The organism is Candidatus Kryptoniota bacterium, assembly GCA_036567965.1.
In the GTDB taxonomy this organism is placed as follows: domain Bacteria; phylum Bacteroidota; class Ignavibacteria; order Kryptoniales; family JAKASW01; genus JAKASW01.
The window spans coordinates 1-57671 of the sequence record DATCTN010000010.1 but is presented as its reverse complement, the minus strand read 5'-3'; the positions used below and the strand labels follow the sequence as shown (position 1 = coordinate 57671).

The 57671-nt window shown below is 50.2% G+C and carries 53 protein-coding genes and 1 tRNA gene (1 of these 54 running past the window's edge); 10 read left to right on the top strand and 44 right to left on the bottom strand.

Annotation, left to right across the window (positions count from 1 at the left end):
* From VIS48_03960 to VIS48_03935, 6 genes are all read right to left on the bottom strand, one after another.
* On the bottom strand, positions 1–889 hold the 5' portion of the coding sequence (locus VIS48_03960; GenBank protein ID HEY9165298.1) for a bifunctional phosphoglucose/phosphomannose isomerase. The gene continues 164 nt to the left of window position 1, outside the view; only the first 889 of its 1053 coding nucleotides appear in the window; it begins with the start codon at positions 887–889; its stop codon lies off the left edge, out of view.
* Complete coding sequence (gene ptsP, locus VIS48_03955; protein ID HEY9165297.1) at positions 873–2672, bottom strand: phosphoenolpyruvate--protein phosphotransferase; 1800 nt, start codon at positions 2670–2672, stop codon at positions 873–875. The genes VIS48_03960 and ptsP overlap by 17 nt, the downstream gene beginning before the upstream one ends.
* Entirely contained in the window at positions 2662–2928 is a 267-nt protein-coding gene (locus VIS48_03950; GenBank protein ID HEY9165296.1) for an HPr family phosphocarrier protein, read from the bottom strand. Before VIS48_03950 ends, ptsP begins: the two co-directional genes overlap by 11 nt.
* Complete coding sequence (locus VIS48_03945) at positions 2928–3908, bottom strand: polyprenyl synthetase family protein (GenBank protein HEY9165295.1); 981 nt, start codon at positions 3906–3908, stop codon at positions 2928–2930. The genes VIS48_03950 and VIS48_03945 overlap by 1 nt, the downstream gene beginning before the upstream one ends.
* Positions 3905–4933, bottom strand: coding sequence for a type 2 isopentenyl-diphosphate Delta-isomerase (gene fni / locus VIS48_03940; GenBank protein HEY9165294.1), 1029 nt, complete (start codon positions 4931–4933; stop codon positions 3905–3907). Before fni ends, VIS48_03945 begins: the two co-directional genes overlap by 4 nt.
* A gap of 258 nt (positions 4934–5191) precedes the next feature.
* Positions 5192–5512, bottom strand: a complete 321-nt coding sequence (locus tag VIS48_03935; GenBank protein ID HEY9165293.1) for an RNA-binding protein — start codon at positions 5510–5512, stop codon at positions 5192–5194.
* A 299-nt stretch (positions 5513–5811) separates the two neighbouring features.
* Here VIS48_03935 and surE point away from each other — a divergent pair, with 299 nt between their 5' ends.
* Positions 5812–6591, top strand: a complete 780-nt coding sequence (surE, locus tag VIS48_03930; protein ID HEY9165292.1) for a 5'/3'-nucleotidase SurE — start codon at positions 5812–5814, stop codon at positions 6589–6591.
* 39 nt (positions 6592–6630) lie between these two features.
* Here surE and VIS48_03925 read toward each other — a convergent pair whose 3' ends face one another.
* The 6 genes from VIS48_03925 to VIS48_03900 all read right to left on the bottom strand — a co-directional run bounded on the left by VIS48_03925 (position 6631) and on the right by VIS48_03900 (position 11229).
* Positions 6631–7041, bottom strand: coding sequence for an OsmC family protein (locus VIS48_03925; GenBank protein HEY9165291.1), 411 nt, complete (start codon positions 7039–7041; stop codon positions 6631–6633).
* The gene (locus tag VIS48_03920; GenBank protein HEY9165290.1) at positions 7038–7628 is read right to left on the bottom strand and encodes a TlpA disulfide reductase family protein; all 591 of its coding nucleotides are present in this window, start codon (positions 7626–7628) and stop codon (positions 7038–7040) included. Before VIS48_03920 ends, VIS48_03925 begins: the two co-directional genes overlap by 4 nt.
* Position 7629: 1 nt before the next feature.
* Positions 7630–7779, bottom strand: a complete 150-nt coding sequence (locus VIS48_03915) for a hypothetical protein (protein ID HEY9165289.1) — start codon at positions 7777–7779, stop codon at positions 7630–7632.
* A gap of 8 nt (positions 7780–7787) precedes the next feature.
* Complete coding sequence (locus VIS48_03910) at positions 7788–8360, bottom strand: class I SAM-dependent methyltransferase (GenBank protein HEY9165288.1); 573 nt, start codon at positions 8358–8360, stop codon at positions 7788–7790.
* Between the two features lie 70 nt (positions 8361–8430).
* Positions 8431–8763, bottom strand: coding sequence for a thioredoxin (gene trxA / locus VIS48_03905; protein ID HEY9165287.1), 333 nt, complete (start codon positions 8761–8763; stop codon positions 8431–8433).
* A 183-nt stretch (positions 8764–8946) separates the two neighbouring features.
* Positions 8947–11229, bottom strand: a complete 2283-nt coding sequence (locus VIS48_03900) for a DUF5916 domain-containing protein (protein ID HEY9165286.1) — start codon at positions 11227–11229, stop codon at positions 8947–8949.
* Between the two features lie 654 nt (positions 11230–11883).
* Between VIS48_03900 and VIS48_03895 the strand changes: the two genes are divergently transcribed.
* The 3 genes from VIS48_03895 to VIS48_03885 all read left to right on the top strand — a co-directional run bounded on the left by VIS48_03895 (position 11884) and on the right by VIS48_03885 (position 17237).
* On the top strand, positions 11884–14694 hold the full coding sequence (locus tag VIS48_03895) for a TonB-dependent receptor (protein ID HEY9165285.1): 2811 nt from the start codon (positions 11884–11886) through the stop codon (positions 14692–14694).
* A gap of 49 nt (positions 14695–14743) precedes the next feature.
* Complete coding sequence (locus tag VIS48_03890; GenBank protein HEY9165284.1) at positions 14744–16240, top strand: T9SS type A sorting domain-containing protein; 1497 nt, start codon at positions 14744–14746, stop codon at positions 16238–16240.
* 85 nt (positions 16241–16325) lie between these two features.
* Entirely contained in the window at positions 16326–17237 is a 912-nt protein-coding gene (locus VIS48_03885; GenBank protein HEY9165283.1) for a metallophosphoesterase, read from the top strand.
* A 91-nt stretch (positions 17238–17328) separates the two neighbouring features.
* On the opposite strand, the gene VIS48_03880 is transcribed toward VIS48_03885, so the two are convergent.
* From VIS48_03880 to lon, 24 genes are all read right to left on the bottom strand, one after another.
* Positions 17329–18837 (bottom strand): leucyl aminopeptidase, encoded by a 1509-nt coding sequence (locus VIS48_03880; protein HEY9165282.1) that lies wholly within the window; start codon positions 18835–18837, stop codon positions 17329–17331.
* A 22-nt stretch (positions 18838–18859) separates the two neighbouring features.
* Complete coding sequence (locus VIS48_03875; GenBank protein HEY9165281.1) at positions 18860–19855, bottom strand: bifunctional oligoribonuclease/PAP phosphatase NrnA; 996 nt, start codon at positions 19853–19855, stop codon at positions 18860–18862.
* A gap of 61 nt (positions 19856–19916) precedes the next feature.
* Positions 19917–20960 (bottom strand): 2-oxoacid:ferredoxin oxidoreductase subunit beta, encoded by a 1044-nt coding sequence (locus VIS48_03870; GenBank protein ID HEY9165280.1) that lies wholly within the window; start codon positions 20958–20960, stop codon positions 19917–19919.
* On the bottom strand, positions 20960–22795 hold the full coding sequence (locus tag VIS48_03865; protein HEY9165279.1) for a 2-oxoacid:acceptor oxidoreductase subunit alpha: 1836 nt from the start codon (positions 22793–22795) through the stop codon (positions 20960–20962). Before VIS48_03865 ends, VIS48_03870 begins: the two co-directional genes overlap by 1 nt.
* Before the next feature lie 24 nt (positions 22796–22819).
* Positions 22820–23548 (bottom strand): cytochrome c biogenesis protein CcdA, encoded by a 729-nt coding sequence (locus VIS48_03860; protein HEY9165278.1) that lies wholly within the window; start codon positions 23546–23548, stop codon positions 22820–22822.
* A gap of 116 nt (positions 23549–23664) precedes the next feature.
* On the bottom strand, positions 23665–24114 hold the full coding sequence (rplI, locus tag VIS48_03855) for a 50S ribosomal protein L9 (GenBank protein HEY9165277.1): 450 nt from the start codon (positions 24112–24114) through the stop codon (positions 23665–23667).
* A 191-nt stretch (positions 24115–24305) separates the two neighbouring features.
* Positions 24306–24542 (bottom strand): 30S ribosomal protein S18, encoded by a 237-nt coding sequence (gene rpsR, locus VIS48_03850; GenBank protein ID HEY9165276.1) that lies wholly within the window; start codon positions 24540–24542, stop codon positions 24306–24308.
* Between the two features lie 5 nt (positions 24543–24547).
* Positions 24548–25030, bottom strand: a complete 483-nt coding sequence (locus VIS48_03845; protein HEY9165275.1) for a single-stranded DNA-binding protein — start codon at positions 25028–25030, stop codon at positions 24548–24550.
* 39 nt (positions 25031–25069) lie between these two features.
* On the bottom strand, positions 25070–25465 hold the full coding sequence (gene rpsF / locus VIS48_03840) for a 30S ribosomal protein S6 (GenBank protein ID HEY9165274.1): 396 nt from the start codon (positions 25463–25465) through the stop codon (positions 25070–25072).
* A gap of 126 nt (positions 25466–25591) precedes the next feature.
* Positions 25592–26149: an aminoacyl-tRNA hydrolase gene (gene pth / locus VIS48_03835; protein HEY9165273.1), complete on the bottom strand. Its 558-nt coding sequence runs from the start codon at positions 26147–26149 to the stop codon at positions 25592–25594.
* A 36-nt stretch (positions 26150–26185) separates the two neighbouring features.
* On the bottom strand, positions 26186–26938 hold the full coding sequence (locus tag VIS48_03830) for a 50S ribosomal protein L25 (GenBank protein HEY9165272.1): 753 nt from the start codon (positions 26936–26938) through the stop codon (positions 26186–26188).
* 30 nt (positions 26939–26968) lie between these two features.
* A complete protein-coding gene (locus VIS48_03825) occupies positions 26969–27901 on the bottom strand; it encodes a ribose-phosphate pyrophosphokinase (GenBank protein HEY9165271.1) in 933 nt (310 codons plus the stop codon).
* A gap of 140 nt (positions 27902–28041) precedes the next feature.
* A tRNA-Gln gene (locus VIS48_03820) sits at positions 28042–28113 on the bottom strand.
* A gap of 199 nt (positions 28114–28312) precedes the next feature.
* Entirely contained in the window at positions 28313–28696 is a 384-nt protein-coding gene (locus VIS48_03815; GenBank protein HEY9165270.1) for a RidA family protein, read from the bottom strand.
* On the bottom strand, positions 28693–29031 hold the full coding sequence (locus tag VIS48_03810) for a helix-hairpin-helix domain-containing protein (protein ID HEY9165269.1): 339 nt from the start codon (positions 29029–29031) through the stop codon (positions 28693–28695). Before VIS48_03810 ends, VIS48_03815 begins: the two co-directional genes overlap by 4 nt.
* A 122-nt stretch (positions 29032–29153) precedes the next feature.
* Positions 29154–29783 carry a LysE family transporter gene (locus VIS48_03805; GenBank protein ID HEY9165268.1) on the bottom strand — a complete coding sequence of 210 codons (630 nt, stop codon included), beginning with the start codon at positions 29781–29783 and terminating at the stop codon, positions 29154–29156.
* 764 nt (positions 29784–30547) lie between these two features.
* The gene (locus VIS48_03800; protein HEY9165267.1) at positions 30548–32299 is read right to left on the bottom strand and encodes a SpoIIE family protein phosphatase; all 1752 of its coding nucleotides are present in this window, start codon (positions 32297–32299) and stop codon (positions 30548–30550) included.
* Positions 32253–32696 carry an ATP-binding protein gene (locus VIS48_03795; protein ID HEY9165266.1) on the bottom strand — a complete coding sequence of 148 codons (444 nt, stop codon included), beginning with the start codon at positions 32694–32696 and terminating at the stop codon, positions 32253–32255. The genes VIS48_03800 and VIS48_03795 overlap by 47 nt, the downstream gene beginning before the upstream one ends.
* A gap of 29 nt (positions 32697–32725) precedes the next feature.
* Positions 32726–33076: an STAS domain-containing protein gene (locus VIS48_03790; GenBank protein ID HEY9165265.1), complete on the bottom strand. Its 351-nt coding sequence runs from the start codon at positions 33074–33076 to the stop codon at positions 32726–32728.
* Between the two features lie 43 nt (positions 33077–33119).
* Positions 33120–35177, bottom strand: coding sequence for a SpoIIE family protein phosphatase (locus VIS48_03785; GenBank protein HEY9165264.1), 2058 nt, complete (start codon positions 35175–35177; stop codon positions 33120–33122).
* A 279-nt stretch (positions 35178–35456) separates the two neighbouring features.
* Entirely contained in the window at positions 35457–36092 is a 636-nt protein-coding gene (locus VIS48_03780; GenBank protein HEY9165263.1) for a DUF1684 domain-containing protein, read from the bottom strand.
* The gene (locus VIS48_03775) at positions 36067–37128 is read right to left on the bottom strand and encodes a PorV/PorQ family protein (GenBank protein ID HEY9165262.1); all 1062 of its coding nucleotides are present in this window, start codon (positions 37126–37128) and stop codon (positions 36067–36069) included. The genes VIS48_03780 and VIS48_03775 overlap by 26 nt, the downstream gene beginning before the upstream one ends.
* The gene (gene dnaX, locus VIS48_03770) at positions 37109–38755 is read right to left on the bottom strand and encodes a DNA polymerase III subunit gamma/tau (GenBank protein ID HEY9165261.1); all 1647 of its coding nucleotides are present in this window, start codon (positions 38753–38755) and stop codon (positions 37109–37111) included. Before dnaX ends, VIS48_03775 begins: the two co-directional genes overlap by 20 nt.
* Entirely contained in the window at positions 38752–41160 is a 2409-nt protein-coding gene (gene lon / locus VIS48_03765; protein ID HEY9165260.1) for an endopeptidase La, read from the bottom strand. Before lon ends, dnaX begins: the two co-directional genes overlap by 4 nt.
* 257 nt (positions 41161–41417) lie before the next feature.
* Here lon and VIS48_03760 point away from each other — a divergent pair, with 257 nt between their 5' ends.
* From VIS48_03760 to VIS48_03735, 6 genes are all read left to right on the top strand, one after another.
* Positions 41418–43691, top strand: a complete 2274-nt coding sequence (locus VIS48_03760; protein ID HEY9165259.1) for an NADP-dependent malic enzyme — start codon at positions 41418–41420, stop codon at positions 43689–43691.
* The gene (locus VIS48_03755) at positions 43688–45244 is read left to right on the top strand and encodes a M28 family peptidase (GenBank protein HEY9165258.1); all 1557 of its coding nucleotides are present in this window, start codon (positions 43688–43690) and stop codon (positions 45242–45244) included. The genes VIS48_03760 and VIS48_03755 overlap by 4 nt, the downstream gene beginning before the upstream one ends.
* Before the next feature lie 300 nt (positions 45245–45544).
* Positions 45545–47038, top strand: a complete 1494-nt coding sequence (gene nirK / locus VIS48_03750) for a copper-containing nitrite reductase (protein ID HEY9165257.1) — start codon at positions 45545–45547, stop codon at positions 47036–47038.
* Between the two features lie 2 nt (positions 47039–47040).
* Entirely contained in the window at positions 47041–47751 is a 711-nt protein-coding gene (locus VIS48_03745; GenBank protein ID HEY9165256.1) for a formylglycine-generating enzyme family protein, read from the top strand.
* Entirely contained in the window at positions 47748–48428 is a 681-nt protein-coding gene (locus tag VIS48_03740; GenBank protein HEY9165255.1) for an SCO family protein, read from the top strand. Before VIS48_03745 ends, VIS48_03740 begins: the two co-directional genes overlap by 4 nt.
* A gap of 24 nt (positions 48429–48452) precedes the next feature.
* Positions 48453–49361 (top strand): hemerythrin domain-containing protein, encoded by a 909-nt coding sequence (locus tag VIS48_03735; protein HEY9165254.1) that lies wholly within the window; start codon positions 48453–48455, stop codon positions 49359–49361.
* Positions 49362–49436: 75 nt separating this feature from the next.
* On the opposite strand, the gene VIS48_03730 is transcribed toward VIS48_03735, so the two are convergent.
* From VIS48_03730 to VIS48_03695, 8 genes are all read right to left on the bottom strand, one after another.
* Positions 49437–49910, bottom strand: coding sequence for a hypothetical protein (locus VIS48_03730; protein HEY9165253.1), 474 nt, complete (start codon positions 49908–49910; stop codon positions 49437–49439).
* Between the two features lie 166 nt (positions 49911–50076).
* A complete protein-coding gene (locus VIS48_03725) occupies positions 50077–50511 on the bottom strand; it encodes a hypothetical protein (GenBank protein HEY9165252.1) in 435 nt (144 codons plus the stop codon).
* A 163-nt stretch (positions 50512–50674) separates the two neighbouring features.
* The gene (locus VIS48_03720) at positions 50675–54073 is read right to left on the bottom strand and encodes an SPOR domain-containing protein (protein ID HEY9165251.1); all 3399 of its coding nucleotides are present in this window, start codon (positions 54071–54073) and stop codon (positions 50675–50677) included.
* 41 nt (positions 54074–54114) lie between these two features.
* Complete coding sequence (locus tag VIS48_03715) at positions 54115–54936, bottom strand: hypothetical protein (protein HEY9165250.1); 822 nt, start codon at positions 54934–54936, stop codon at positions 54115–54117.
* A gap of 39 nt (positions 54937–54975) precedes the next feature.
* The gene (locus tag VIS48_03710; protein HEY9165249.1) at positions 54976–55887 is read right to left on the bottom strand and encodes a hypothetical protein; all 912 of its coding nucleotides are present in this window, start codon (positions 55885–55887) and stop codon (positions 54976–54978) included.
* A 347-nt stretch (positions 55888–56234) separates the two neighbouring features.
* Complete coding sequence (locus VIS48_03705; GenBank protein ID HEY9165248.1) at positions 56235–56795, bottom strand: DUF4402 domain-containing protein; 561 nt, start codon at positions 56793–56795, stop codon at positions 56235–56237.
* Between the two features lie 47 nt (positions 56796–56842).
* Complete coding sequence (locus VIS48_03700) at positions 56843–57337, bottom strand: DUF4402 domain-containing protein (protein HEY9165247.1); 495 nt, start codon at positions 57335–57337, stop codon at positions 56843–56845.
* Positions 57338–57420: 83 nt separating this feature from the next.
* Positions 57421–57671 (bottom strand): DUF4402 domain-containing protein (locus VIS48_03695; GenBank protein ID HEY9165246.1); only part of this gene is annotated, 251 nt, incomplete at its 5' end.

The following is a 57671-nucleotide window of genomic DNA, read 5'->3' as shown; positions in this document are numbered from 1 at the left end:
CATCGGCAGCATAAGGTCTGATTATCTCCTTCACGAAATCGAATCGCGCTTTCACGCGCGGATGATCATCCCTGTCCTTCAGGTAAATAACGAAAAATCGCTTGAGCAGATCGGGCAGAGTCGAATAGCCGACGATTTCATTGTGGTTCATTTCCGGGAAGAGGTTTCCATACGCAACTGTCTTGGCGTTTTCCGAAATCTGTCCTCTCCACCTGAGATTGACAGCGTCAAATCTGTCGGCCGCAGAATAGACAATCGGAAGAGACTCCCCTATTTTTTCTGCAAGCTGTAGCGGGAGCGGACTTCTCTCATAATCCGAATATTCCGCGCTGAGCTTTCCTAAGAGATCGATAACCTCCTTTGTCTCTGCAGGTTTCGACTTCAGAATTCCTATTTTCTGAAACTCGATGAACAGCGTGAAGAACGAATAACCGAGCGCAGCGCGCGGAGGGAGCCCACCGGGTATCTTTATCCAGTCATGTTTCAATTTGGCCGCACTCTCTCCGATCTTTCCGCCGGAGGAAATGACAATAATTTGAGCGCCTTTCTTTCTGGCATTCGAATAAGCCGAAATGGTTTCCTCGGTACCGCCGGAGTAGCTCGACACCACAACGAGCGAATTCCTGTCGACAAATTGCGGAAGATCGTAGCCGCGGTTGACCTGGATGGGTATCTTCACTTGTCCGGCGGCGTAGCTTCTCAAAATATCTCCGCCTATGGCTGATCCTCCAAGTCCCGTTATCACCACATTTCTGACTCTCGAGGTTGTTGTTTTCAATTTCGCCTTCTTAGCGATACTTACTGCCTCGGCCGCTTGATCCGGGAAAGATTTTATCAGCGAGTACATTTTCGAGTTGTCGACTCTTTCAATATCAGAGGTGGTGATCAATATATTCCTCGCTTATAGTTGCGTAGTAAATTCGTTCAAAATAAGTCCGCAGGTATTCGTGCAGACTCTTTTTTATCTCATTGACGGAATCTATCTTCACAATTTGCCTGGCGAATTTTCTCGCAGTTTTGTAATTCGTGCTTCTTACAATTTTCCTGAGGACTGGAAGGATGGCGCTGACGGCACTGAACTCGTCAAGGCCCATTCCGAGGAGCATTACAGTCGCGAGCGGGTTGCCGGCCATTTCTCCGCACATCGCCACCTTCACTCCGGCATCATGACCGGAATCGATGACCTGTTTTATTGTCCTCAATACCGCCGGATGAAACTCTTCATAAACATTCGAGACAAGATCATTCGTGCGATCAACTGCCAGAAGGTATTGTGTTAGATCGTTTGTCCCGATACTGAGAAACTTTACGTGTTCGGCAAGTTCCCTGCTGATAATAGCGGCCGAGGGGATTTCGATCATCACCCCTACTTCTATATTCTTGTCGTACTTTATTCCTTCGGAATCGAGGGATTTTTTTGACTCCTCGAGGAGTACGTTTGCTCTCGCGACCTCTTCAACGGTCGCGACCATCGGATACATTATCTTGCATTTGCCATAGGCGCTAGCACGGAGGATCGCTCTGAACTGATCTTTGAAAAGATCCGGTCGGTCCAGCATCATCCTTATCCCCCTCCATCCGAGGAAAGGGTTGGACTCCGCGTGATCGCCTACGAACATTTTGTCGCCCCCGATGTCGTATGTCCTGAACACGACCGGGTTCGGTTTAATCCCTTCAACCGCCTCTTTGAAAATCTCAAATTGCGCCTCTTCGTCCGGAATCGAATCGGAATCGAGGATGAGCGGTTCGGTTCGGAACAGACCGATCCCCTCCGCTCCATGCGGCTTCAGAAGCGGGATTTCCTGGAGGAGCTCTACATTGGCCTCGATAAGAACCCGTCGTCCGTCGGTGGTCCTCGCCGGTTCGGCAACTTCTGAAAGCAGATCGCTGTCGAGCCTCTCGCACCACTCTTTTCTTTCGGAATATTTCCTGACGGTGCCTTCCTGCGGATTAACTACTATGACGCCGCGGTAGCCGTCTATCACCATATCCATCCCGTCGCACACGTGTTTCGTTGCTTCCTTCAATCCTACAACGGCGGGGATCCCGAGAGACCTGGAAAGAATGGACGCATGCGACCTCGCCCCGCCGAAGTCGCTCACATAACCGATGACTGCATTCCTGCTAAGAAGAACCGTGTCAGCAGGGGTCAACTCGGTCGTGACGACAATCGGAGTCCCTTCAAACCTCGACCGCAGTTTGGCCTCGACGAGGTTCCTGAGTATCCTGTTCTTGATATCCTCTATTTCGAGAGCACGCTGCTTGAAGACTTCGCTGTTGCTTTTCTTGAGGTGCGCGATCTGTTTCGCAAATTCCTGGGCGACAATATATTCCGAATTCTTTTTTTCTTTCGTGATCCTTTTCTTGATGCCTTCGACAAAAATCGGATCGGAAATCATCAAGAGCTGAGCCTCAAAGATCATCGCCTTCTCCCCGCCCACCTTCTCGAAAGCGGTCTTATAGACTTTTTCCAGCTCGTTCTTCGACCGCTCTATCGACTTCTGAAGCCTGTCGAGCTCCGATGCGGGGTCCTCGATTGTTTTTTCCTGAACAATGACTCCGTCCTTCTTCAGCACGACAACTTTCCCGATTGCGATCCCCGGAGAGGCGGGAATACCGCGCAGGACTAGTTCGTCAGTCCGGTTTATGTTGTTGATCGGGTCAGGGCTCATCGAAGCCTTTGTCGAAGAATTCCACGAGTGTTGCGAGCGCCTCTCTTTCGTCTTCACCGTCAAAAATGAGAAGTATCCTGGCTCCCTGCTCCGCAGCCAGCGTCATCACGCCGATAATACTCTTCCCATTCACACGATATCCCTCCCGTTCGAGGAAGAACTCCGACTTAAACTTCGCGGCCATTTTGACGAGCGTCGCCGCTGGGCGCGTATGGAGCCCGAGTCGATTTTTCACGACCACTTCCTGTTGAACCATCAAAATTTTCTCTGCACCAGCGAGTTTGCGAGTTCAACAAGTGCGTCCTTTCCCTCGGACTTCCTTAATGTGTTCAGTGTTTCCAGTGCCCGGCCGGTATAATTTTCCACCTCGCGCATGGCAGCGTCAAATACCCCGGCAGAGCGATATGCTTCCCTGACGGACACGATATCCTTTTCCGCTACAACCGGTTTTCTGTACGCGACATTTACTATTTCAAAGACGTTGTCGTCCATGATCTGCTGCGCCTTGAGGAACATGAAACTCTTTTTCTTCTCGATAATATCGAGGCCTCTCGGTTTTCCGAATCGCTCCGTATCGCCTTCCAGATCGAGTACGTCGTCGAGAATCTGGAACGCGATCCCGATATTTAGTCCGTAATCGCTGAGGAGCCGGACGTGGTTTGGAGTTCCGCCGCCGAGTAGCGCGCCCAGTCCGCCAGCCGCAGTAAGAAGTGCACCGGTCTTCTTCGCTATCATGTTAAGATAATGAGAAAGAGATGTATCCGTACACTTGCTCAGGTGCTCATCGAGTGCCTGGCCGTCGCACACTCTCTTCACGCTCAGGTTGAATATCTTTAAGGCCTCTCTCAGATTCTTCTCACCGCACTTCTCCAGACAATCATATGCGAGAGCCATCATCAGGTCGCCGACCAAAATGGCCGTGTTGACGCCGTTTTTGACGTGGACCGTCTCCTTTCCCCGCCGCGTGTCAGCATTGTCCATGATATCGTCATGGACGAGGGTGAAGTTGTGCAGAATCTCGATTGCCGCCGCCCCGCGCAGGACATCATCGTTTGCCTCTCCGACAGCCTCGGCAGCAAAGACCGTCACAAGCGGTCTTACTCTCTTTCCTCCCATGGAGATGACATACGCGATCTTGTCCTTCAATGGAGAATCGGGGACAAGTTCAAGTGAGCGTTCAAGTTCACGCTCAATTGTTATCCTGTGCTTTTCAGAATACGACGTGAAATCTTTCAAGCCATGACCTTCACGATTTTCGCTTTCTTCAACCTGTCAATGCTGCTACAACCGGTAAGGAACATTACACCTTTCAATTCGTCGACCCAGCGGTCGAATTCTTTAGTCAGTCCGTCGACACCACTTCTGTCCAGGGCTTTCAGGAATGGTTGCGCCGCGGAGCACAAGTCTGCGCCAAGCGCAATCGATTTGGCGACATCGATCCCGTCACGTATTCCCCCGGAGGAAATCAGCTTAATCTTCTTTCTCCCGGGGAGTGCATTTACCCCGACCAGTGCATCTGCTGTCGGTATTCCCCAGTTCCAGAATTTCCTGCCCAATCCTTCTTCTTCGCGCCGGAGAGTTTCGATTGCAGCCCAGCTGGTTCCGCCGGAACCGGAAACATCGATGGCCGAAACACCGGCATCAATCAGTCTCTTCGCGGGAGCCGCGCCGATACCTGCTCCGGTTTCCTTCACTATGACCGGGATCTTCAGTTTCCTGACAAGCTGCGCAATCCCTCTCAGCACGCCCTTGAAATTTCTGTCGCCTTCTGGTTGAATCATTTCCTGGAGAGCGTTGAGGTGAATTGCCAGCGCGTTTGCCTCAACCATTTCGATAATTCTCGAGGCCACGCTCATCGCAGAACCGTCCGTTATCTGAGCCGCTCCGATATTTGCCATCACGAAAATCTTGTCGGCGGTCCGCCTTACGATCTTAAAAGACTCCAGGTAGTCGCTATTCGACAAAGCCTGCCGCTGGCTTCCGACCCCCATCCCGATATTTTTCTGCTTACAGAATTCCGCGATCGTTTCGTTGATCTGTTCCGCCCGCTTGAATCCGCCGGTCATGGAAGAAACCATAATGGGCGCGGAAAACTTATGAGAGAAAAATTTCAATCCCGTGTCGATGGAATCAAAGTCTATTTCTGGAAGGGCGTTATGGACAAATTCGAATTTCTCAAACCCTGTGGATTTCTGATAATCAACCTGCTGATTGAGGACTATATCGACATGATTTGCTTTGCGATTAGAAGTCTGATCCATTGTATGAGAAAAAATAGGTGTGCCGGGAAAAATATGCAAGATAAGGTGAAACAACCGGGATGAGGTGGAACACTCATCCCTCAGCAACAGATTTTTTTGGGTAGACCCGACGACTTTGAACTAACACCTAAATTTTCCGTCGATCTACCTGTTACGAAGCGCCTTTCAGAAACCGAACTCAGAGTTCGGTTCAAGAAGAAAAGTCAGTGAAGTGTTGCTCCAGCGGGCCGCGCAGAAACAACACTCCACAAATTGAATTTAGAATCTACGGCGTCCGCCGCCGTCGTTTCTCCTCGGACCCCCGCGACCGCCGCCGCCGCCGCCTCTTCGGTCGTCAGTACGAGGACGGGCTTCATTGACGTTGAGAGCTCTTCCTTTCAAATCCTTTCCGTTCAATCCGTTGATCGCCGCCTGGGCCTCTTCCTTCACCGGCATTTCGACAAAAGCGAATCCGCGATACTCGCCGGTGAACTTGTCTTTGATGATGTTGACTGTCGAAACCTGACCAAACGCAGCGAAGGCCTCGCGCAACTCATCCTCGCTCAGTTCTCTCGAGATGTTGCCTACATAAATGTTCATCTTTACTCCTAAAAAGTTATTGGATTTGAAATTACCCGTCCCATGCTGTGCTACGCACGAGTCTTCAAGGTATCAACGGGTTGAGATCCAACAGTCATCAGTCTGGCCCGTGTGTGATACGACCTTGCTCGTACTGCTTCCTTCCTCGAATCCAACTTCTCCGACTGATCTCATCTTCCACCGTTTGAGTTATGATAATAAATCGGAGAATAAAGAACAAATCCATAATAAACGAACATATGCCAGGTGTGGCCCGTTTACGCACTGGAAATCACGCCCAATTCACCTAAATTTCAGGGATGAAAACAAAACCACATATCCTGGTATCAAATGACGACGGAATCGACTCACCCGGACTCCTGACTCTTGTGAAAGCTCTGAAAAGATTCGCACAAGTCTCAGTCGTGGCGCCGAGCATTCAACAGAGTGCGATTGGACATGCGATCACGATGAGGACTCCATTGAGGGCTCACGAGTTTCATCGCGACGGCAAGATGTTCGGTTACGCAGTGGATGGCACACCTGCAGACTGTGTGAAGCTGGCAATAAAGAGACTCGTTAAACAAAAATTAGATCTCGTCATCTCCGGAATAAATGACGGACTCAATACAGCGGTCAACGTCATTTACTCGGGGACCGTAAGTGCCGCAACCGAAGGCACGATACTCGGAATCCCCTCTATCGCGGTGTCGCTCGAGTATACTCTCAAACCAAATTTCGAGTTTGCGGCGAAGGTTGCGGTGAAATTCGCGAAGTTCGTCATCAAACGCGGATTGCCGAGAGATACGATACTGAATATCAATGTCCCTGCGATCCCGGCGAGTAGGATCAAAGGAATCAGATTTACGCGCCAGGGCAGATCAAGATGGGATGACGAATTCTTTCAGAGGAAGGATCCGAAGAACCGCGACTATTTTTGGCTCGCGGGCAAAATGCACGTCTTCGATCGTGATCCAGACGTAGACCAAGTCGCACTTAAGTCCGGATATGTTTCCGTTACGCCGATCCACTTCGATCTGACACATCACGAGTTTCTCGACCAAATGAAGAGAGACTGGGAAGGAAAAATCAGGCTCTGACGGGCGTTCAGGCACCCCGTGCAAAATTCCGTCGTTGAATTACTCTACAATCTCGATTTCGTGTGTCATGCTGACTGCATGTCTCAGCGTTCCCGCTACAGAGCAATACTTATCCTGGGATAGAGAAACAGCGTGTTCGGCATCTGCTCTTTTCACTTCACCATGAATGATGTACTTGACGTGGATGTTGGTGAAGACTCGCGGAGGATTCTTCGCCCTCTCACCTGACACTTCGACTTCGAGCCGCTTCATGCCGGAGCGTTTCTTTTTCAAAATGAGTTCGACATCGATGGCAGTGCAGCCGGCGAGAGCGATCAATACGAGCTCCATCGGTCCGGTGCCAGCGCCGCTTCCGCCTTCCGACGGGGATGTGTCGACCGGAACCCAATGATTCGATTCTCCCTTCCCGACGTAAGCATTACCCTCTACCTGCTTAAGAACAATCTTCATTTCTCTGATGCCAGTTCTGAGATGACGCTCTCGAAAGTTGATGCCGGCCTGTAACCGACAAATGCTTCCCTCACATAACCTTTCTTGTCAACGATGAACGTTGTAGGAATCCCTCTGATTCCACCGTAAGCGCCGACAACTTCTTCTGTCGCGAGCACAACGGGATAGTTGATACCATATTGTTTCATGAAAGGAACCACATCTTTTAGTCCGCCCGCGTCGACAGAAACTCCTATCATCTGCAAGCCCGCGTCTTTGTACTTTGAATAAAGTTTGATGAAGTCCGGAATCTCAGCTTTGCATGGCCCGCACCAGGTGGCCCAGAAATCGACGATCACTACCTTTCCGCGGAAGTCAGAAAGTCTGATTGACTTCCCGTCGGTCGATGTCAGCGCGAAGTCCGGGGCCATCACATTTTCGCCTGCCATCATCCCCGCATCCGCAGCAGCAGCAGCAATCTGAGGAGCCCCGGAAGACGCTCTCGTCTTGTTGACGTAAACGGCACCTATGATCAACGTAACGATTGCGACAACTATAAAATGGAGATTCCTCTCAACGAGACTCTTTTGCTTGATCTTCTTTGTCATTCTATTTCACCTCGTTTACAATTTTCTCTAAGATTTTCTCGACTTCCAATGGGACTGAGCCAAGGTGGGCGTCGGGGAACAATTCGCTTATGATGGTAGGAAACATCGTGATTACAAAATTTATCCTGAAAACAATTTTCTTTAAACCCATCGGGATCTTCACAGCTTCTCCGCCAGTACAGCATAATATCGCGAGTTCAGGTCCCCTCCCCGGATCACCTTGAATCGAGACTTGTCAAGCAGCCTCTCAACTTGTGTCCGCGTAAGTCTTTCGCCGGCAGGAGGTCCATGACGCGTATATTCCTTTCGCCATTCTATGAGAAGAATTCTGGCACGTTTTTTCATCGTTCTTCGGATCTCCGACAGGAGTCTTTGCGCATCATTTTCGTGAAGTATTGCGCTCGCTATTGTAAAATCCACCGACGATGCCGGCACGTCAAATTTGTACCCGTCTTTTGTATGGACAAGGCATACATTTTTGGGAAGTCTCTTCCTGCTCAGCAACGCCAGCATGTCTCTGGACACATCGACACCGTACGCCATGGCCGGGGGACCGACGACCCTCGCAGCAGGGATGAGAAAGTATCCGGTTCCCGCCCCGATGTCCGACACTGTCATTCCCTTTTTCAATCCAAACGATTTGAGCGTCGCTGTCGGCGGAAGGATCTTTCGCCTGTAACTCGAGTCAAGGCGCGAGTGGTGCTTCGCTTCGAACCGATGACCGTGATCCATTATGTTTAATGAGCTTTCAATAGATGTGGGAGCGCCGGTTCACGAATTATTCTTTCGTGCACACATAAATTCAATTCGATTGAAGTGTCCTAGTAATCTTTTCAACGATGACTTTTTTTGGAACCGCGCCGATTATTCTGTCAACCATTTTGCCGTCTTGAAAGAAACCGAGAGTGGGAATGCTCATGATGTTATATTTGACGGCGATATCCATGTTATCATCCGTATTCAATTTGAACACCTTCAGTTTTCCCTCATACTCTTTGGCGATCTCTTCGACTATCGGGGCGACCATTCTACACGGTCCGCACCACGGCGCCCAGAAATCTACTACGACAGGAGTTTTGGAATCGAGAATTTCCGCCTGGAAGCTTGCCGTTGTCGCTTCATTCACGTTTGCCATTTCTTTTCCTTTCTTATGCTCGCTTTCAGATTATTTGATGAAAAATCCCTCGCGAGGATTCAGAAATATAACACTTGCGACGAAGTATTAGTTTTCGGAAAGGGATTTGCTGAAGCGGTCAAAGGGACTAACGGGAGAAATATGGAGAAACCAGGGCGTCCGGGCTTGCGGGCGCCCCGACTTTTACTTTTGCCACAGGTACTGAAGCTTCACGAAGAACTGCTGCACGGTCTTTTGTACTCCATAAGGCGACCCGAAGTCCGTGAAGTTGTGATCCGACCCCGCATAGAAGACAGTGAATGGATTGAGTTTGTAGCTTATCATCGGGTCTATCTGAATCTGCTTCGCGAACTCGTCGTACTGGCAGATCAATCTCACGAACAGTTCGGGCGAGAATTGATAGACGACGGCACTCCGTGCAATATACCCATCGTAGAATAAATCCTCACTCGATGCCGCCCAGAGCCGCGAGCGGGCATATGTCATGTCGACGGAGAACTTATCGGTCGGTTTCAGGATCAATTCAGCCCAGAAGTTGTTTCCTCTCCCGAGTTCTGGATTGTCGGCGCGGTTTATAAATCTGCCGACCGAACACCAGAAATCGAACTCGAGTCCTCTTGTCGGCCTGGAATTCACACTGACCTCAGTGTGATACAACTTCGTGAACGACACGCCGTGGAAGATTTCGTCGAGGATCGGATAGTAACCCATCCATATGCTCGTTTGCCCTTTCAGTTGAGCCTGAGCCTGAAGCTCCGTCCACACGCCTTTGCGTGTGCCGAGGTCATTGAATACTAAGCCGGAGCTCGACTGCACAGATGCGTTCTCCACAATGGTTTCCGAAGGATAAACCGTGTACCCGTTCCAGTACTGGATAACTTTTCGATTTGTCGAGGTGACGAAACCGTCCTGCGCCTGGAACAGCGGAGAGCAGGTAGAAGCGCCCAGGTCGAAGCTGTAGTCGCGGGCATTCCGTTTGAGATCGATTTGCGCACCGCTCCCGTCGTATTGTTCGCCGTTGAATGTCGCATCGAAGTGCGTCGCGCCGAATTTCCTGTCGTTCGTGAAGAGAGAAGGATCGTTTATCTCCTTCGTGTTTGAATAGAGTGCCTGACCGACTAGATAGTAGTTTCCCCCGAACAGAAAATTCCAGTCTGCTCCACCCATGTAGTTATGGGCGTTCGTAAAATTCCTCGCAGTGCCGAGAACCCCTATGAAAGACTCACTTCCAAAATCATATTTAGCGCGAACAACGTTGCTCAGCGACTTCAGGGAAGTACTCACGAAATCACTTCCCTCTTCGCCGGGTACGATAAATGGGGATTGTCTGTCCTCAGCGACCAGATATGCGACGGAGAACGAACCCGCTTTGGAAGTCATCTTAGCGGAAGCGACCGGGTCGTTTATCATCCTGGAGTAGAATGCGCTTACCACGGTATTGAAAAGATCCGCACCTTCCAGGAAAAACGGGCGCTTTTCGGGATAAAATATCGCGAACGTATTGTTTACACTTATTTGAGTCGCATCGGATTCTATTTGACTGAAATCCGGGTTGAAGACGCCGCCAAGCATAAAAGATGAAGATGGCGCGTATTTCAACCCGACTCCGAACCTACCTATCACGGGACCATTGCTGTATTCGGAGTTTGGATCGCCTGTATCGTTGAGCGATCCAGTCTGGACACCCATCGCGTACGGCAGCACTTCGAGATTGTTTGACGACTCAATTCCGTTTACCCCGTCGATTGTACCGCCCTGGCACAGGATGCAAGGATTGTTTCTGTCTATCGGCGTCCAAGTGAAAAGGTACCGGCTGTCGCGCGGGTACACACGGAGGAATTCAACCATCCAATGTTGATCGGGAGTAGACGGGAACCTCATACTCTTAAATGGTACGGCAATCTCAACGGTGTAGCCAGAATCGCTGATGGCGCCCATAGAATACCAGACGGCGTCGAAGCTTGCGTCCTCATTGTTGGAGGTCCTCATCGCGTCGAATTGTACGCTCTGGGGATTTGAGAAGAACTCGTAGCCGCTTTGCATCTGTCCGTACGTATCGAGAATGACGCCGACAAAGTCATCATCCGTCATTTTGTCTCGGTCGGTTACGTGAGACCTGATCAAGTGAGCGCTCGAATCCTGACAACTGAATCCGAAATAAATATATTCTGAATTATAAAGGACGTAAACGTTGGTTCTTTCACGAGCAGGGATGTTTTCACCGGGCTGAATTTCATAGGCCACTTCAACAGGTGGTGCGAGTTTCCATGCTGGATCAGATAACTTCCCCGTGAGATCGATATTTCGTTCAATTTTTACCGCGGAAACGTGAAATTTGTCCCGGTTCATCGACTCGTAAGCGAAGGCTGACGCCGTAAAAGTGGTCACTAACAACCAGGAGAATCCGATAAAGCACGACCTGCAGAAGAGCCTCTTCCCGCCTATGCTGCCCTGCCTTCTTTTCATCTTCTCATCCCTGACTTTCATTTGCCTGACATTAAATGGTACGAATGGGATTCAGAAAAGGTTACCGGCTTCCATCTTCTTTAGAGTGGAGCCCTAACAGGTGATGCTGTTTCAGATATGCCAATTGTTGTCGGACCCGGATGGTGGCATAGTCTTCACAGTCGCATCGATCGACGGCCTACTCGTCAGGCCAACGAGATTCCCAACGAGTTCTTCCTCTGGGGAGCACGACCAGCGATGCGGCCTTCTCATATGGTGTAACTAACAGATGAGAGAGATTTTAATATTTAAGTAACAATACAAGAGCGAATGCGCATGAGAGTCCGCTCTTTGAATCAATCGAGCTGGTGACTCGAGCTCTACCTTTGTCATTCATGTATATGATCCATCGTGGAAGGTATATCGATCAGCGTGAACGATTTTTATCATTATGGTGCCCACAACCACACTTTCTCGATTCAAAGAAATCATTAGCGATTTTGATGTCAACGGCATTTGATCATTAACAATTTGTTTCACCAAAAAGAGTATTCTGGTAATCTTCAGTTAACACTCCCTCTGTATTTTCATTCAGTAGATCAGCATGATCTATCCACCGCAAGCTTTTGGTAATAGCCGAGAGGTTTAAATTTAGAAATGCGTTACAGGAGTGAGGTGAGGACCGCCTCATCGAAAATACCGTTAGCAATTCTATTTTCGTTTTCTTTTTTGGCTTTCAGTGGATCATGGGCGGGGATAATCAAAGGTCATATTAAGGAGAAGAAGACCGATACGGCAATTGTCGGTGCGGATGTCTTTATAGAAGGTACGAGTCTGGGCGAAGTCACGGATTCGAACGGGGATTATGTCATTAGTAATGTTCCTGCCGGGGTTTACAAGATCGCCATTTACGCGATTGGGTACAATAGTGCAGAGAAGGAAATAAAAATACTAAATGACACGGCCGTACTGATCGTAGATTTTTCGATAAAGGAAAAGCCGATCACGCTTAGCGAGACGGTGATCGAGGGAAGAACAAATAATGAACTTGAAACAACGGCGCGGGCTACAGAAAAGAATTCGGGAAATATTGTCAATGTTATTTCGGCACAAGCAATTGAAGAATCCACAGACAGGACAGCCGCCGATGCGCTCCAACGTGTTTCCGGAATGTCGCTGATTCGAAACAACCAAGGTGAAGGACAATATGTCGTCATGCGCGGGCTTGAGCAGCAGTACAACAATACCCTGGTTGACGGCATTAAGATACCAAGTCCTGAAGCGAAAGATCGATTCGTTCCCCTGGATATTTTCCCATCGGCCCTATTTGAACGAATCGAGGTGGAAAAAACCCTGACACCGGACGTCGCTGGAGATGCAATAGGTGGATCGACAGACCTCATTTTGCGAAAGGCTCCTGAGGATCTCGCTTTTTTTTTCAACGCGGCAAGCGGAACGACTTCGGGTGTTTTAGGCAGCAGCTTCAGCACATTTGACAGAAATACCATCAACGATCTCGATCCGGAGCGAATGCATGGGACCGTGAACGCTGATGATCCGACCAATCAACTCAAACCTCGTTATAACCCAACAAGCGCGGATTTTACTTCTTCGAATCTAAAATTTTCGAACAGAGCAGGAGTTCCCGACGAACTCTTTTCCGGCCTTATCGGAAATCGCTTCTTCGATAATCGGTTCGGAATTATGGCCGCCGGGAGTTTTCAAAATACATACGATCATGTTCCTGTACAGTTCTATTCCAATGTTACCACGAATATCAACAAGGTGGACAGTGATAACCATCTAACGCCTTATGCATCAACATATTTCAGCCACGATTACTATACGAATACCATCCGGGACGGTGCGGTCGTAAATGCAGACTTCATCGCGAGTGAAGGTCACGAGCTCTCAGCGACCTACATGTATGTCAATCAACAAGAAGCCGAGACCCGTCACGGCACCGAAACCACTATTGACGGAACCCGTGGAGCGGCAGATCTTACTTATTCACACAGATCTGCTTTACGGACTCAAGACATTTCCAGTTATTCCATTGGCGGGAAGCATTTCACCGACTCGCCTTTGTCGTTAACCTGGACTTTGAACTACACCGATGCCTTGCAGGATCGACCGGATGAGGCAGAGTACTCCGTCTTGCAGAATTACGACGCTCAGGGAAATCTCTCTCCCATCTTGGGTTTAGCAGACATAACTCATGATTGGAGAAGAAACGATGACCGACAGTATCTCGGTAGGCTGGATGGAACGATTCATGTGACTTCAGATGGAACACAAACCCTGCAAGCCGGGGCGGTGGTACAGCAACTCAAGCGCGCAAATTACGAGGACGATTACAAACTGAATCCTTACGTCTTTCAAAGCGGTCCTTACAAAGGGCACACCGAGCCATTTACAACGATTGATAGCGCGGCTGTCACTGTATTCGGATACGGCACCACCTCCGGTACAACCGTCTACGGTTACCAAAACTATAAAGCCAGCGAGGTCCTTCTCGCATCGTATATGGAATACACTATTGTCCTGGGACAACTTCAGATACTCGGCGGAGTTAGGTGGGAGGAGGCACATGACACCTATTTTACCATGGCAACTCCTGCTGTCGGTGGGGCCCAGGCGGACGTTAAAATGGTGGATCTCCTTCCGGGAATAAATTTCAGGTATGAACTTACCCCGCAGCAAATTTTTCATTTCTCGGTAACACGAAGCATGAGCCGGCCCAGTTATTTCGATTTGGTGCCGGCTGTGGATCGGTCAGACGAGACTGAGTCGACAGGAAATCCGAATCTGCGCCAAACGAGATCAACAAATCTAGACCTCCGTTATGAATACTATCCGAATCAATCCGATGTTTATTCCGCGGGTATCTATTACAAGCACATTACAGACCCAATAGACGATCAACTCATCAGTCTCAGCGGGATAAGGTCGTCGTCAAAAGTCAACGGCGATCCCGCCAAAGTATTCGGTTTCGAAGCAGTAGTCTCAAAACATTTTGGAGAATTGGGAGTATCGGCCAATTACACTTATGTCTTCTCCAGCACTACAAGCCTGAGACAAGTGACAGTGGTTGATGCTAACGGAGATCCGGTGCAAACTTACTACAACGAGACTCGACCACTTCAATCTCAGTCTCCGCAAATCGCTAATGTTATTCTCTCATATGACAGCAAGAGCTGGGGGACATCAGCGGAAATTTCCTACAATTATACCGGGAGAAGCCTTGTCAGTGTTAGCAATTTGGACGGATACGACGTTTACAAGGATGGAGTCGGCGAACTCGATTTTTCCGGTGAACAAGCACTCTTCTTTAATCTGAGATTGAGCGTGAAACTGATCAATCTTACCAATGCTCAGGAGGTAACAGAAGTTCCTTCCGGCGATTATGTAAAGCATGCCCCGATTGTCACTGAGCGCGACCTGAACAAGATGCGCGGGTCAATAGGAATCAGCTATAAATTTTAATCTAACAATTCATCAGCCACAAAATCGCTAATAAAATTAAGGAGGAAGTATGTCGAAGTTCCTAACAACCATGTTGCTTCTCTTCTCAGTAGCTGGAGTAACACTTTCGCAAACTCTGCCGGATACGCTTACAGGCAGTGTCGAGGGAAGAACTGTTGCCAACCACACTTATGTTGTAAAAGACAGTCTAACCATTAATGCCGGCGACACGCTCACGATAAGCGCCGGTGATACACTTTTGATGAAGAACGATCTTTCAACCGGCGCCGCATGCTGGATACATATTCTCGGCACTTTCATTTGTGAAGGCACAGCATCGAATCGTATCTTGATTACAACAGCAGATGTCGATTCTGCTAAGCGCCCGGGAATGTGGGGCGGCATTGTCGGAGATTCCTGTCAATATGTGAGTGTCAAATTCTCCGACATTTATTGGGCCGGGGGCAATGACGTGTCCGGTCACGCATATCGAACGTTCGACATTTACTCTGATTTCGCAAACACGACAACGACGGTCTTTACAGACAACCTGGTCGTTGGGACCGTCGACGATTGCATCGGTCTGCATGGAGGAAACGCGAGCGTTCTCCGAAACACGATAAAGTGGTGCGGCGCGCCGGACGGAGACAACATCAATGTGAAAGCCGGCACGATAGGCGAGATCGCATATAATGTCATTTGGGCATCGGGTGGAAATGGAATCAAGGTGAACGCCGACCCGACTCTTGCCCGTTTGACCAACATGTGTATCCACAACAACACCATCGTCGCGGGGGGGTGGCGCCGCGTCGACGAACTGGGTTACGCTGTTCTTGTAGATGCAAGTGCCCGCGCTCAGATCTACAACAACATCATGGGCGACATGTACGAAGAACTTGAGATCACTGTGGCGGCCGACACTTTAAGAACTGTGTATGACAACAACCTTTATTTCTATTCGGTCGACAGCTTAAAGGGTGCGTCGAGATACTTTGCGTCCGACGGAGTTGCCAGGCAAGCGCCTCATGACATCGTTGATATCCAGGCAAGCGTTCTGTTTGAAAGCTACCAGCCATTCTTCACCAACGATTGGCTTGCACTTGACGGCTCGAACGATTACAGGCTGACAGGAGGCTCGCCTGCGCTCGGGGCGGGGTTTACTCCTCCAGCTCCATCCGGCTCAAATCACTGGTCTAATCCATACTTCAGCAATGGAACCGGCCAGCTGCCCGGCGATCCAAACATCGGTGCGCTCGGAGCATATACTCTCAGTGCCGTGGAATCGTCGACCGCATCCACGCCTTCCAGCTTTGCGCTTCACCAGAACTATCCAAATCCCTTCAATCCTATGACCACTATCGTGTATGATTTGCCAACTGCAAGTCATGTACGAATTGCGGTCTATGATATACTCGGGAGGCAGATATCGGAACTCTTCAACGGATTTCGAACGGCTGGGAGCTACTCCCAGACATGGAGCGCAGATAATTTCCCGTCCGGAGTGTACTTTGTGCGGATGGAAGCAGGGCGATTCTCTGTTGTTCATAAAATGTTATTGTTAAAGTAAGTACCTTCTGAGGCGGAAGCATATTCCCCGGTGCGGGGCAAGAGCGCCCTGCACCGGGATTTCGCTTAACTACAATGGAGTTGAAATGAAAGATAGAAACCGAATTTTGTCCACCCTTGCTGCGTTCCTTTTATTTTTCACGAGCATTGTTCCGCTTTCTGCACAGGAACGCGTCAAGATTGCACTGTGGGGCGACTCAAGAGAAAATGCGGAAAATGCCTGCTCGGACATCGCACATATCCTTCTATATAAGATCACTGATTGGGATTTCCAGGTGCACTGCGGAGATTTTACGCATGACGGAACCGATGCGGCCTGGCAGCGGAGCCTCCATTATCCCGGAGTGGACAGCATTTTCGTCAAAGGGAAATTCTTCATGTGCACAAGCAACCACGAATTCAAGAGCAAAGACGGTGAGACGAACTTCGATAAATACACCGCAGGGATATTGCCGACAAACTCAGCCAATGGATCAACACATTTCTATTCCGTTCATGTTTCTAACGTCGACGTGATCTTCTGTGACGGTTATGCGACACCTAAGAATGTCATGCAGCGCTGGCTCGACAGCCTCCTTTCTACCATCCCAGGTACCGATTGGATCATCGGCGTCTGGCATAACCCGACTTACGGCGATTTATCATACAAAGAAAGTTACGAATCCACGTGCATGTCTTGGGTGGAAAGTTTGTACAAGCATGGATGCAAGTTCATATTCAATGGCCACGCGCACATCTATCTCAGGACAAAGCCTTTAAGACCGGATGGCGGCGTCGATAAGAAGAACGGAATTGTGCACGTCATAAACGGTACAGGTGGCGCGAGCTACAAGGATCCTACACCGATTAGCGAGAAGACTGCGTTTACTCCATCAGGGAAATCCTTCCCCTGCATTACTTTCATTACGATTAAAGGCAACAAAGCCGAACTTGAAACGGTGGATGCGCGACCCGGGCACAACCTGAAGGTGATAGACGAATACGCGACAGAAAGGTAATTGTCAGTCTGAATCCTTCTGGCCTATCCTGCGATAAGTTCCAGGCCGTCCTCATCTACCGGTGCCTGAAAGCCGGACCGTGGAAATTTCTTCAGGCAGATATCTGTTTGAAAAACTGAGTTAGTAGTCTGACGCCTACTCCCGAGCCGCCGCGCGGCGAATAGTCCGACGCGTCTTCAAGCATCGCGGTGCCGGCGATATCGAGATGGACCCACGGGTAATCGCCGACGAATTTCTTCAGAAACAGCGCCGCCGTGATCGCCCCGCCCCATCGGCCGCCCGTGTTCTTCACATCCGCTATGTCACTCTTGATTTGCTTTTCATACTCCTCAAAAATCGGAAGTTGCCAAACACGTTCGTAAGTTTTTTCCCCGGCGTCTTTTAACTGCAACATCACCTCATCGGCGGTGCCGAACATTCCCGTCGCATGATGACCGAGCGCCACGACGACTGCGCCGGTCAAAGTCGCCAGGTCGATGATAGCCTTCGGCTTGTATTTCTGCGCGTAGAACAGCGCGTCAGAAAGAATGATCCGTCCTTCCGCGTCGGTGTTATCCACCTCTATTGTCTTCCCCGACATAGTTGTGACCACGTCCCCCGGCTTATATGCCGATCCGCCTGGAAGGTTCTCTGTTGCAGGAGCTAGTGCGACAACATTAACAGGAAGCTTAAGTGAGGCGACTGCCTGAATCGTCCCGATCACTGCGGCTGCGCCCGACATGTCCATCTTCATTTCTCCCATCCCGGCCGCGGGCTTAAGTGATATACCGCCGCTGTCGAATGTTATTCCCTTCCCGATTATCGCGTAAATGTCCCTGCTCTTTCTGTTTCCATAATATTCCATGATGATAAAGCGAGGTGGCTTTGTGCTTCCCGAGTTGACTGCCAGCAATCCACCCATCCTTAGGGATCGAATTTTCTTTTCGTCGAGTACCGTTACTCTTACCCGGAATGCGCGTCCCATTGCAGCGGCAGCGCGCGCAAGTGTTTCAGGGTAGATCTCGCTCGCCGGCGCGTTTGAAAGATCCCGCGCAAGGAACACGGCGTCACAAATCAGCTGCACGTCTCTCGCCGCCTTCGCGCCTATTGCCGGCTTAACATTCTCCATCGCTACCAAAATCTGTTCCACTTTAGAAGATTTCTTATCCTCCGTCAGATACTTGTCGAATTTATACGCCGCAAGTTTCGCCCCCTCAAGAAGAGAATGAACGGTCTCGTAGTCGCCACACTGTTCAACTGTCGGTTCGAGCGCGGAGATGACGATCGATTTCGCTTTCAGTGCCTGGCCGGCTTTCAGCCCTGCGGCAGCTGCACGTCTCAGGCTTTCGTTCGAGAGTTGCGACCTCTCTCCCGAACCGCAGAGTATCATGGCACGCCGATTCCCGGTCGTGTGAATTGTGAGTTGCTGTCCCTTGTCGCCTTCAAATTCGCTTCTGCTGATGGCGCTCTCGAGGATGTCTTCGTGTTTTCCCAGGAGGGAAGAAATTCTTCGCTTGCCCTTTTTCCTCTTTTCAGGAACGACGTCTTCCTTAGTCAATACTAAGATCAGGACGTCTCCGTTTACTTCGTTGGAGTTCTTCTCTTTGAATTCTACCTTCATTCTTCCTCCTTTGAAAGGATAGTCAACGCGGTAAGATCTTCGAAACGTCTTTGAGGACGGTTGAAATAGTCTCTGCAAGTCCTGCGTTGTGTATTCGTGCTCCCGCCGCGTTCTTATGGCCGCCGCCGCCGTAGAATTTGGCGAGTTCGTTTACGGGAACGTCGCCCTTCGACCTGAAACTAATTTTGACGCCGTCCGGAAGTTCCATGAAAAATATTGTTACTACCACACCTGCGATCGCGCCGGCATGATTCACAAACTGGTCCGTCTCATCGGGCATCACGTGATTCCGTTTCAGGTCCTCGATGGTGACCTTGAAGTACGAAACACGCCCGTCGTAATCGAGTTTCAGCCCAGCCAGGGCATCACCCAGCAGCTTCTGTCGGCCCGCCGAGTTCTGCTCGAACAAATTGTTGTAAACGTATGTCGGGTCGACACCCAGCTCTAGGAGATGCGATGTTATCCTGTGGATCTCCGCGTCCGTCCGCGGGAACCTGAACGAACCTGTGTCTGTCATGATTCCAGCATAGATTCCTTCAGCTATGCTCTGATCGATTAAAGTGCTGTCGTAAGCCATCATCAGCTTGTAAACTATCTCCGCAGTCGCAGGCGAGTCTAGATCAATCAACTGATAATCGACAAAATCCTGGGCGTCAAGATGATGGTCAATAATGATTTTCTTCGCCTTACTCTCAAGGAAAAACTCTTCCAAACTCCTCAGCCTGTTTGAATTGTTCATGTCGAGAGCAATCAAGACATCGGCACCGAGAATTCTTTGTCCATCCCTGTCGGGATTAAATTTCAGAATCTGGTTATCATGATCGAGAAAGACATGATTTGAGGGCGTTTCGCTGTGATTGAGTATTATGGATTCCTTGCCGAGTTTCAGAAGGAATCTGTTCAGCGCGAGCTCCGACCCGAGACCATCGGCGTCCGGATTTACGTGAGTGGTAAGGACGAACTTTTTGTTTCCATCAACGAGCTTCCGGAATATTTCCTCGCGCTCAGATTGGTCCATTCAATCTCCGTAGTAAGATATGGAAAAAACGAAAGGGCGGTCTTTCGACCGCCCCTAAAGGCTAGTTTGCGGAAACGACCCAGGTGTTGCCTGACTTCAGAAGCTTGTCGAGGTCGCCGGCACCTCTCTTCTTGGTGACGTTTTCGATTTGCTCTGTCATCATTTTCTCGTAGCTCGGTCGTTCGAGTTGGTAGAACAGTCCGACAGGTGTCGGGAAGCCCACTCTCTCGCTGAACGAAGCAAGAAGCATTGCCAGATCGAACGAGGTCTCGTCGTAGACCAGCAGATCGGAGATGCTGTACTTCCCGTCCTTCAACGAGACGATTTCCGGTGTAAAGACATTGAGTCGAATGCCTTTGTCGTTTTCCTTTCCGAAGACAAGCGGCTTGCCGTGCTCCATGTACAGCACGTTGTCCGGTCTAGATTCCTTTTCGGTATAAAGAAAGAAGGCGCCGTCGTTGAACACGTTGCAGTTTTGGTAGATCTCGATAAACGCGGTGCCGTTGTGTTTTGCCGCTCTCAGAATTGTTTGCTGGAGGTGTTTCGGATCCCTGTCCATCGAACGCGCAACAAATGTTCCTTCGGCCCCGAGGGCGAGTTGAACAGGATTGAACGGGTAGTCGATGGTGCCGTATGGGGTCGACTTCGTCTTTTTGCCGAGCTCCGACGTAGGCGAGTACTGTCCCTTCGTAAGGCCGTAAATGCGGTTGTTGAAGAGCATGATCTTCAGACCGATGTTCCTTCTAAGTGCGTGGATGAAGTGGTTTCCGCCTATCGAAAGCGCGTCGCCGTCGCCGGTGGCGACCCAGACGGTGAGATCCGGGTTCGCCGTCTTGACGCCCGTAGCAATCGCGGGTGCGCGTCCATGTATGCCGTGCACCCCGTATGCATTCATGTAATACGGGAACCTGCTCGAACATCCGATGCCTGAAATGAAAACGTGTTTCTCCTTCGGCACATCGAGCTCGGGGAGAACTCTCTGGACCTGCGCAAGAATCGAATAATCTCCGCACCCCGGGCACCATCGGACATCCTGGTCCGACGCGAAATCCTTCGCCGTAAATTTCTTTACCGCTGTATCATCGTTTCCGTTCATGGTAGCCATTACTTTGCACCTCCTAACGCATTTTTCATAGCTTCTTCAAGCTCGTTCGATCTCAAGGGAAGTCCCCTTACCTTGTTGAATTGGATTACAGGCACAAGGTATTCCGACCTCAACAATTTTGCGAGTTGGCCGAGATTTATCTCCGGAACAAGAATCTTTTTGAAGTTTTTCAGAATTTCGCCGAGATTCCTCGGGAAGGGATTCAGGTATCTCAGATGAGCGTGGGATAGTTTGACACCTTTCTTGCGAAGATGTTCCACCGAAGACCTGACGGCGCCGTAAGTGCCGCCCCAGCTAATCACGAGAAGTTCTCCGCTTTGTTCGCCGTGCACTTCCTGAAGGGGAATGTCTTTAGCGATCCCCTTCACTTTTTCGGCTCTCAGCCGGACCATCTCGTCATGATTGTCCGGATCATAGCTTACATTCCCGGTGATGTTTTGTTTTTCGAGGCCGCCGACCCTGTGCTCAAGTCCGGGAACACCGGGAATTGCCCAGGGCCTCACGTTGTTTTCATTTCTCGCGTAAGGCTGAAAGCCTTCCGGATCAGTTCTGAATTTCACCGGTATCGGAGAAAGGCTGCCCGCGTCGGGGACAAGCCATGGCTCGCTTCCGTTCGCCAGGTAACCATCGGTCAGAAGATAAACCGGTGTCATGTATTTCACGGCTATCCTTGCTGCTTCGTACGCCATGTTGAAACAATCGGCTGGAGTAGAGGCCGCAATGACCGGCGCAGGTGCTTCGCCGTGTCGTCCGTAAGTGACGAACAGCAAATCGGCCTGTTCGGTTTTTGTCGGCAATCCCGTGGAAGGACCGCCGCGTTGGACGTCGATGATCACAAGCGGCAGCTCGAGCATGATGCCGAGGCTGATGGTTTCCGATTTAAGAGCTGCTCCAGGACCGCTCGTTCCGGTAACTGCAAGATTTCCCGCGTAAGAAGCGCCGAGTGCGGCACCGGCCGCAGCGATCTCATCCTCCGCCTGGAACGTCTTCACTCCGTAATTCTTGTACATCGAAAGATTGTGAAGTATGTCGCTAGCGGGAGTGATTGGATAACTTGCGTAATAAAGTGGTATGGCTGCTTTCTGAGCGGCCGCCACCACTCCGAGCGCAGTAGCTTCGTTTCCCGTAATGTTTCTGTAGAGACCGGGCTTGAGCTGCGCGGGCTTCACGTCAAATCGCGAAGCGAATGCTTCAGTGGTTTCACCGTAGTAATAGCCCGCCTTCAAAGCTTTGTCGTTCGCTTCGGCTATCTTCGGCTCCTTTGAGAATTTGTCCTTGATCCAATCTTCAGTCGGCTCCATCGGACGCGAGTACATCCAGTACATGAGTCCCAGGGCAAAGAAGTTCTTGCAGCGGACCGACTCCTTCTGGGTAAGACCGAGCCCCTGGAGCGCGTTCAGTGTCAACTTCGTAACAGGGACTTCGATCACTCTATAATTATCAAGCTCGCCATCTGTCAACGGATTGGACAAAAATCCTGCGAGGTCGAGATTCTTGTCGTCAAACGCGTCCGTGTTCGCGAGGATCAATCCGCCCTTTTTGAGATCCTTCAAATGAACCTTCAGTGCAGCAGGGTTCATCGCAACAAGCACGTCCGGCTGATCGCCTGGTGTGAGTATGTCCCAACTTGAGAAACGGAGTTGAAAGCTCGAAACTCCGAACAGTGTGCCGGCAGGAGCTCTGATCTCCGCAGGATAATCGGGGAGCGTGCTCAAGTCGTTACCGACAAGCGCCGTTGTATTCGTGAATTGAGTCCCGGTCAGCTGCATGCCGTCGCCGGAATCCCCCGCAAATCGTATCACAACATCTTCCAATGTCTCAGTCGTCTTATTCATATATTGTCCTTTGGTTGGTCGCTTTCATGATAATTCGTTAAGAAACGGGAACCACTTCGCAAAATATCCGGAAAGCACGGTCAGATTGTTTGTCATGATCAAAGCTCCGACCGCGATCAGAAGAACGCCGCCCGTTATTTCCACCCACCTAAGATACTTGCCGAACCTTTTGAAGAACGCGAGAAAGGCGTTTATGCTGAGACTTGTCACCAGGAACGGTATTCCAAGTCCGAGTGAATAAACCGAGAGAAGGAAAATACCTTTCCCGATCGTGTCCTGTTGTGCAGCAATTGTCAGAATCGCGGCGAGGACCGGTCCGATGCATGGTGTCCATCCAAACGCGAATGCAAGTCCGGCGACAAGCGAACCGGCCGGGCCGATCCGTTTGTCCGTGTGAAACTTCTTCTCATAGTTGAGAAAATTTATCTTGAACACACCGATCATGTGAAGGCCGAATATTATGATAATGACCCCCGCAATCTTGGAAAAGAGATCAAGTTTCGCGAGCAGAAATTTCCCCAGCGCGGTGGCCGATGCACCGAGCGCAATGAAAACAATTGAGAACCCGACCACGAAGAGAATCGAGTTGACTGTTACTTTCTTGAAGAGAGCCTTCCGCGAGCTGGTCACCATCTCGTCAAAGCTGTATCCGCTTATGAACGAAAGGTAACCAGGTACTATCGGCAACACGCACGGCGATATGAACGAAATTATCCCGAACACAAACGCCGTCAGGATACTAACATTTTCCAAGTTTTTCTCTTCAATAAGATAATGTTGTACTCAAGGTCAGTCAAGAAACCTTCGACTAATGAGATGCTTCTGAAACTCGTGAGGTTCGCAGCGATCGCCGCCGCGCAGACTCGAAATTACTCAGGCTGCTTCACGACGTTGACGGTGATCTCCGCTGAGACCTGCTGATGAAGCTTCACCGGAACCTTGTAAGTTCCCAATGACTTGATCGGTTCCGCCAGGTCGATACGGCGGCGGTCGACCTCCATCCCTTTAGTGGCCAGTTTGTCGGCGATCATCTGTGAAGTGACCGATCCGAATAGCTTGTCCTCTTCGCCGGCCTGGACCTCTATTGTTATTTCCACTCCGGTCAGTTTCTGCGACATAACTTCCGCGTCGTGGACTTCCTTGTTTTGTTTTGCCTGGTACGCCTTCTTCTCGTTCTCGATCATCTTCATGTACCCAGGCGCAAACGGGTAGGCGACCTTTTGTGGGATCAGGAAATTCCTCGCGTACCCGTCCTTTACATCGACGATCTTTCCGATCTCGCCGAGTCCTTCGTAATTCTTTCTGAGTATAACCTTCATTTTAACTCCTGTTGAGTTTGCCTCAAGAGAGACTTGCCATTTCGGTTTACGGACATTCTCCCTCGGTGTGTCTCTTCTTTACAATAAACTCTACGCAAAATATGACGACCGGTCCTTCAGTCGGCCTATAAATCCCTTGCAGGGAATATCTCCGCGTGTATCCGGACCCGATTGCGTTCTCTTTCCGCTGTTCAGCGGATTATGTCTGAGACAAATGGAAGAAGCGCAAGGTGGCGCGCCCTTTTTATTGCCAGGGCGAGCTGCCGCTGATGTTTTGCGCAGGTTCCCGTCACACGGCGGGGAATTATTTTCCCTTGTTCCGAAGTAAACTTGATAAGCCGCTTATCGTCTTTGTAATCGACATACACGTCGCCGTTCTCACAGAACCTGCAGACTTTTCTCTTTTTTATTTCCTTTACTGGTACCAATTCTTCTACTCGCTGGTTTTTTGACCGTTGTTTTTCAATAAATCGGATTCTTCGTGGGTTAGAAACCGGTCGAACGAATCGTCTTCGAATGTGGTCGGCTCTTCTTCCGCGACCTGATCCGGTCCGATTTCCGCCATGCGTCCGCGCTTGTTGAGGAACTGTATTCTTCTTGCCTTGATCTCCACGATAGATCGATTGTGACCGTCGTCCGTTTTCCAGTTACGGCTCTGAAGCTCACCGTCGATCAGAACTGCGCTCCCTTTCTTTAGCCTGTCGCGGCAGCTGTCTGCCAACTTGTTCCATGCGACAATACCGACGTAGCAAACGTCTTCCTGCCATTGGTTTCCACTGTCGCGGAATTTCCTGTTTGAAGCGACGGTGAAGTTGACCACCGGTGTGCCGTTGGTCGTCTGCCGGAAGATGGGATCCTTTGTGAGGTTTCCCGCTATGATGACGCTGTTCATCTCGGGCATTTTCAAGTCAGCCATACATCCTCCATCATTGAGTTAACCTTGCTCAGCATCCTGTTATTCAACGTGCTCTTTTTCCGTCATCGCTGTAGCGATATCGGCCTGTTCCGTCTTCGTCAAGCGCTGGCGCCTTCGCTTTTTCACGCCCGCCCGCGCCTTCTGCATGTTCTTGTCGACCACCACTGTAAGGTGACGGATAATCTCTTCGTCCAGCTTGAACATCTGCTCGAGCTTTGCGACGATGTCGGTCGGAGACTTGTGGAATATCTGCACGTAAAATCCCGCATTCTTCTTCCTGATTGTGTACGCGAGTCTCCTTCTTCCCCAACGATCGATGGTCACTACCTCACCGCTGTTCTTGATTATAAACTGCTGGTATCTCGTGATAACCGATTCGACCTGATTGTCTTCAAGATTGGAATTCACGATGAAAGTCGTTTCATATTCTCGCAGAATGGTATTCAGTTTACTTCACCTCCTTCGGTCAATTTGGCTGCCTGCCGGTGATTTCATTACGATCAGAAGAAAAGCAAGCAGCAGTTTCGCTGCCGCGGTATGAGTCCGCGACTTCTAATGAGTTCAATTAAACCTGTTCATTGCGGGGACGATTCCCTCGTTGATGAAAACGAAAACAGCATCCGACGCGCTGGCGATCATCTTCTCAACTTCCGGGATTTCGTTTCCCTCGAACCTCGAAAGAACGAACTCGGCCATATCTCTCCCCGGCACAACTTCTTCTGTTCCGATTCCGCACCTGAGGCGTGGGAAACCGTCATCGTTCAACTGATATATAATGGAAGATACTCCGTTATGTCCGCCGTCGCTTCCTCCTCGCCGAATGCGGAGAGTGCCGAGCGGGAGATTGAAATCGTCATACGCAACGAGCAAATCGGCGATGCCGACGCCGTATCGTTCTGCAGCTTCCACGACAGCAACGCCGCTGTTGTTCATGAACGTGGTTGGTTTGACGAAAACCAGATCTTCTCCCGCATGATGCGCTTCGAAATAGTAGTAATCGCCCTTCCCCGGACGGAACTTCGTCTTCAGTTTCGACGAGACTTCGTCTACAACCATGAAACCGAGATTGTGCCTTGTCCCCTCGAATTCGGAGCCTACATTTCCCAAACCGACTATCATTTTCCTGGCCACCGGATCAAAACCCAACGCAAGAAATCACTCGCCCTTCTTTTTCTCCCTCTCCTTCTCCTTGTCTCTGCCCTTCTCTTTCTCCTTCTCCTTGTCTCTGCCCTTTTCTTTCTCCTTCGGTGCTTCGGCTTCTTCCGCCTCGCCCTCTTCCTCGGCCTTCTTGGTCTTACCGATTACTTCCGGCTCGGTAGGCTCTTCAGTAACTGCAGCAACAGCTTCCGGAGTCTCCTCCTTGATTGTAGGCGGCGGAACCACAGTTACGATCGCCGACTCGGGGTTGTCTAGCACTTTCACTCCCTCTATTTTCAAATCCTTCACGTGGATGGAATCGGTAATGCCAAGCTCCTCGACGTTCACGCTGATCTGCTCGGGTACGCTTTCCGGATCGCACTGGATTCTTATCCTGTGCATCGAGTGCTGCACGATACCGCCGTCCTTCACTCCCTTTGGAGTCCCGACGAGCTGCACCGGAACCTGGATCGTGATCCTCTGTCCCTGCTTCACGCCGTGAAGATCAAAGTGGAGAATCTCTCCGTCAACAGGATCAAACTGGACTTCATTAATAATCGCCCGCCGCTCAGTTCCATCTTTAAATTTCACCTTTATTATGTGCGTGCTGTGCGAACTTACGAGCGAGCGAACCCTCGACTCTTCTGCCTGAACTGAAACATTCTCGGCTTCCATGTAGAATACTCCGGGAACCTTCTTTTCGTTTAGAAGCCTCTTCGCCTTCTTTCCCAGTAATGTCCTTTTCTCCACATCCAAAACAACTTCTACCATTTTGTCCTCTCCCGAAGGCGAACCTTCGGATTACTTTATTTCAAACAATGAACTTATCGATTCGTTCTGGTATGTTCTCCTGATTGCCTCGGCAAACAGCTTGGCGACAGAACGCACTTCAATTTTTTCCGACTCGCGCTTCAGCGGAACGGTATCGCTGACGATCAAGCGCTTCATGGGGCTCTTCTCAACTTTTTCAATTGCATTCGCGCTGAACACAGGATGTGTACATGCGCCGTAAACTTCATTCACTCCTGCCGCCTTTAGAGCGTGCACACCCGCCGTAAATGTTCCACCGGTATCGATAAGGTCATCGACGATCAGGACATTCTTCCCTTTAACGTCACCGATGATATTCACCACCTCCGCAACGTTCACCTTCGGCCGCCGCTTGTCGATCAACACCAGATCGGCCTCGAGGCGGGTCGCATATGCTCGCGCGAATTTGATTCCTCCTACATCGGGGGAGACAACCACGAGGTTCGGAATTTTCAACTCTTTGATATGCCGCACAAAGACCGCGGACGAATAAAGATGGTCGACCGGAATATCGAAGAATCCCTGTATCTGTGCGGCGTGAAGATCCATCGTCAGTATACGATCGGCGCCGGCTTTCGTCAGGAGATTCGCCACGAGTTTTGCGGAAATTGCTACCCGCGGCTGGTCCTTCCTATCCTGTCGGGCATATCCGAAATACGGAATCACGGCGGACACTCTGGACGCCGACGCGCGTTTCGCTGCGTCGATCATTATCAGGAGCTCCATCAGATTCTCCGCCGGAGGAAATGTGCTTTGTATTATAAACACATCCGCACCGCGGATATTGTCGGAGTATTTCACCCATATCTCGCCGTCGCTGAAATTTACAATTTCGCGCTCGCCAAGAGGCTCGCCGATCTCTTTGGCAATCTTTTCCGCAAGGGGAAGATTGCTTCTGCCTGAAAATATTTTTATGCCATCCATGCCGATATATTATTTTTGTGTCTGCAACGGGGATTCTCTGCAGTCGGAGAATTCGGATTTCCCGATCAATTCATCGGGACTCCCCGTCACTTAAACACGATGCAATCAGACTTGTGTGTTAACGAAACTCAAAACTTGTGCTGGGGCGGCAGGATTCGAACCTACGAGTCGCGGCTCCAAAGGCCGCTGCCTTACCACTTGGCTACGCCCCAATTAAACGGGCGGCCTTTCCCGACCTTTCGGGATTCGCCCCGAACCACAAACTTGTCAAGAAACCTGTTTTGCGACCATTCGGACAAATCCCGCTGCGTCGCGGCATAAAATATAGGCGTTGACCGCCAATAAATCAAAGGTAGAATCACGCCTGAAATCGCCACCAAAGCGCTAAACAGTCAAAACGCCAAGCATGCCTTAGGAGACCGCCTCTGCTTCGATTTCGATCAGCATTGCTGGGTCTATCAAGGACCTCACTTCCACCATCGACGTAGCGGGAGGATGTTCACCGAAGTATTCCTGATGAGCCTTTCCGTATTCGGCCCACCGCGAGATGTCAGTCACGAACATTCTTGTCCGTACCACCTGAGACATCTCGGCGCCAAGATCTTTCAATGCGCGCGACACTATCTCAAGGCATCTTTTCGTCTGTTCATATGCGTCGCCCGGCGCATATGTCTTTCCATCTTCTCCAACAGGAGCGGTGCCGCTTACGAAAATGTGATTGCCCGCCTTGACAGCCCGGCAATATCCAATTCGCGATTCCCACTTCGCGCCGGAGAATGTTCGTTCCAGCTTCATGATCCCGTCCTCCGCCTGACGGCAATCTTGCGCCGGCTTGCGGACGCGCCGTCCTTCCAGTTCCACCATTTCAGTTTTTCCGGTGACCGATCGCATTCTTTCGTGGAAGCGAAATACACCGCGCACCGCAAGACATAAAGGAGACAGCGGTCTTGAACTTGTCCGGCTCTCCTGTTGGACTTCTCGTACAGACTCTCCGGATCCCGGTTTTTTAAATTGTTCACGCGAGTGATTCCGATCCCGATAAGATCGCGCGCAATCGATCTACCAACGCCTGGAATTTGAGTGAGCTCTTTTAAAGACTTACCTTGTGAGTCCAATTTCTTCTCCTCCATGCCAAGGTTGATTCATGTTTCCGCAAATGGGCGCGAATGAAATGTATTCGTCCACAAATATAAAAACAATTGTGAATCTCAATCCTGTACCGAAGGGGGCTCGCTTCCTCCGGTGGATTGAATCATGCATGCAAGAGAATACGCAGGGAGCCGAAAAGAAAATAAAAAGAAAGAAGGGCAAGAATCACACCGAGCGCAAAATTCACCTTCTTCATCTTCTCGTTTGAAATGAATTTCTTCGCCCAGTGGAGAGTGTTTGCGAGGGTGCAGAGGTAAGATGCCAGCCCCAGTCCGCCTACAATCACGAAAATCAGAGAGGTGTCGCCACTAAAACTCGATACCAATCCGAGATCTTTGATGATCTTCACCCCGATGAGCCACCATATGATCATCATCGGATTCGTGGCCGCCAGAGAAAATCCTGTAATGTACGAGATCCGTTTGTTCCTCAGCGTGGCATGACCCAGCTCCGTGACATCTACGTTCATGCCCGTCTTGAAGGTGAAATACGAAAGAATCCACAAAATCAACGTTGCAGCCAAATCGAAGATCGCGATCACAATCTTGTCTTTCATGAACGGAGCTACCCCGAACAGCGCGATGAATCCGTACATGATGTCGGAACTTGCCGATCCAAGCGCGACCATGTAGGCGGACCGCAGATGATTGTTTAGAGATCGCTTTGCAATCTCGATTTGCGTTGCACCCACCGGCATCGCTGTCAGGAACCCAAGTATATATGTGACTATCAAAAACAGCACCGTATCCATCGCGTTAAACATAATCGGAGTTTATTGGTGGCAAGTGTGATTCTTCTGATCCCCGACCACTCGAGCACATCAAGCGCGCCGGGGTCATCAGTTTTCCCCGCGGGAAATTTGTCAGATGGCCCGAAACGCCTCGCTCCGGACCAAGTGGAGATCGCGGGGACATTGGAAAAGAAATTGCATCAATAGAAAGACGAGAAGCTAAGTCATCTCTGTTTGTCTCAAATATGCGGATCAAGGTTATTGCAAAAATTAAGTTTGAATTAAAAAATCTCAACTTCGAAGTCATATTGCCTGAGACATAGGATGCATAATCGTTTTCTCTCTCGAATATCAGCGGCGGGGCAGCTGCTAATTCGCTCAAAGAGGACTTTCCATATATCGATGAGTCATCGTCAGGCTCGCAGCAGCCGACTTCCGTAGAGATTGTGTGGTGAACTCGCCGAGTCCAACAGTGAGCTGCATTCGCTCGTGAAGATTTCTCGATCAGTCAGCAGAATACTTTATCCCCTTTAGAATACAAGAAGCTTGACGCTTCTTCGAAATACTTTTACCAAATGTGTAAGTGGGCTTACTGGAGCGGATTCGAGATCTTTCCGATCAATTTTCCCCTTACGTGCTTCGCAATACCTGAGACAAGAATAGAAATTATTGCGTTACAATTTAATGTTTACGCCTCTCTAAATAAAATCCGGGTTCAGGAAGCGTCGAGCATCTCCGATTCTTCCCATTCAATTTTGCGCAGAGCATCATTTAAATTTCACACAAAGCTGAGTGATGTCATCGCTCTGGGGAGCGTTACCGACAAAGGCTTCGACTTCTTCCTTCACCTTTTCCAGTATTTGCTCAGCAGAAGAAGAGCGAACGGACGTCAGAACATCCTCTAACCTTTCTTCAGAGAACTGTTCGTCCTCAGAATTCAGCGCCTCGTTTATCCCGTCGGTGAACATGTAAAGGACGTCTTCCGCATCAACGATCTGGCGGCCCGTTTCGTATTTCACGTTCTGCATTACTCCGAGCATTAATCCACCCTTGTCGAGTCTGACAACGTCCCCGTTACGCTTCATCAGAAACGGGTAGTTGTGTCCCGCATTGACATATGTGATGACTTTCTTAGTGGAATCATAGACAGCTCCAAAGAAAGTGATGAACCTGTCGAAGTCTGTGTTGGCGTAGACAATATTGTTCAGTCGAACCACTATTTCACCGATTGAAAGCCTGGCGGCAATCAGCGCTCTGAAGGCCGATTGGAGATTTGCCATAAGGAGTGCTGCTGGAAAGCCTTTTCCCGACACGTCCGCAATCGCGACGCAGATCGAATCCTCTCCGGATTTTATCACATCGAAGTAATCGCCCCCGACCTGTTTTGAAGGAATATGGAACGTGCCGATTTCGCAGCCGGCAAATGCCGGCATTTCTCTCGGAAGAAGTTTCTCCTGGATAGTGTGTGCTATATTCAGTTCTTCCTCGAGCCGCTGCTTCGCCATGGATTCCTCAAACAGGCGCGCATTGTCGATTGCCATAGCCGCAAGATTGCAGAGTGAAGAAAGGAAACTTATTTCCGAATCCGAATAAGCCGATCGATTATGCCGCTCGCCAAGGATTAACATTCCGGAGTTATTCCCCTGGAGCTGGAAAGGTATTACCACCTCGGCCCCCTTCACGATGAATTCCTTTGCGAGGGGAATGGTCTCCGCGATTTCCGAGAGCCTGGTCGGCTGCTCAACTGAACATACCGCTTTCATTTCGTCCACAGGTAATCCAGGAAGTCCTTTGTTGACTACCAAGCGGGAACCCGCGTCATTTGAAAGACAGATCGCGTAGTTTCTGGATCCGGTCTGCCCCATCACAGCGAACTCGAGAGTCCTTATAGCCCTCGATTCTTCTATGAGGAGGTTGAACTCTTTGCTCAGTTCGAAAAGTGTCTGCAGTTCCTGCACTCGTCGCTGGAGCTCGAAGTTGGAATCCTTGTATTGCTGGAACACGTTCGCATTTTCAATGGCCGCGGCGGCGATGTTGCAGAGACTCGACACAAATTCGATTTCGCTCGGCGCAAATTCTTCACTTACCAGTTTCTTTCCAATGAGCATGTAGCCGAATAACCGGTGCGAGCTCCTCAGAGCGAAAATTTTCCTCGCACCTGCGGCGGCCACTTGGCGCGAAAGTTCTTCGTTGATGTCGCTGACGTCGGAGGATCCTTCAAGGTCGAGCGAGAGGAGCCCGGCCGCCATCTCATCGGTGACTGGTATTCCTTTGCAGATCTTCAGGTAACCCTCTTCGCTCTTTCCAAGATTGGGAGAAAGCCGAATGACCGCAGCAGTCTTGGAGACGGCCAGCTTGCCCATGGATGCGAGAAGGATATGATTAAGGATGAATTTATAATCCAACGAAGAGTTGAGAATCTTCGCGGTCTCAATAATGGATGTTAACTCGACGATCTGGTCGTCGCCAGCGCTATGCCTTCGGCCCATTTTTGAGGTAGCGGACAAGCCTGACTTCATTTACACTCCCCTTCTCCTGGTACTCGACTGTGTCCATCAGTTTCCGCATTAGGAATATGCCCAGCCCGCCCGCTTTATGCCTTTTGACTTTCTCCTTGATATTCGGAACCGGAACTTCTTCGGGTTTGAAACTTGCTCCCCAGTCGCGCACCACTATTTCAAATTCGATCCCGCTGGCCAGAATCCTGACCTCGAACTGTGCTTCCGGATTTCCCTTGTACGCGTGCTTGATAACATTCGTGCAAGCCTCGTCGACAGCCAGCGTAATCTCAGAAATTTCCTTGTCGCCGAATCCGAAATTGAAAGCGTGCCCGTTCACAAACGCTCTGACGCCGGACAGCGCGTTCGTCGTACTCTTGAAGACTTTCGAATCGTCTATTTTGTCGGCTCTTTTCAAATCAGGTTCTCTTGAAGGTGATACACGAGTCAGTGGTCGCCGAACTTCTTTAATGCTTCGGTCTGGTCCCTGTAAATCTCATAAAGGAAAGGAAACCCGAGAAGATCGAACACATTGAAGACCTTTTGCTGCATGTTGGTCAGCTTGATGTCTCCGTGGTTGTTTCGCACTTCATCGATGTAAGCCATGAATACCCCGAGGCCCGCACTTGAGATGTAGCTGAGCTCGTTGAAATTCACCACGATGTTGTATTTGCCCTTACCTATGAGTTCTGTAAAAGTCTTTTCGAGTTCCGGAGCCGTATGCGCGTCGAGGAAGCCGTGAAGCTCCATAACGACAGCATTGCCCGAATCACGAGTCAGCACTTTAAACTCATTCATACCTTCCTCCGGCTTTCATAAAAAATTTTCAGCACTTCATTCCTCACTTCCATTTCAAAACGAGAACGGTTGTATCGTCAACGGCATCCGTTCCCTGCGAATGTTCCGCAAGAGCCCGGATGATGCCTCCTTTAATCTCCGTGGGAGTGCCGCAGCTCAACCTGGTCAAGAGCTCGCAGAATCGCTGCTCGCCGAATTCTTCACCGCTCGGATCTCGCTGGTCGGTCGCGCCATCCGTATAAAGGACAAGAGTGTCTCCGGATCTCAACGAGATCTTCGCTTCCTCAAGGTGCTTTCCGAAGTCCACTGACTGCTCGAGCCCCAGTCCGACGCCGGACGGTTTGATAAGTCTGCTGCTTCCGTCTCTGATCAGGATTGCAGGTGTATGTCCGGCACGAAGCAAATTAATCTCGCCGCTCTTCGTGTCGAGCATCGCGTAAATTAACGTAATAAAGAAATTCTTCTGGAGAGTATTCACAACCGCTTCGTTGGCAGCCATCATGAATTCAGACGGTGATTTCGCCGTCGCGGAGAGAGATTGGAACACACCCTTCATGAATGCCATATAAAATGCGGCTGAGGTTCCCTTTCCTGATACGTCTCCTACGACAAACGCATATTTTCTGTCGTCAAGCACCGAATAATCGATGTAGTCCCCACCTACTTCAAAAGCGGGAAAGGCCAGAAAATCGGTGTCAAATTTTTCGGACGAAGGAAACGACAGAGGCAGAAGTTTCATCTGCATTTCATGAGCGATGCGGAGCTCATGCTGGAGCCTTTCATTTTCTATCGACTTGGTAAATAGGAGAGAGTTCTGAATAGCTACCGCAGCTGTATCCGCAAAGGCGCTGACAGTGGATATCTCATCCTGGTCAAAAGCAAGTGGCATGTCGTGAGCCGCGTAAAGTATGCCTATGAACTCATCATGAGCGGTAAGCGACACAGCAATAAGAGACTTCGCAGGGAAATTGATCAGGTCGTATTTGTGGAATTCGGCCGAGTCCTGGACAACCACCTTCTTCTTTTCCTGCACCTGCTCCCTGATTTTTCCGAAATTAAATGCGGACAGCTCATACTGACTCGTACGATGAGTCGCACTTACGACGAAATTTCCCTCTGAATCGGAATGACCTCCGTTTCGGAGCTCGATCCACACTTTATTTGCCTGTGTAACGGTGCCCACGACAGCTGCAGTGTTGTTCAGCACTTCCGTCGTGTCCATCACGTTCGTTATGACCTTGCTGAGATTTTGGTAAGAGTCGAGTTCACGCTTCTTTTTCTCAAAGACTCCGCTTGTAGGAATGTGAAAAACTGTGACTATGAAAGCGAGAGAGAAATAGATCGTAAGGAACAGGAAGATAACTTTGGCGAATTCTTCGAGCGGCACACTGTAAAACCGCATTACTCCCCCTGCAAGATCGGCAGGACCCACGGAAGCGTAGGAATACCCGAATAGAAGCATCAGGAAGAATGTCAGACCGAGCGACTTGTACTTTTCTTTCCTCGACAGAAAAACGATCCAATTCACGCTGACTATGTGAAGGACCGCCAGCGTGACCGCGAGGACGAATGCGGCAGTCGACAGCACCCTGACAAATGCCGACGAGCCGAAAATATTGATTACTCCCACCGCGATCGCGAGCCCCATAAAGATTTCGAATCTTCTCCTGACCTTCTTTTCCGGTTTGACGTAGATCAGAGTTCTCACGAAGTAGAGAAGCTGATAAATAAGTGCGGCCAGTCCGAGCGCAAACACAGTGGTCGCGAGGAGCTGGATGAAATTCTGCGGCGCGAATACTCCGGCCTCGGTCCCCCTCTCCTCCAGGAATATCCCCCACGCCGAGATTACCGCGGCCGTGATGAATCCGTATCCGACGAGCCTCGTCAAAATCTCCAGCGGACCGAGCTGCTTCCGGCTCTTGATTGAACTTAAAGCGGCATACACGAATACAAAGATGACAACCGAAAATAAATTCCTGAGGGTGTTGAGTACGGGCGCATCGAGATTGATCGTGACCCTGATCCAATCGTAGACCAGGAGCACAAGCGCAAGTGTGCCCGCCGCTACTAAGTAGAGGCTATTCTTTAAATTGATTCGCATGTGATGTAATCTAATTCTACTGTTCGCATTCTGCAATGATTTGTTACAAAATTGGGGAATTCGCGCGGAATCATCGCGCTGCCAAGTGTGTCGATGGAACGAGAACCTCGGGACCAAGTCGTTCGTTCCTCAGTCAAACGAACACCATTGTTCATTTCATTTCACGATCATCAGAATTACTTGCGAAGAATATTCAGGATGATTCAAATTATTGCAGTGCGAAAGCTGAGACCGTTCCTTCAAGGAGCTGTCACAAGTCGGCAGGTTTTCCTTCCCGGCTCATTTACCAAGCAACTTTTCACCGGCGGGGATGGATACATCGATTCTATTCTCTTCCGGGACGATCGGACAACTGTAACCGTGGTTATAGGAACAGTAGGGATTGTAGCAGTAGTTGAAATCCAAAACGTATTCCTGAGAAGAGTTCTCCTCCAGATCCAGATATCGTCCACCGGCATATGAATCCACTCCGCAAGTCAGGTCCTTAAACGGCAGGAACAGTTCGTTAGATGCGTCCTCAGACATTTTGTAAATCGTCAGACGGACCGGCTTGCCGTCGACTGCAAACTCAAACGTTCCGAATCGAACTGCCGATCGGGTCTCCCCACCTGTCGCCTGTATCGAGGTATTGCCCGGTTTAACGTTCTGAATGAGCCGGACTTTGAAAATGAGGTTGAAATCTGGAGGGAAATAAGAAAGGTGTTCGAACGACTTCCGCTCGTCGGAAGTAAGCGGAGAAGCCGGGTCTCTTTTGAAGAAATTGTCCTTGCGTATACGGTCGGAGGCGAGTATTGCCGCGTAACGTGATTGTTCAGAGGAAGTGAACCTAACCTGCTCGTATTTTCCAGAGCATCCGCTCAGGGTGAGGGCAGATAAGAAAACTACGAGATTACTTTTCGCTCTTGTTGTTTTCAAGGACAAGTTCAAGCGAAATCCGGTGTGTATCTCCGAGGGCGTCCGTTGCGGAGAACCTCGCGAATGAGTAATCGATCAGGAGTTTCGGCAGATGTATGCCGGCGCCGACCGCGAACTGCTTTACCTCGTTGAATCCCGCGCGAACGGCTATGACATTCTTGTATGAGACTTCCGCTCCCGCCCGCACATCCGCGCTGATGAATCCTAAATGAGCATCGGTCGAAGACCGCATGTTATCGAAATTGAATAATAGATCCAGAGCAGGAGAAGCTGCGAAGGATCCAACGTTGAATAAATATGAGGCGCCTGTCGCGAGTGTCGGCGTCATGACCTCTGTCGTGCCCGTTGTCCAGGCGACCACGGTAGTCGTGGCGTTCTGAAGGTTCGCGCCGAGTGATAAATTCTTGATAGGCGAATATAGCGCCCCGACGTCGAACCCGATCCCGGTGCCGTAAGTCGAGCCTATGCTTCGACGAATGAACTTGACGTTAGCGCCGTACGAGAAATTGTCCCCCGCCCGCCTTGCATAGCTCCCGATCAGGGCAACATCCGTTACGCCGAAGAATGTGACTTTTGTGGGATCAACTCTGCCCAAGTCTCCCACAAAATTATTGGTCGGAGGAATCGGATTCCCGTTAGCGTCGACGCCGGCAAGCTGAGTGTTCGGGATGCTGCTCACACTCGACACGATAATACTTACTCCCACCGTCTCGTCGCTCGTCAGCGGGATGGCCCCGGCCGCGTAATTGTAACTGACGAGGTCGCCGTAGCGCTGATCATGCATCAATGCGATCTCGGGAAATTCCATCCTTGAAAGTCCCGCGGGATTCCAGTAGCCCGCAGTGACATCGTTCGCGACAGACGTGTAAGCGCTACCCATCGCCAACGCTCGCCCGCCAACACCGATCGACAGAAAATCAGATCCATACTTTGCGAGCGCGAGTCCCTGCGCGTTTGCCTGCGATGCCGCCGGAAGAAATACTGCAAGGGCCGCTCCGCATACCAGCATCCTACACTTATTCGAGAGGCTCAGCACCGAATTCCTCCTTGAGAAATCGCGCCATCGGGTCGTCGCTCGCCTTGGACACCGGTTGCTCGGATTCTGCGATAGTGAAATCAATAGCGACCCGAACTCCGAGGTTGCGGAGGATCGCTTCCTGTATATATGTTTTGTACGGTCTAGCCATGCCAATTATGATCTCGTTAGGCGCGCCGAGAATCAACCAACCGTTCCTCATCCCGAGAGGCTTGAAATTGATCAAGTTGGACCAGACTGCGATTCTTTCTTTCTGCACGTACTGAAGGAATTCATCCCACCTGACTGTGATTTCCTGGTACGATCCGTCTTTGCTGCCGTACGCAGGTCTCTCTTCGGCTATCTTGTCGGGCGGACGCGATGGATTCCGATCCGGATTAGTCGCCGGCTGAATCTTTCTATCAAGAGATGCCTGTCTTGATTCCTTGATAGTATCCGACAATTGAACTCCTTGCGGAGCCCGGGTGACGGGTTGAGGACCGCTATTCAAGTTTTTTTTTATTTCCGAAATCTGTTGCATAAGATCGCGCAGCTGTACCGACCGCTCCAGATTGACCAGCTGGAGCAGAGTCATTTCAAGTTTTATTCTCGGCTGGGAGACGTATTTGATCTGCTGCATCGCTTCAGTCGTTATTTTCAGGAGACGCATCAGATCCAGCTTTTCAAATTTCTTCACCGACTCCAGGTATCGCTTCCTATGATCCTCCGAGGCCTCGATAAGATCTGATTTGCCGGTAGTTGAAGCTATAAGAAGATTGCGCAGATGTTCAGCGAGTCCTTCCAGGAAATCGAGCGAATCGTAACCACGTGATACGATTTGAGCAGCCATCTCGATGGCACCTTTGGAGTCGGAGGCAGCGATGAGTTCGGTGGTCCTGAAAAACAATTCGCTGTCCACGAGACTGAGTGCATTGACGACCACGTCGTGTCTGATGTCGTTGCCGCAAAACGCCGCGACCTGGTCGAAGATGCTCAAGGCATCGCGCATCGAACCGTCGCCTTTCTTGGCAATAGTGACGAACGATTCTTCGTCGACCGCAATCTTCTCCTGGCTCGCCACGAACTTAAGACGTTCGATTATTTTCTCAATCTCGATGCGTTTGAAGTCGAATCTCTGGCATCTGGTGAGAATCGTGGGAATAACCTTGTGCGGTTCGGTGGTCGCGAGTATGAAGAGTGCATAGGAAGGCGGTTCCTCCAGCGTCTTGAGAAGCGCGTTAAACGCTTCCTTTGTCAGCATATGCACTTCATCAATGATGTACACTTTGTATTTAAGTCTCGATGGCGAATACCTGACTGATTCGCGGAGGTCGCGTATTTCGTCGATCCCGCGGTTCGAGGCACCGTCGATCTCTATGACGTCCAGACTTCTTCCCTCGGTAATCTCTTTGCAAATGTCGCACTCGTTACAAGGTTCGCCATCTTTGACATTCGGGCAGTTGATCGCTTTTGCGAGTATTCTTGCAGTTGTCGTCTTCCCAACTCCGCTCGGTCCGCTGAAAAGATATGCGTGAGCGATCCTGTTGCGGAGAATAGCGTTCTTAATCGTGACCGTGACGTGCTCTTGAGCTGTCACTTCTTCGAAGCGCATCGGGCGCCATTTCCGCGCGGTTACGAGATACGTCATCTTTTCGACCTGACGCGCTTCTTTCGCTTAGAACCACCGGCAAAGACGTGAACGATTGCCTCTTCTATTCTCTCGATGGGTACTATCTCGATCCCCTCCTTCAGCTTTGCGGGAATCTCCGTCATCTCTTTCATATTCGACTTGGGAATCAGGACTTTTTTTATTCCGTATCTCTTTGCCGCGAGCATCTTTTCATTCAGTCCGCCGATCTGCAGCACTTCTCCGTTCAGATTGATTTCTCCCGTCATAGCGACATCGGTTCGGACGGGCTTTTTCCCTGCCGCGGAAATGAGTGCGACCGCCATTGTCAAACCGGCTGAAGGACCATCTTTGGGAGTTGCGCCTTCAGGGACGTGAATGTGAATTTCTTTTCCCTTATAAAAATTCTTCGCGATTCCGAATCGAGACGCGTTTGCCCTCACGTAAGTCAGTGCTGCGCGTGCAGATTCCTGCATGACATTTCCGAGCCTGCCGGTCAGCTGCAACCTGTCTGGTCCATCCATCAATATCACTTCGATGTTAAGAATATCGCCACCTCCGCTGGTCCACGCAAGTCCCAGAGCTACACCAACTCTGTTCGCGTGATCGATCTGTTTTGACTGGAACTTCGGCACGCCGAGGAAAGCTTCCACTTTCTTTTCGTCTACCATTACTGGCGCGATCTTCTTTACGTCTTTCTTCTTCTGGGCGACAACTTCTTTCGCGATTTTCCTGCAAATGCCAGCTATTTCACGCTCGAGGTTTCTTACTCCGGCTTCCCATGTGTACTCACGAATGATTTTTATAAGCGAGTCCTCGTCAAACTTCGCCAGCCTGCTGTCTATCCCGTGAGCGGCAAGCTGCTTCGGGATGATATGAGCCCTGGCAATCTCCAGCTTGTCGTAATCGAGATATCCCGGCAACTCGATGATCTCCATCCTGTCCTGAAGCGGCTCTGGAATATTGTCGCGCACGTTCGCCGTAGTAATGAAGAAAACTTTCGACAGATCGTAGTCGACTTCCAGGTAATGGTCCTGAAACGAATGGTTCTGTTCAGGATCGAGAACTTCCAGGAGAGCTGCGGCGGGATCACCGTGAAAATCTATCGCAAGCTTATCCACTTCGTCGAGGAGCATAAGTGGGTTCACGACTCCCGCTTTCTTCATCGCCTGGAGGATGCGACCCGGAAGCGAGCCGACGTATGTTCGACGGTGGCCTCTTATTTCGGCTTCGTCCCTTATGCCGCCCAGGGATAGCCTCACAAAATTTCTCCCGACCGCCCGTGCGATCGACTTGGCAAGCGAAGTCTTGCCGACTCCAGGCGGCCCGACAAAGCAAAGTATCTGGGAACGCATTTCCTTGACGAGATTCAAGACGGCAATTTGCTCCACGATACGCTCCTTAGGCTTATCGAGGCCGTAATGATCCTCGTCGAGAATTTTTCTGACGTGTCCGATGTCCAGATTATCGCGCGTCTTCTTGTGCCATGGCACATCCAGGAGCCAATCGAGGTAATTGCGGATCACCGTTGCCTCCGGCGAAAAAGCCTGAGTTCGCTTGAGCTTATCGAGCTCATCGACAGCCTTCGCTTTTGCCGCCTCGGGCATATGCGCCTTCTCAATCCGCTCTTTCAGTGCCCCCATTTCTCCCGACGGACTTTCGTCACCTAACTCGTCCTGCATTATTCTGACCTGCTCCTGCAGGTAGTATTTCCGCTGGTTCTTCTGAATGCTGTCCTGTACCTTATTGTCTATTTCCTGCTCGATTTTCAGGATGTTTATCTCTTCAGACAATATTTTTATAAGTTTTTCATATTGCTCGCCGAGACTCTTAAGGCTGAAAAGATCAGTCTTCTCCTGGATCGACAGCTCCATATTTGCGAGGATGTAATAGAACCTGCGGTCGGCTTCCCTCATGTTCTCAAACGACATGAGCGTCTCGGGCGGGATGTCGCGGCTGTTCCTGACATAATCCCGGAAGAGCTGTGCGGCGTGCTTGACGTAAGCGTCCAGCTCTACGTCTTTCCTTGAGGGCTGTATGTTAATCGTGAATTCAGCGTAAAGGATTTTCTTTTCGTCGTAAAATTTCTTCACGAACGCTTGCGCGACGCCGTCGACAAGTACTTTCAACAGACCGTTGGGGAGTTTCAGGATCTGTAGAATTCGCGCGACCGTTCCTACCTTATACAGTTCTTCTCTAGTCGGGTCCTCAAGTGTCCCGTCCTTCTGAGCGACAAGTAGAATAAATTTCTCGCCCTTTGCCGCATGTTCTACTGCTTCAACTGATTGTTCTCTTCCGACAAGTATCGGGAAAAGCATATACGGGAGGACAATTGAGTCTCTTAGCGGCAGGACAGGAAGATGCGTCGGAATGTCTTCCAGCTTTTCTATATCGCTTACGTGATCTAATTCTTCGAAACTATTCAAGAATTCTCCGTTGCATAGAAAACCGATTGGGATTGCTCGAAGAATATAGTAGAGTTCGCAGGGCGAAACAAGGTTGAGCAGATATGGCGAATGAGGGGCTGCAGACGCGGGAGTTTGCTTTGTACTTTCGAGTCGGCCTGACTAACTTTTAAACACATTGGCAAATCTTGCATGCGACCGCTTCGCAACATCGAGGTGGCTGAATAATACCCGACACAAATCGGGATTTAACGCACGAGCTCAAAAAGGAGTATCAAATGAAAATTCGCGTTGAAGATGCTCTCCAATACCATTCTGTTGGGAGGAGAGGAAAGATCGAAGTAATCCCCACTAAACCGTGCGTAACGCAGAGAGACCTTTCGCTGGCCTATACGCCGGGCGTTGGAGAAGTTTGCAGAGTCATCGATAAGGATCCTGAGTTGGTTTATGAATACACATCCAAGGGGAATCTGGTCGCGGTGTTATCAAACGGGACCGCGGTCCTGGGCCTCGGGAACATCGGCCCGCTGGCGGGCAAGCCCGTAATGGAGGGAAAGGGGGTTCTGTTCAAGAGATTTGCCGATATAGATGTGTTCGACATAGAGATCAACGCGAAGACGCCTGAAGAAATAGTGATGGTTGCGAAGGCACTCGAGCCTACTTTCGGCGGAATCAATCTCGAAGACATCAAAGCTCCGGATTGTTTCTACGTCGAGGAGAAACTCAAAGAGACAATGAACATTCCGGTCTTTCACGATGACCAGCATGGAACCGCGATCATCAGTTCCGCGGCACTCCTGAACGCCGTTGAGATTGCAAAGAAAAACATATCGAAAGTAAAAATTGTCATAAACGGTGCGGGGGCAGCGGCGATCGCATGCACGAAGCTGTACATCAAACTCGGGGCAAAATTGGAAAATGTCATCATGTGCGATTCGAAAGGTGTCATTTATAAGGGGAGGCCTTTCGGTATGAACCCGTACAAGGAGCAATTTGCGCGACAGACAGATCTCAGAACTCTTTCGCAGGCGATGGCGGGAGCCGATGTCTTCGTGGGACTCTCCGTGGCAAATGTCGTAACGAAGGACATGGTCCGATCGATGGCGCCGAACCCGATAATCTTCGCGATGGCGAACCCGGACCCGGAAATTACATACGAAGATGCCGTGTCGGCACGCCAGGACCTCATCATGGCCACCGGGCGAAGCGATTTCCCGAACCAGGTAAACAACGTCCTCGGGTTTCCATTTATTTTCAGGGGAGCTCTCGATGTCAGGGCTCGCACTATAAATGATGAAATGAAGATCGCTGCCGTCAAAGCACTGGCAAGTCTGACGAAAGAACCCGTCCTTGATTCTGTCAAGAGAGCTTATGGCGGGATCGATCTCGAATTTGGGAGAGAATACATAATACCAAAACCTTTCGATTCAAGAGTGATCACATGGGTTGCACCGGCAGTAGCAAGGGCAGCAGTCGAGACCGGAGTCGCAAGATTACCAATCGACGACTGGGACAAGTATGTCTACCAGCTCGAAGAAAGAATGGGCATCACACGCGGTGTGGTCAGAACAGTCCTCACGAAATCCCATGGGAGCGGAATGCGAATCGTGTTCCCCGAAGGACAGGAGGCAAAGATACTATATGCTGCCCAGACAATCGTAGACGATGAGATTGCCAGTCCTGTGCTTCTCGGAAAGAAGTCGCAAATCGAAATAAAGGCACACGAGCTGAAAGTGGATCTGGAAGGTATTGAAATTATCGATCCTTCTCAGTTTCAGAAACGGGAAGAGTATGTCGAGCAATTGTACCAGTTACGTCGCAGGAAAGGGATAACACGGGAGGATGCTGGAGGATTGGTCGACCGTCCCAACTACCTCGGCGCGATGATGGTACACCTGGGCGACGCGGACGGGCTGGTTTCCGGACTTACCCAGGCGTACCCGACCACGATTCGGCCCGCGCTTCAGGTAATCGGAATGGAGGAAGGGAGAAACCGGGTGGCTGGATTGTACATTGTCATGACGAAACGCGACACGTATTTCTTCGCGGACACTACTGTTAACGTCGATCCGACGGCCGAAGAGCTTGCAGAGATAGCAACAATGACGGGAGAAGTAGTAAAGAGATTCAATATCGTCCCGAGAATCGCCATGCTTTCCTTCAGCAATTTCGGATCGACGAGGGTGTCGCAGTCAATCAAGGTTCAAAAAGCGGTCGAGATCGCGCGCAAACTCGCTCCTGAACTTGTCATCGATGGAGAGATTCAGCCCGACGTCGCTCTTTCGCCTGATGTTCTCGAAAGTGTCTACCCGTTCTCAAGCTTGCGGGGCGGAGTCAACACGCTTATTTTCCCTGATCTCAACGCGGGAAATATCGCATACAAACTGGTCGGCAAAATCGGAGGAGCGTCACTCCTCGGGCCCATCCTGATGGGAATGAAGAAACCCGTTCACGTCTTGCAGCAGGGTTGCGATGTCGACGCGATAGTCAATATAGCAGCCGTATGCGCGGTCGAGGCAGCTGACAAACAAAAAGCGAGAGGGACCAAATGAAATGCCACGTAAATATATTTCTGATCGCGGTAGTTGCAGCCTTCGGCTTCTCGGGTACGCCGAATGTTGACTACGACAGGGCGGGACTCATCGCTATCCGCCTAATCAATCCTGAAACAATTAAATCGTCTCTCGTTTTTCTTGCGTCAGATTCTCTCCAGGGTCGCGAAACAACCGAGCCGGGTCAGAGGATGGCGGCCTCTTTCATTTCCTCGAAATTCAAGTCGCTCGGACTGAAACCTCTCGGCGATGACGGTACCTATCTCCAGCATTTCGATGTGAATGTCCATTATATTAGCGACTCATCTTGCCTCTCTGTCAACGGAATGAACTTCTGGTACAACAAAGACATGACGATAATGCCTTTTGGCGCGGCGGATACGGTCGTGAACAGAAGTATCGTTTTTGCGGGATTCGGTTTCGAAAGCGATTCTTACTCTGACTACGGAAACATCGATGCCTCGAATAAGATTGTTATGATATTGAGCGGCAACCCGCGATTTGCGGATTCAACAGACATTTTTGTGAAATCGGAATTGTATAAAAGAACTAATGCCATGAAGCATGGTGCCGCCGCCGTAATCATCGCCGTTCAAGGCGGAGAGAAGTCGTTCACGGAGCTGAGACGAAAGTCGAATTCATTCTTCGGCGCCAAGACAATGAGTCTTGCAACCCGCGAAGCCGCTGCCGCAAAAGGAATGCAGGTGGTGATGATTGATGAGTCCGCTGCGAACTCTCTTCTCGCAGACCTTCATCAGACAGTAACCCAAATATCAAGGAGGATTGATTCAACAGGGTCGCCTTCGGCGTTTGACCTCACGAATGGGAGAATAAGCGTAATTATCAAATCTGAAATGAGAGTCACTGAAAATGTCGTAGGCGCGATCGAGGGGTCTGATCCCGCGCTTCGCGATCAGTACGTGGTATATTCGGCGCATTATGACCACCTGGGTAAGACTGCCGATGGCTTGATCTTCCATGGAGCGGATGACAACGCATCTGGGACAAGTACGGTACTCGGAATTGCCGAGGCGTATGCCAAATCTGCCGTCAAACCGAGACGGAGTATAATCTTCCTAACTGTGACTGGCGAAGAGAAAGGACTCCTCGGGTCCAGCTACTTCGTGGCTCACCCGGTCGTGCCGTTGAAGTCGATTGCGGCCGATCTCAACACAGACATGGACGGTCGAATTGATTCCGTCCACTTCAACACGGACAGCAACTACGTGTACGTAATCGGGAGCCGGAAAATCAGCTACCATCTCGACTCGCTCATGATCGCGGCCGACAGTGCCTCGGAGAAAATGACACTGGAGTACACTTACGACTCCGATAATGACCCGAACCAGTTTTATTACAGAAGCGATCAGTACAATTTTGCGAAGAACAAGATCCCGATCATTTTCTTTTTCAGCGGCGATCACCCCGATTATCATAAGCCGACCGATACGAGTGACAAGATTGACTACCCTGTTCTCGCGAGACGGGCTTCACTGATTTTTCTCACGGGCTGGAAAGTCGCAAACTTCGAGAGCGGTCTCAGGCCAAACTGACGGCAGGGTCTGGCGCCCCGCAGCTCTTTTCAAGCCTTCTTATCTGAAGGTGGATTTCGCAGCCTGTCATTTGTGATTCCATTCATTATCCTCTTGACATTCAATACCCCAAAATATATATTAAGACATAAAAGTCCGATATTATGAATGAGAACAGACAGAATTTAGTTGGACGAAGTTCGATGACGACGGCCGCTCCGATTTTTTTGGTTCTATTTCGGAGGTTTTTGTCCTAAATCTATGCCGCCGTCCGTCCTGCGGCCTTCCACCGGACAACACAAACGAAAGGAAGATCGTATCATGAGAAAAATAGAGAGACCTGCCTCTTTTTTTCTTTCGACCATGCCGATTGTACTTGTATCGATGCTGATTCTAGCGAATTCCGGCTGTAACACGGGCTACACAACTGAAGTTGATGGAACGGAGGAAGCTGTCATTACTTCCGCCCCGAACGTCCCGCCGCCAATTACGCGGGACCATCCCTCGAAAGTGATCGTCCATTTATTCACGAAGGAGCTGATCGGAAGGCTGGCCGATGGTGTGCAATATCAATTCTGGACATTCAACGGCACTGTTCCTGGTCCCATGATACGTGTGAGAGAAGGTGATCTGGTGGAAGTCCACCTGAGCAACGATCCCTCGAACATGATGGCACACAACATCGATTTGCACGCCGTCATCGGTCCCGGCGGCGGAGCAGCTGCTTCCATCACGCCTCCCGGGCATACTTCGGTTTTTAGTTTCACAGCCCTTCATCCCGGACTGTTTGTTTATCACTGCGCTACGCCTCCGGTCCCGATGCACATAGCCAACGGGATGTACGGCTTGATCCTCGTGCAGCCAAAGAACGCCATGCCCGCTGTCGACAAGGAATATTACATAATGCAGAGCGAGTTCTATACTTCGGGGGCATTCGGAGACCCGGGCCTTCAGCAATTCGATCTGCAGAAGGCGCTCGACGAGCGACCAACCTATGTCGTGTTTAACGGATCAGTTGGATCGCTCGTGGGAAAGAACGCGCTGACTGCTGAAACGGGCCAGACGGTCCGGTTGTACGTCGGCAATATCGGACCAAACTTGAGTTCCTCCTTTCATGTGATCGGAGAAGTTTTCGACAGAGTGTACGGCGAGGGGGGATCAGAAGTGAATCAACAGAATGTCCAGACGACATTGATCCCTGCAGGAGGCGCTGCGATAGTTGAATTCAAGACAGAAGTGCCCGGCACGTACAGCATCGTGGACCACTCCATCTTTCGGGCATTCAACAAAGGTGCGGCGGGCCAGTTGGTAGTCAGTGGGTCAGACAATCCCATGACATACTCAGGCAAGGAGGAAGACGAGATTTATCTTGGGCAGGAGTCGTCCGGAACCTCGGAATCCGCTTCTCCCCAAGACGACCAGGCTGAGACAATTCAAGGCGACAAGGTACAGCCGGTTGAATCCGCATCCGATGAAGGCGGCCAGCAGATTTTCGGTAGAACCTGCATCGCATGTCATCAGGCAAACGGTCAGGGAATTCCTGGCGTCTTCCCACCGCTCGCGGGGTCGGACTTCCTGAGGAGCAACAAGGACAAGACCATCGATTTTGTCCTCCACGGCCACACCGGGACCATCGTAGTCAACGGCAGAACCTTCAACAACACGATGCCCCCGCAGCCATTGAACGATAAACAGATCGCGGCAGTCCTGACATACGTGAGGAGTAGTTTCGGCAATAAGATGGGTCCGGTGTCGACCACGGAAGTTGATCAGATGCGCGGGAAGAAGCTGATAACGTTCAACGAAGGGAAATAACGATGCTCCGTCCAAAAACGATTGCAACCGTTTTGACGATTCTTCTCGCGGCTGCTCCGGCCTCTGACGCAGGCGAGCACCCGGCTCACCCTTCAGGCAAGCAGATGATTACCGTGAAAAGCGGAAGTTATGTCCCGTTCTCAAAACTCGACAACGGTAAAACCAAAGTCTTCGTCCCGACCTATTTGATGGATGCACAGCCGATCACGAATGGCGAATTCCTCAACTTTGTAAAGTCGAATCCGCGATGGAGGAAGTCACAGATCAGATCGGTATTTGCAGACAAAAGCTACCTTAGGGATTGGACCGACGATCTCCATCCCTGCAGTCACAAAGATCTCTCCGCGCCAGTGACATACGTGTCATGGTTTGCCGCAAGAGCTTACGCTGAATGGGCGCACAAAAGACTGCCGACAGTAGATCAATGGGAATTCGCCATGAAGCAGCGAATGTTCAATTCAATTAATTGTAACCTTTGGGAGTGGGTTGAAGATTTCAACAGCCTTCTTCCGGATGAGGAGTCACAGGATTCGGGTGACGGCTCATCTATCCTCACCTGCGGCGGCGGCTCAGTGAATGTGACCGATCCATCCGATTATGCGGCGTTCCTGAGATTTGCATTCAGAAGTGCGCTTAAGGCAACCTATTGTCTTCCAAATCTCGGATTCCGATGTGTCAGAAACGTAAATGAAATAGTTAAGGTGACAAAATGAAAAGACTTCTCCTTTTCAAGATTCTTGCGGCCGTCGTGCTGACCACGGCCGGCGCAACTTATCTCACTAACCACAGCATTCGTGGAAGTGAAAAGTCCAGACAATCGGCAAACACGGATAGCACAACAACGAAGGAAATGTGCTGTGTCGAAATGGGCAACTCTGATAACTCAAGCGACAGTTCGATCTTCCAGATCGACTCGAAGTGGAAAGACCAGAACGGGATGCCAGTTAGAATTTCCGATTTCAGGGGGAAGCTGTCCCTCATCGCCATGTTCTATTCTCATTGCACCTATGCTTGTCCGCTCACAATAAACGATCTTAAACTCGTGGAGAAAGCTATGCCGTCCGATCTGGCTGAAAGAGTAGAGTTTGTGCTCGTATCGATCGATCCGGCAAGAGACAATCCGTCCGCGCTGAGAAATTTAGCAAATCAACAGTTGCTCCTCGGAACAAACTGGCATCTCCTTACGGGCCGAAGCTTTGACATCAGGACTCTGGCTGCTCTTCTCGGAGTACGCTACAAAAAGAAAAGTGATGGTTCTTTCCTCCATTCGAGTCAGATCGCTCTCTTGAATGAAGAGGGTGAGATCGTCTTCAGGCATGCCGGACTGACTGAGTCTGTAAATGATATTGTAAACGCGATCGAGAGCCATTCTCGAGTCAGCGGCAACTAGTCACATCAGAAAGGATGAATTAAAATGGAGAACGCAATAGAATCTACTCGTACTGCCGGACGCCTGATGAATCCGCATGAAAAACTTCATGCTCATCACGAGAAACTTATCAGGACAATACTCCAGCTAGCCGATCTCACAGTCGAAAATCCGCCGGATGCGTCCCTGCTCCTTTCCTATTGCGGCGAGTATCTTCTGCCGCATGCGGATGCCGAAGAGATAACTCTGTATGCCGCCTCAAACGATAAGAAATTTGTGCAGGATTTGGTCCTCGAGCACGTCGAACTCAAACACGTACTTGGGTTGATCCACCGCGGCCTCACCACGAGGGACGTCGTGATGATTACAACTGAGGCGCACAATTTCACGTCTCTGCTAAAGTCGCACTTCGATGAAGAAGAAACTTGTCTGATGCCGGCACTGGAAAAATATCTCAAACCCGAACAATTCCAATCGCTGATAGAGACGGCTCATCGGCTCGAAGCTGAGAAGAAAAGGTCCGATCTCACGGCACTCTTCGAGCTCGATCACAAGCGGATCGACATGAATATTTCTTACGTCATCGACCCAGTGAGATCCGGCGGCAAGATTCGAGAACATTACTCGAGTTTCAGGAAGCAGCTTCTCAAGCACATAGAACTGGAAGAGACGGTTCTGTTCCCTGCTTTTGAAGAAAGCACTAAGACAGGCGGGGCGGGACCCGTGCAGGTGATGATACAGGAACACAAAGTGATAGTCTCACTTATATCGGATCCGCCGGATCAGATGAAAGAGAGCGAAATCACGGCAACCACCAAGTCACTGATAAGTCGCCTGGTCGTCCACAACAAAAAAGAGGAAATGATATTGTATCCTATGATCAGTGGGAAATTGACCGGGACCGAAAGGGGAGAGATCTTCAGAGTGTGTTTCGAGGGGTTCAGGAGTGTGTGAGGTGGTGTTTGGATGTCCCCCGATATAGGGGGACATCAACGTCACTCGCATGACTTCTAAGAGTTGTGAAAGTCTCTAAAATCCGGAGCTGGTCTCGCGTGTCCGAAGCATGCCGGCTCTCAAGTTCGCGATCTCGCGTTCCCGCATTTCGAGCTGGCTGTATAGATCCAGGAGATGCTCGTATAATTGATTCTCAAGAATTCTGGATTGCGAAACGTCCTCGAAGTGAAAGACGATTTCCTCTTCTTTGTTCCGTAAGGAATATGCCTTCACCTTGTAGTATTTGTCCGCCTGCCTCTGCTTGAAAATCCCCGTGCTCTCTCCTTGCTTCCTGCATTCGTTTATCAAGCTCTCGAACGCCATCGAGTCTTCATTCTGCAAGAAGCTCTCGACATCAAGCTTCTTCCCTAATTTCAGGTTCAGCGGTAGGGTTTCTCTAGCGTATCTGTTAGCGTAGAGGAGATTCATTTCGCTGTCAGTCAGAACGAATGAGATCTTCACAGTCTCAAAGATTCTCAAAAAGTCCGATGTAATTACGTAGTCTGCCATTTGATATATGTTTTACATTTATCATGCCAAATTACCCGGCTGAACCAGCCCTAAATAGACAGTCAAATGTCTGCGGATGGTCAGATCATTACATTAATGTAAAGTTGGGTTACAGATTTCTCACGGAGGAATGATGAAAAGAGGAAGGAAACGAAACTGGTTGAGGTCAACTCCCAGGATAAACGATCTGGACTTCCGTGACGTCTATCATGTCGGCAGCAGTGAATCTTTTCTCGCTAGGGGTTCTGAAATGTATAACGGATCCCAATTCGGGGATTCTGGAATCTATTTTGACCCTGACATTCCCGGTACCGCTGAATGTAATCTGAGACTCGCTCTGCGATACAAAAGCTGAAGATCCCCCATCCTTAACCCCCGTCACACCCGATTGCGTGAAATTCATTCCGGGCGCCGGCAACACGGTCAACTTCACCGTAGCGGTCGATCTCACCTGCGCCTGTGCGGTTGACCCGCTACCATGCATCCTATCAACAGGAGAAGGAGTTCTATGTGTTTCAAGTTTGTCATCATATTCTGAGACTCTATGCTCTAATAGGACGCCAAACTCAAAAAGACGCGACCCCAAAATATATCTCATCATAAGCATCTATATCCACGCGATTTAGTCTTATCAAGCGGTTATTATAACTGACGAATCCTTAAGGTAAATCAGTAAAAGGTACTCGAATAGCGGAACGGATTACGAGGGGATGGGTAAAAAAATGTCCTGTCCGTCTTAGGTAGAAGTGGAAGGAAGGCGAATATTAGGGTAGTGATATCAGTTGGGCTGATGTATAGCCCTTGAATGACCTTATCTTATCGAGAATTTTCATTGCCTCGCTGTCAGTCTGATAAGTGGGGGTGAAGTCGATAAACCGCATTTTCTTTCCATCGAAGTCGACTAGTGCGATGAGACCCGTTCTTTGTCTGAATTCATCGGCGAACTCGTCCGCGGAATTCCTGTTCGGAAATGATCCCAACGAAACGGCGTACATCTTCGGAACTTCGCTCTGCCCTGAGATAACCACAAATGCGCTCTCGTACCCGCCGACCTTTTTTAGGCGGTCAGACATCGCAGTCGCCTGTCCCTCATTCTCGAATGGCCCCAGAACCACAGAGAACATGCGCGTCGTCCTGTTGAGTTGGATCGTCGGCGTCATGCCTATATCCTTGCGCATGACTTCCGAGTATTCGGCGGCCGCGCCCAGCGATTGGAACGCTGCCAAATGCACGGAGAAAGTATAAATACAATGACCTCCCCTCAGGCAAACCAGAAACGCGTCGTCGTAATCAAGGTGATTCATAAAAACGTCCAGCCTGTCGAGCGCGTCCTGCTTCGTGCCGAAGGAATCGGTTTGAACGACATACAGATTCGAGACAGGGTTCACCGAGACGCTAAGGGTTATTCCTGATCTGTCCCGCGCGAGTCTTGCAAAAGCCTGCGCGTTTTCCTTTTCGGTGAAAGCACCGATCTGAACGACGTACTTAGTGGCCGGCGCGGCCGAAGCTATCTCTTTCTCAGGAGGCTTCATCAGCGCGCCTGTGGAAGGAGGGACTTTGTCCTGGAGCACCATCTTGAGGCCTTCGACATAATCTCCGTCCTTTGTGGGCTTCACCTGGAACCTGATTATCGCAGGCTCGGCATAGACACCGAGAATCGAAAGCTGGCTCGAGTCAACATAAGCCTCGTAATCCCCAGGCGGCAAACCCATATAGTAAAAGCTCCCGTCGTTGAACACGGAGAGCGTCTTCTGAAGAGTTGATCCCAGTGACTTCACCTCGATTGTCAAACCCGGAATTGCTGTTTCATATCCGCCTTCCAGCTTGACCACCGAACCGTCGACTATCCCTCCTACAAAGAAAGGTATGTCGATTCTCTTGTATGATTCCGGATCAGTGACAAACGAGAACGACTTTTGCCTCGGTATCCAGAGTGGATTCTTTATCGAAGCTATATCGATATCTGCGCTGTACTGGGTATAAGGGAGCAGGTTCCACTCTCTGATCACACCGTTTTGGGACGTTTCGGATGCAACGCCCTGCCGGAGGGTTACTGCTCCATCTTGGATCACTGCTTCTCCGGGATCGTACTTGCCGTTGCCGTTATTGTCGACGAACATTCGCATCGACGAAGCCGAATGCCCCACCCACTGCTGATCGTTGAAAACAAAGTTCCTGTAGTTGGCATCGAACCCGACCGCGCCCGAAACGTTCTCACTGAACCAGCTATTTCCCTGCTGAGTTTGGGCAGTCGTAGTTGAACGCGTAAATGGAAGGTCGGCGATTATCTGAAGATTAAAACTCGTGAATCTGTTTACAAAATCCCTTTCCGCGGCGATCCCAACTCTGATGTATTGCTGGACATTCTTGGATATTTCGAATTGGATATCGTCAATTGAGTTCTTGAGCACTCCATACCTTGCCGTTGTGTTTACGAGCGAGCCGTTCAGGAAATCAAACGCTCCCTGGCCGAAGAAGAGAGAATAGAGAAGAGAAGCAGTTAATGAATTGCTTCTCTGGAACAAGCCGGCACCGAAATCGATTTCAGAGCCCACATATCCGAGTGCGAAGTTGAATTGTGAAACGCCCGTGCTCGCATATAGCGAATAGCTATATGTCTTCTGGCCCGAAAGATATTGGAGCGCGTCGCCGGCTGCCCTGAGACTTACGCCGCCACCTTCAAATGAAATCGGAAAGTACATGTCTCCCTGAAGTTCCTGGTCTCTTCCGCCGGGGTTGTAAAGCAGGTTGCTTGCATATCGCGCGAACATAAGGTCAAAGGCCGATTGCGACGGGTAGAGCGCATTGAATGTGGCCCTGTAGAATGCGGACGGTGAAGCGTCTATACTTAGCATGTACTCCGGACTGAATCTCATCGAGAGCGAATTGTAAAAAGCCGGTTTTGAATAGTAAGGGCTATTGACATAATCCGTCCCAAGCTTGTCAGTCATCCAATCGGTGAGACCGACTATCACGTTCCCCTCAAGGAGATCATAATCGGTATTGTTCAGCTTGCCAGCAGAGATTGAGTAGTCGACCTCGCCACTCGGCACGAATGTGAACGGTATCTGAAGACGTTTATCTGTTTCCTGGAATTCACCGCTCGGTCCGTAATACTTAAGTTGGAGGTACGAAGTACCATAGACCAGCGGTATGCTGAAATGTGCTTCGCCGCCTGCATCCGCTCGCTGGTAGCCGACGAGCTGACCGTTCAGGTACAATTCCACGTCCCAGTTGGGAGTTGTCTTAGCTGTGATCTCATACTTGCTGAAATAGGTCCTGACAGTAACTGGTTCATTCGTGACCTGGACCCCGCGGAATCCGTACTGAGCCAAGCCTTCTGAATAGAGATTTCCGACCCCTGCCATGCTGATGTACCTGCTCGAATCGAACGCATATTTCCAGCTAAGATTGCTCGAGTAAAGGTTGGACATGCCGCGTGAGACGCTTCCTAAGACGCTTCCCTGCGCATCACCACCCAACACCTCGGCACCTCCTGTCAATGAATAACTGTAGGCCGATTGGCCCGCCCCGAAGAAACTGGAAACCGAATAGTCGAGAATACCTCCATTCAACCACGATCGCTTGCGGGGATAAAGGAGTTCCGCCTGGATAAGAGAAGACTGTGGTGCGGTTATTAGAAAGTTACGCCGCGCCTCCCTCTGATAATCCTTTACGACCGGGAGCTCCAGGTCTGTATTCAGAGTGAGACTGAGTGCGTTGATGTCGGTGGAAAAACTCAGGTCGAACAGTCTCCTGAATAATGATGGGAGCATATAGAAATCGAGATCTCCGACAATAATCTGCGAGCTGTCGAATTTGATCTGTCGAGTTCCGGCTTGTGCTGTGTGATTGATAAAATCGATCACATATGGGTCGCTGGCATCTATGAAGAACCCCTTAATCGTTCTCGTCTTCATGTCAATTTCCCTATCGACCCTGAGTTGCTTGAAGATAGTTCCTATGGGAAGATAGACGGAGTCTTTGTAATAAAGGCAGGTAATGAAAGTGTTGACCAGCCCGCTGTAATTGAAAGACAAATATATTTCTTGTGCGTCCGGTTTCTGGCCGGAGCCCTGTGCCGCAACCCTACCAGGAGCGGCAGAGACGGCGATTAGGATTGCCGCTGATAATAAAAGTCTCTTGCAGATCTGTCGATCCATTCAAGTCTTATCGACCCTTCCGTGTTCCGTCATGTTTAGCATCAGGGGACCGAAAAGGTCGTCTTCTTTTCGAGTGACGGAACCTTAAGCAAGTTATCCTCGGATATATCTGTTCGTTCCGAACTGAGTGTTACGTCGATCGTATATGTTCCCTCCGGCAGACTCGAAAGCGGAACCGGAAACCTGATAAGCATCGAATCATTGTACACGGCGATCAATTCGTCCTGATTGAAAATACTGTTGCCCACACGATCCTTCACTGTGACTGATATCTTGCCGAAAAAAGGCGCGTTCCCTTCCCTTCGCACGGTGGCAAAAATACTCATCGATGCGGAATCAGGTGCCACTCGAACATCCGGGAGAGTCACATTGGTAACAACGTGGCCTCTCTTGTATACCACAGTCGTCACCTGTTGAAGAACGAATGTAATGTTTGCCGTAATTCCGGTGCGAACGGTATCGATGACCGTCGATTGCGGCGTCGAACTAGTGACAAGTCTTGTCCAGTATTCACCGTCCGTGAGATCAGAAGGCGGGGAAGCAAGCAACCTGACCACCTGCTGCTGACCGGGATTAATAATGAACTTTTGCGGAAATCCTTTCAACCACGGCTGACAGGAATGCGCTCTTGCCATCGCGCTATCGTTATACTGCATGAAGATGTTTCCTGCCGGATCGGAATCCGGGAATCCGAACCTGAACGAAATTGAGATTTCCTGAGGGACATTCGATCGATTCATCACGATGAAGGTCCCGAACCTGTCCTGGTCGCCCATGAAGAGAATAGTAGGAGCCACGACAACCTGAGCCCGCGTCGAGGAAAAGGCTGCCATGGCCAATATGAGTAATATGGTCTTTTTCATAGTCGTAATTTAGTTAAGAGAAGCTTCCATCTCAATCGTTCAATACGTGATCCTAAGAGCGAACACTCCGTTGTAGTTGCCAGCCGGTTGGTTGGCGGGAAGCGCACTGAGTGTACCACCCAGCCAGAAATAGAATCTACCACCGCTCGTGCTGCCGAGCCTGCTCCCGGATGCGATCGCTGCCGATGCCGCCTGGGTTGTGCTTGACCCGTTGACACTCGGTGTGAAAGTCAACGTGTGGCCATACCCATCATTCAAAGTCGAGCTGCTCGCGTACTGGACAGTGCTGGTGGTACGAACGCCCGTTGCGGTGAACATCGGTGCTCCAGCCGCTTTCGGGTCTAGTACGGGCGGCGACGTTCCAGCCACAATTACCCCGAACGCTAACGATCCGGTCGCGGAAAGTGATACGCTTCCCGACAGCGATGCAGTTGCAGTGAAGGACTGGCTCGTGGTGTACGGAGTACCGTTGACGGTAACGACTAGCGTCACTGTTATTGTACCTGTGTAGGTGGCTGCTGTGTAATTGGCGCTGGGGTTTATTTGTCCACCGATCCAGAAGTAAGTGGTGTGGGCCGCCGCACCCGCATTGGCACTCAGGCCGCTTACGGGATTGAATGTGGTCGCACCTGTGGGACTGTTCGTTCCGACACGATAGGCGCCATAGTTAGTGGAGTTGAAAGTGATTGGCAGTTGATCGCCGTACGAGTCGGTCAGGTAGCCGGGCAGCGTGAAAGTAACAGTGTTGGGTTCGCTCGCCGGATAAGTAGGCCATTGCACCGAAAATTCAGACGCACTGGCATTATTGTAATTGATTGTCGTGCTACCGGTGAGATTTGTCCCAAAGTTCAGATTTGAGATTATTGAGATGGTCGGAGCCTGCGCCAGCGCAATTGATTCGGACAGCAATACCGCGCACGACATAAGCAAAAGTACCGAATTTGGTCTCATTTTCTTAATCCTCAAAATCATCACATCTCCTCGACGATGAATATCATGTCTATCGCCACAATCAATCGATCCTCTCTTCACCTTCTGCAAAAGAAATGCAATCGACATACGTCAAGCGGGAACCCGGAAATCTCGCAGGGACATCACGGTCTACTTCGATCATTGAATGCTGAAGGATCAGCTCTGTACGAGGTTGCATCTCAAATTTAGCACAGATCGTACTCCCAACGCTTAATGGGATCGAAACCAAATATGCGCAACAGATCCGTACAAATCGAATCACCGATTTGAAAGGAACTCTTACTTGTCCGCCTGAGCAACTCATTAGCTCTCCTCTCAGTAACATCCTAGAAATATGAAACTGCTACGACGTATGTCCCGCTGTAGGTCCCCGGCGGAACGCTTCCAACATTGATTGAGCCGAAAATATATACGAAAGCCTGCCCTGATTGCCCTGCATGATTCGCCCGGAGTCTGAATCCTGTTTGTCTGCCGGTTGGCGGAATCCATTCGGTCGATGCGGCCGGATTATCGGCGGAATTGTCAAATGCAGCTCGCGGAGTATATGGTATGGTGTTAACCCCGTTCGTCAAGGACGCAGGCGGAGTGAGAGTCACATACACCGTTGTGTTCCATTGCCCTTGGATTGTGACTTCTCCCGCACTCGCGCTTGTTACTGCAACCGAATATGTTCCGGCTCCCGATACGACCGTGCCGAAATTCAAGTTAGTGTTCGTGTACGCACTCAATCCCTGCGCGATTCCAATGGAAACCGAAGGCGATTGAGTGAAGGAAGACTGACCAAATGCGATTGGGCAGTCAAAAATCCCAATGAGCGGAAGAAGGACAACAAGAGTTCTTTTCCGTATCAACTTGCCAACCAAGCGTCCAAATGGTTCAAGTTCCATTCTAACTGATTCCAAAATAGCAAGCATTGACAAATCTTTCCACTCCATCAATATGAAACCGTCAAGTTGAATGTCCCGGTGTATGTCCCCCCTGCCTGGCCGTTTGGGATTGTAATAGAGCCGCCGAGCCATAAATAGTAATGGCCCGTCCCGCCCAGAGTCACATGGCTGTTGTTTGCAACTGAAGCCGCGGTTCCCTGTGATGTGGAGAGCTGAGCACCAACTAGCTGCGGAGTAAAAGACAATTGATTTCCGAGACCGTCTGAGAGCGTGAGTGATGGCGATGTGAAAATCACGGTCATGATTGAACCCGGCCCACCGGTTACCGTATACAGTCCTGCTGAAGCGTTCGAGTTAGCATTTATGGAAACAGTTTGGTTAGGCGATACCAGACCGAAATCAATGTCTCCAATTCCGTCCGCTCCTCCTGTCAGAACAATCGATACACCCGTCACAACCGCTGCGGACACGTTCGTATTTGTATTCCCGGATGTCTGTGCTGCAGCAGCTTGCGACAAGCCAAGAACGAGAAGGCTTAGCACTGCTGCTAAGCCTTCTTTCCTACTTGGAGTGTGTTTGTTCGACCTAATCACGGGAGGTCCTGATTTTTCAAGAACTTTTATTTTTAGTAGTTAACAGTCAGAGTGAAAGATCCGCTGTAGCTGCCTGGTGTCTGCGCCGCAGGTATCGCCGCAAGCGAGCCGCCGAGCCAGAAATAGTAGTGTCCCGCGCTCCCCGTCGATCCGCTCGTCGTTACGGTTGACCCCGACGCAACGCTGGTAGCACTCGATTGGTTGCTGGAAGAATTGGCGCCGACCACACTCGGAGTGAACGTAAGTGCAGTGCCGGGTCCGGTCAGAGAAACCGTCGCTCCGT

What these genes read in the sequence shown, in the direction of transcription:
- ptsP (HEY9165297.1), bottom strand. Translation starts at nt 2,672, where the DNA reads ATGAGCCCTGACCCGATCAACAACATAAACCGGACTGACGAACTAGTC.
- VIS48_03950 (HEY9165296.1), bottom strand. Translation starts at nt 2,928, where the DNA reads ATGGTTCAACAGGAAGTGGTCGTGAAAAATCGACTCGGGCTCCATACG.
- fni (HEY9165294.1), bottom strand. Translation starts at nt 4,933, where the DNA reads ATGGATCAGACTTCTAATCGCAAAGCAAATCATGTCGATATAGTCCTC.
- VIS48_03935 (HEY9165293.1), bottom strand. Translation starts at nt 5,512, where the DNA reads ATGAACATTTATGTAGGCAACATCTCGAGAGAACTGAGCGAGGATGAG.
- surE (HEY9165292.1), top strand. Translation starts at nt 5,812, where the DNA reads ATGAAAACAAAACCACATATCCTGGTATCAAATGACGACGGAATCGAC.
- VIS48_03925 (HEY9165291.1), bottom strand. Translation starts at nt 7,041, where the DNA reads ATGAAGATTGTTCTTAAGCAGGTAGAGGGTAATGCTTACGTCGGGAAG.
- VIS48_03920 (HEY9165290.1), bottom strand. Translation starts at nt 7,628, where the DNA reads ATGACAAAGAAGATCAAGCAAAAGAGTCTCGTTGAGAGGAATCTCCAT.
- VIS48_03915 (HEY9165289.1), bottom strand. Translation starts at nt 7,779, where the DNA reads ATGGGTTTAAAGAAAATTGTTTTCAGGATAAATTTTGTAATCACGATG.
- VIS48_03910 (HEY9165288.1), bottom strand. Translation starts at nt 8,360, where the DNA reads ATGGATCACGGTCATCGGTTCGAAGCGAAGCACCACTCGCGCCTTGAC.
- trxA (HEY9165287.1), bottom strand. Translation starts at nt 8,763, where the DNA reads ATGGCAAACGTGAATGAAGCGACAACGGCAAGCTTCCAGGCGGAAATT.
- VIS48_03900 (HEY9165286.1), bottom strand. Translation starts at nt 11,229, where the DNA reads ATGAAAAGAAGGCAGGGCAGCATAGGCGGGAAGAGGCTCTTCTGCAGG.
- VIS48_03890 (HEY9165284.1), top strand. Translation starts at nt 14,744, where the DNA reads ATGTCGAAGTTCCTAACAACCATGTTGCTTCTCTTCTCAGTAGCTGGA.
- VIS48_03885 (HEY9165283.1), top strand. Translation starts at nt 16,326, where the DNA reads ATGAAAGATAGAAACCGAATTTTGTCCACCCTTGCTGCGTTCCTTTTA.
- VIS48_03880 (HEY9165282.1), bottom strand. Translation starts at nt 18,837, where the DNA reads ATGAAGGTAGAATTCAAAGAGAAGAACTCCAACGAAGTAAACGGAGAC.
- VIS48_03875 (HEY9165281.1), bottom strand. Translation starts at nt 19,855, where the DNA reads ATGGACCAATCTGAGCGCGAGGAAATATTCCGGAAGCTCGTTGATGGA.
- VIS48_03870 (HEY9165280.1), bottom strand. Translation starts at nt 20,960, where the DNA reads ATGGCTACCATGAACGGAAACGATGATACAGCGGTAAAGAAATTTACG.
- VIS48_03865 (HEY9165279.1), bottom strand. Translation starts at nt 22,795, where the DNA reads ATGAATAAGACGACTGAGACATTGGAAGATGTTGTGATACGATTTGCG.
- rplI (HEY9165277.1), bottom strand. Translation starts at nt 24,114, where the DNA reads ATGAAGGTTATACTCAGAAAGAATTACGAAGGACTCGGCGAGATCGGA.
- VIS48_03845 (HEY9165275.1), bottom strand. Translation starts at nt 25,030, where the DNA reads ATGGCTGACTTGAAAATGCCCGAGATGAACAGCGTCATCATAGCGGGA.
- pth (HEY9165273.1), bottom strand. Translation starts at nt 26,149, where the DNA reads ATGATAGTCGGTTTGGGAAATGTAGGCTCCGAATTCGAGGGGACAAGG.
- VIS48_03830 (HEY9165272.1), bottom strand. Translation starts at nt 26,938, where the DNA reads ATGGTAGAAGTTGTTTTGGATGTGGAGAAAAGGACATTACTGGGAAAG.
- VIS48_03825 (HEY9165271.1), bottom strand. Translation starts at nt 27,901, where the DNA reads ATGGATGGCATAAAAATATTTTCAGGCAGAAGCAATCTTCCCCTTGCG.
- VIS48_03815 (HEY9165270.1), bottom strand. Translation starts at nt 28,696, where the DNA reads ATGAAGCTGGAACGAACATTCTCCGGCGCGAAGTGGGAATCGCGAATT.
- VIS48_03810 (HEY9165269.1), bottom strand. Translation starts at nt 29,031, where the DNA reads ATGGAGGAGAAGAAATTGGACTCACAAGGTAAGTCTTTAAAAGAGCTC.
- VIS48_03800 (HEY9165267.1), bottom strand. Translation starts at nt 32,299, where the DNA reads ATGAAGTCAGGCTTGTCCGCTACCTCAAAAATGGGCCGAAGGCATAGC.
- VIS48_03790 (HEY9165265.1), bottom strand. Translation starts at nt 33,076, where the DNA reads ATGAATGAGTTTAAAGTGCTGACTCGTGATTCGGGCAATGCTGTCGTT.
- VIS48_03785 (HEY9165264.1), bottom strand. Translation starts at nt 35,177, where the DNA reads ATGCGAATCAATTTAAAGAATAGCCTCTACTTAGTAGCGGCGGGCACA.
- dnaX (HEY9165261.1), bottom strand. Translation starts at nt 38,755, where the DNA reads ATGACGTATCTCGTAACCGCGCGGAAATGGCGCCCGATGCGCTTCGAA.
- VIS48_03760 (HEY9165259.1), top strand. Translation starts at nt 41,418, where the DNA reads ATGAAAATTCGCGTTGAAGATGCTCTCCAATACCATTCTGTTGGGAGG.
- VIS48_03755 (HEY9165258.1), top strand. Translation starts at nt 43,688, where the DNA reads ATGAAATGCCACGTAAATATATTTCTGATCGCGGTAGTTGCAGCCTTC.
- nirK (HEY9165257.1), top strand. Translation starts at nt 45,545, where the DNA reads ATGAGAAAAATAGAGAGACCTGCCTCTTTTTTTCTTTCGACCATGCCG.
- VIS48_03745 (HEY9165256.1), top strand. Translation starts at nt 47,041, where the DNA reads ATGCTCCGTCCAAAAACGATTGCAACCGTTTTGACGATTCTTCTCGCG.
- VIS48_03740 (HEY9165255.1), top strand. Translation starts at nt 47,748, where the DNA reads ATGAAAAGACTTCTCCTTTTCAAGATTCTTGCGGCCGTCGTGCTGACC.
- VIS48_03735 (HEY9165254.1), top strand. Translation starts at nt 48,453, where the DNA reads ATGGAGAACGCAATAGAATCTACTCGTACTGCCGGACGCCTGATGAAT.
- VIS48_03730 (HEY9165253.1), bottom strand. Translation starts at nt 49,910, where the DNA reads ATGGCAGACTACGTAATTACATCGGACTTTTTGAGAATCTTTGAGACT.
- VIS48_03725 (HEY9165252.1), bottom strand. Translation starts at nt 50,511, where the DNA reads ATGATGAGATATATTTTGGGGTCGCGTCTTTTTGAGTTTGGCGTCCTA.
- VIS48_03720 (HEY9165251.1), bottom strand. Translation starts at nt 54,073, where the DNA reads ATGGATCGACAGATCTGCAAGAGACTTTTATTATCAGCGGCAATCCTA.
- VIS48_03715 (HEY9165250.1), bottom strand. Translation starts at nt 54,936, where the DNA reads ATGAAAAAGACCATATTACTCATATTGGCCATGGCAGCCTTTTCCTCG.
- VIS48_03710 (HEY9165249.1), bottom strand. Translation starts at nt 55,887, where the DNA reads ATGAGACCAAATTCGGTACTTTTGCTTATGTCGTGCGCGGTATTGCTG.
- VIS48_03705 (HEY9165248.1), bottom strand. Translation starts at nt 56,795, where the DNA reads ATGGAACTTGAACCATTTGGACGCTTGGTTGGCAAGTTGATACGGAAA.